This is a genomic window from Qipengyuania qiaonensis (assembly GCF_019711515.1).
Lineage (GTDB): Bacteria > Pseudomonadota > Alphaproteobacteria > Sphingomonadales > Sphingomonadaceae > Qipengyuania > Qipengyuania qiaonensis.
Genome location: NZ_JAIGNO010000017.1, coordinates 1 through 43,438, shown reverse-complemented (window position 1 = coordinate 43,438; position 43,438 = coordinate 1). Strand labels below are relative to the sequence as shown.

General features: G+C 61.8%; 46 protein-coding genes and 1 tRNA gene. 26 read left to right on the top strand and 21 right to left on the bottom strand.

Annotation, left to right across the window (positions count from 1 at the left end; all coding sequences use genetic code 11):
- The 3 genes from K3174_RS15885 to K3174_RS15875 form a co-directional block, all read right to left on the bottom strand.
- On the bottom strand, positions 1-785 hold a 785-nt coding region (locus tag K3174_RS15885), incomplete at its 3' end, for an outer membrane protein (protein WP_221560418.1).
- 150 nt (positions 786-935) lie between these two features.
- Entirely contained in the window at positions 936-1,865 is a 930-nt protein-coding gene (gene bla / locus K3174_RS15880) for a class A beta-lactamase (protein WP_221560417.1), read from the bottom strand.
- The gene (locus K3174_RS15875; protein ID WP_221560416.1) at positions 1,862-2,755 is read right to left on the bottom strand and encodes a prephenate dehydratase; all 894 of its coding nucleotides are present in this window, start codon (positions 2,753-2,755) and stop codon (positions 1,862-1,864) included. Before K3174_RS15875 ends, bla begins: the two co-directional genes overlap by 4 nt.
- 136 nt (positions 2,756-2,891) lie before the next feature.
- Here K3174_RS15875 and K3174_RS15870 point away from each other — a divergent pair, with 136 nt between their 5' ends.
- Entirely contained in the window at positions 2,892-3,563 is a 672-nt protein-coding gene (locus K3174_RS15870) for a c-type cytochrome (RefSeq protein WP_221560415.1), read from the top strand.
- Between the two features lie 61 nt (positions 3,564-3,624).
- Here the strand turns inward: K3174_RS15870 and K3174_RS15865 are convergent, their stop codons facing one another.
- Together K3174_RS15865 and K3174_RS15860 are read right to left on the bottom strand one after the other, a co-directional pair.
- Complete coding sequence (locus K3174_RS15865; protein ID WP_221560414.1) at positions 3,625-4,284, bottom strand: RlmE family RNA methyltransferase; 660 nt, start codon at positions 4,282-4,284, stop codon at positions 3,625-3,627.
- The gene (locus K3174_RS15860; protein WP_221560413.1) at positions 4,277-5,494 is read right to left on the bottom strand and encodes a Ppx/GppA phosphatase family protein; all 1,218 of its coding nucleotides are present in this window, start codon (positions 5,492-5,494) and stop codon (positions 4,277-4,279) included. Before K3174_RS15860 ends, K3174_RS15865 begins: the two co-directional genes overlap by 8 nt.
- Before the next feature lie 188 nt (positions 5,495-5,682).
- Between K3174_RS15860 and K3174_RS15855 the strand changes: the two genes are divergently transcribed.
- From K3174_RS15855 to ftsH, 7 genes are all read left to right on the top strand, one after another.
- Positions 5,683-5,756: transfer RNA gene (locus tag K3174_RS15855), tRNA-Gln, on the top strand.
- Between the two features lie 65 nt (positions 5,757-5,821).
- Positions 5,822-6,973, top strand: coding sequence for an acyl-CoA dehydrogenase family protein (locus K3174_RS15850; RefSeq protein ID WP_221560412.1), 1,152 nt, complete (start codon positions 5,822-5,824; stop codon positions 6,971-6,973).
- 10 nt (positions 6,974-6,983) lie between these two features.
- Positions 6,984-8,063, top strand: a complete 1,080-nt coding sequence (locus K3174_RS15845) for a CaiB/BaiF CoA transferase family protein (RefSeq protein ID WP_221560411.1) — start codon at positions 6,984-6,986, stop codon at positions 8,061-8,063.
- A 25-nt stretch (positions 8,064-8,088) separates the two neighbouring features.
- Positions 8,089-9,504, top strand: coding sequence for an aldehyde dehydrogenase family protein (locus K3174_RS15840; protein ID WP_221560410.1), 1,416 nt, complete (start codon positions 8,089-8,091; stop codon positions 9,502-9,504).
- Complete coding sequence (locus K3174_RS15835; protein WP_221560409.1) at positions 9,504-9,953, top strand: MaoC family dehydratase; 450 nt, start codon at positions 9,504-9,506, stop codon at positions 9,951-9,953. The genes K3174_RS15840 and K3174_RS15835 overlap by 1 nt, the downstream gene beginning before the upstream one ends.
- Before the next feature lie 52 nt (positions 9,954-10,005).
- Positions 10,006-10,629 carry an exopolysaccharide biosynthesis protein gene (locus K3174_RS15830; protein ID WP_221560408.1) on the top strand — a complete coding sequence of 208 codons (624 nt, stop codon included), beginning with the start codon at positions 10,006-10,008 and terminating at the stop codon, positions 10,627-10,629.
- Positions 10,630-10,786: 157 nt separating this feature from the next.
- Positions 10,787-12,745 (top strand): ATP-dependent zinc metalloprotease FtsH, encoded by a 1,959-nt coding sequence (ftsH, locus tag K3174_RS15825; protein WP_221560407.1) that lies wholly within the window; start codon positions 10,787-10,789, stop codon positions 12,743-12,745.
- Between the two features lie 30 nt (positions 12,746-12,775).
- On the opposite strand, the gene K3174_RS15820 is transcribed toward ftsH, so the two are convergent.
- Positions 12,776-13,849: a DUF3667 domain-containing protein gene (locus K3174_RS15820; RefSeq protein ID WP_221560406.1), complete on the bottom strand. Its 1,074-nt coding sequence runs from the start codon at positions 13,847-13,849 to the stop codon at positions 12,776-12,778.
- Positions 13,850-13,970: 121 nt separating this feature from the next.
- Positions 13,971-14,315, bottom strand: a complete 345-nt coding sequence (gene rpoZ, locus K3174_RS15815) for a DNA-directed RNA polymerase subunit omega (protein ID WP_221560405.1) — start codon at positions 14,313-14,315, stop codon at positions 13,971-13,973.
- Between the two features lie 110 nt (positions 14,316-14,425).
- On the opposite strand from rpoZ, the gene K3174_RS15810 reads away from it, so the two are divergent.
- Positions 14,426-15,607, top strand: coding sequence for a phospholipase D-like domain-containing protein (locus K3174_RS15810; protein WP_221560404.1), 1,182 nt, complete (start codon positions 14,426-14,428; stop codon positions 15,605-15,607).
- A gap of 1 nt (position 15,608) precedes the next feature.
- Here the strand turns inward: K3174_RS15810 and K3174_RS15805 are convergent, their stop codons facing one another.
- The gene (locus K3174_RS15805) at positions 15,609-17,129 is read right to left on the bottom strand and encodes a replicative DNA helicase (RefSeq protein WP_221560403.1); all 1,521 of its coding nucleotides are present in this window, start codon (positions 17,127-17,129) and stop codon (positions 15,609-15,611) included.
- Between the two features lie 139 nt (positions 17,130-17,268).
- Between K3174_RS15805 and K3174_RS15800 the strand changes: the two genes are divergently transcribed.
- From K3174_RS15800 to K3174_RS15780, 5 genes are all read left to right on the top strand, one after another.
- Positions 17,269-17,772, top strand: coding sequence for a UPF0262 family protein (locus K3174_RS15800; RefSeq protein WP_221560402.1), 504 nt, complete (start codon positions 17,269-17,271; stop codon positions 17,770-17,772).
- A gap of 9 nt (positions 17,773-17,781) precedes the next feature.
- Complete coding sequence (locus tag K3174_RS15795; protein WP_247712238.1) at positions 17,782-18,510, top strand: glycoside hydrolase family 25 protein; 729 nt, start codon at positions 17,782-17,784, stop codon at positions 18,508-18,510.
- Between the two features lie 10 nt (positions 18,511-18,520).
- Entirely contained in the window at positions 18,521-18,925 is a 405-nt protein-coding gene (locus K3174_RS15790) for a cytidine deaminase (RefSeq protein WP_221560401.1), read from the top strand.
- Entirely contained in the window at positions 18,922-19,941 is a 1,020-nt protein-coding gene (locus K3174_RS15785) for a S66 peptidase family protein (protein ID WP_221560400.1), read from the top strand. The genes K3174_RS15790 and K3174_RS15785 overlap by 4 nt, the downstream gene beginning before the upstream one ends.
- A 72-nt stretch (positions 19,942-20,013) precedes the next feature.
- Positions 20,014-20,187, top strand: a complete 174-nt coding sequence (locus K3174_RS15780; protein ID WP_221560399.1) for a hypothetical protein — start codon at positions 20,014-20,016, stop codon at positions 20,185-20,187.
- Between the two features lie 9 nt (positions 20,188-20,196).
- Here K3174_RS15780 and K3174_RS15775 read toward each other — a convergent pair whose 3' ends face one another.
- Positions 20,197-21,336: a M14 family metallopeptidase gene (locus K3174_RS15775; RefSeq protein ID WP_221560398.1), complete on the bottom strand. Its 1,140-nt coding sequence runs from the start codon at positions 21,334-21,336 to the stop codon at positions 20,197-20,199.
- On the bottom strand, positions 21,333-21,938 hold the full coding sequence (locus K3174_RS15770) for a DUF4136 domain-containing protein (protein ID WP_221560397.1): 606 nt from the start codon (positions 21,936-21,938) through the stop codon (positions 21,333-21,335). Before K3174_RS15770 ends, K3174_RS15775 begins: the two co-directional genes overlap by 4 nt.
- A gap of 137 nt (positions 21,939-22,075) precedes the next feature.
- Here K3174_RS15770 and galE point away from each other — a divergent pair, with 137 nt between their 5' ends.
- The 7 genes from galE (at position 22,076) to pal (ending at position 27,611) form a co-directional block, all read left to right on the top strand.
- Positions 22,076-23,086, top strand: coding sequence for a UDP-glucose 4-epimerase GalE (galE, locus tag K3174_RS15765; RefSeq protein ID WP_221560396.1), 1,011 nt, complete (start codon positions 22,076-22,078; stop codon positions 23,084-23,086).
- An 88-nt stretch (positions 23,087-23,174) separates the two neighbouring features.
- Positions 23,175-23,639, top strand: a complete 465-nt coding sequence (locus tag K3174_RS15760) for an acyl-CoA thioesterase (protein ID WP_221560395.1) — start codon at positions 23,175-23,177, stop codon at positions 23,637-23,639.
- Entirely contained in the window at positions 23,636-24,334 is a 699-nt protein-coding gene (gene tolQ, locus K3174_RS15755) for a protein TolQ (RefSeq protein WP_221560394.1), read from the top strand. The genes K3174_RS15760 and tolQ overlap by 4 nt, the downstream gene beginning before the upstream one ends.
- Positions 24,334-24,810: an ExbD/TolR family protein gene (locus K3174_RS15750; RefSeq protein WP_221560393.1), complete on the top strand. Its 477-nt coding sequence runs from the start codon at positions 24,334-24,336 to the stop codon at positions 24,808-24,810. Before tolQ ends, K3174_RS15750 begins: the two co-directional genes overlap by 1 nt.
- Positions 24,811-24,819: 9 nt before the next feature.
- Positions 24,820-25,632, top strand: a complete 813-nt coding sequence (tolA, locus tag K3174_RS15745; RefSeq protein WP_221560392.1) for a cell envelope integrity protein TolA — start codon at positions 24,820-24,822, stop codon at positions 25,630-25,632.
- Positions 25,629-27,026, top strand: a complete 1,398-nt coding sequence (gene tolB, locus K3174_RS15740; RefSeq protein WP_345719672.1) for a Tol-Pal system beta propeller repeat protein TolB — start codon at positions 25,629-25,631, stop codon at positions 27,024-27,026. Before tolA ends, tolB begins: the two co-directional genes overlap by 4 nt.
- A gap of 75 nt (positions 27,027-27,101) precedes the next feature.
- Positions 27,102-27,611: a peptidoglycan-associated lipoprotein Pal gene (gene pal, locus K3174_RS15735; protein ID WP_221560390.1), complete on the top strand. Its 510-nt coding sequence runs from the start codon at positions 27,102-27,104 to the stop codon at positions 27,609-27,611.
- A gap of 62 nt (positions 27,612-27,673) precedes the next feature.
- On the opposite strand, the gene K3174_RS15730 is transcribed toward pal, so the two are convergent.
- The gene (locus K3174_RS15730; protein ID WP_221560389.1) at positions 27,674-27,823 is read right to left on the bottom strand and encodes a hypothetical protein; all 150 of its coding nucleotides are present in this window, start codon (positions 27,821-27,823) and stop codon (positions 27,674-27,676) included.
- 144 nt (positions 27,824-27,967) lie between these two features.
- On the opposite strand from K3174_RS15730, the gene K3174_RS15725 reads away from it, so the two are divergent.
- Positions 27,968-28,501: a J domain-containing protein gene (locus K3174_RS15725; protein WP_221560422.1), complete on the top strand. Its 534-nt coding sequence runs from the start codon at positions 27,968-27,970 to the stop codon at positions 28,499-28,501.
- Positions 28,502-28,510: 9 nt separating this feature from the next.
- On the opposite strand, the gene K3174_RS15720 is transcribed toward K3174_RS15725, so the two are convergent.
- The 7 genes from K3174_RS15720 to pdeM all read right to left on the bottom strand — a co-directional run bounded on the left by K3174_RS15720 (position 28,511) and on the right by pdeM (position 35,199).
- On the bottom strand, positions 28,511-29,302 hold the full coding sequence (locus K3174_RS15720) for an SDR family NAD(P)-dependent oxidoreductase (RefSeq protein WP_221560388.1): 792 nt from the start codon (positions 29,300-29,302) through the stop codon (positions 28,511-28,513).
- A complete protein-coding gene (locus K3174_RS15715; RefSeq protein ID WP_247712236.1) occupies positions 29,295-30,200 on the bottom strand; it encodes an ATP-grasp domain-containing protein in 906 nt (301 codons plus the stop codon). The genes K3174_RS15720 and K3174_RS15715 overlap by 8 nt, the downstream gene beginning before the upstream one ends.
- A gap of 4 nt (positions 30,201-30,204) precedes the next feature.
- On the bottom strand, positions 30,205-31,512 hold the full coding sequence (locus K3174_RS15710; RefSeq protein WP_221560387.1) for a cystathionine gamma-synthase family protein: 1,308 nt from the start codon (positions 31,510-31,512) through the stop codon (positions 30,205-30,207).
- Positions 31,513-31,732: 220 nt separating this feature from the next.
- A complete protein-coding gene (locus tag K3174_RS15705; protein ID WP_221560386.1) occupies positions 31,733-33,142 on the bottom strand; it encodes an SLC13 family permease in 1,410 nt (469 codons plus the stop codon).
- Between the two features lie 43 nt (positions 33,143-33,185).
- Positions 33,186-33,770 carry a hypothetical protein gene (locus K3174_RS15700; RefSeq protein ID WP_221560385.1) on the bottom strand — a complete coding sequence of 195 codons (585 nt, stop codon included), beginning with the start codon at positions 33,768-33,770 and terminating at the stop codon, positions 33,186-33,188.
- 69 nt (positions 33,771-33,839) lie between these two features.
- Positions 33,840-34,358, bottom strand: a complete 519-nt coding sequence (gene infC, locus K3174_RS15695) for a translation initiation factor IF-3 (RefSeq protein ID WP_221560384.1) — start codon at positions 34,356-34,358, stop codon at positions 33,840-33,842.
- A gap of 136 nt (positions 34,359-34,494) precedes the next feature.
- Complete coding sequence (pdeM, locus tag K3174_RS15690) at positions 34,495-35,199, bottom strand: ligase-associated DNA damage response endonuclease PdeM (protein WP_221560383.1); 705 nt, start codon at positions 35,197-35,199, stop codon at positions 34,495-34,497.
- A 44-nt stretch (positions 35,200-35,243) separates the two neighbouring features.
- On the opposite strand from pdeM, the gene hemF reads away from it, so the two are divergent.
- Complete coding sequence (gene hemF / locus K3174_RS15685; protein WP_221560382.1) at positions 35,244-36,101, top strand: oxygen-dependent coproporphyrinogen oxidase; 858 nt, start codon at positions 35,244-35,246, stop codon at positions 36,099-36,101.
- Here hemF and K3174_RS15680 read toward each other — a convergent pair whose 3' ends face one another.
- Genes K3174_RS15680 through K3174_RS15670 form a run of 3 tightly spaced genes read right to left on the bottom strand, consistent with a single transcriptional unit; the run spans position 36,102 to position 38,663 of the window.
- Positions 36,102-36,212, bottom strand: a complete 111-nt coding sequence (locus tag K3174_RS15680) for a DUF2474 family protein (RefSeq protein ID WP_247712235.1) — start codon at positions 36,210-36,212, stop codon at positions 36,102-36,104.
- Positions 36,209-37,216, bottom strand: a complete 1,008-nt coding sequence (cydB, locus tag K3174_RS15675; protein WP_221560381.1) for a cytochrome d ubiquinol oxidase subunit II — start codon at positions 37,214-37,216, stop codon at positions 36,209-36,211. Before cydB ends, K3174_RS15680 begins: the two co-directional genes overlap by 4 nt.
- Entirely contained in the window at positions 37,206-38,663 is a 1,458-nt protein-coding gene (locus K3174_RS15670; RefSeq protein WP_221560419.1) for a cytochrome ubiquinol oxidase subunit I, read from the bottom strand. The genes cydB and K3174_RS15670 overlap by 11 nt, the downstream gene beginning before the upstream one ends.
- Before the next feature lie 285 nt (positions 38,664-38,948).
- Here K3174_RS15670 and K3174_RS15665 point away from each other — a divergent pair, with 285 nt between their 5' ends.
- The 3 genes from K3174_RS15665 to K3174_RS15655 are packed head-to-tail and all read left to right on the top strand — an operon-like array spanning position 38,949 to position 43,366.
- Positions 38,949-40,856, top strand: a complete 1,908-nt coding sequence (locus K3174_RS15665) for a M1 family metallopeptidase (RefSeq protein ID WP_221560380.1) — start codon at positions 38,949-38,951, stop codon at positions 40,854-40,856.
- A 57-nt stretch (positions 40,857-40,913) separates the two neighbouring features.
- Entirely contained in the window at positions 40,914-43,004 is a 2,091-nt protein-coding gene (locus K3174_RS15660; RefSeq protein ID WP_221560379.1) for a RelA/SpoT family protein, read from the top strand.
- The gene (locus K3174_RS15655) at positions 43,001-43,366 is read left to right on the top strand and encodes a VOC family protein (protein WP_221560378.1); all 366 of its coding nucleotides are present in this window, start codon (positions 43,001-43,003) and stop codon (positions 43,364-43,366) included. The genes K3174_RS15660 and K3174_RS15655 overlap by 4 nt, the downstream gene beginning before the upstream one ends.
- Positions 43,367-43,438: the final 72 nt, after the last annotated feature.

Below are 43,438 nucleotides of genomic sequence, written 5' to 3'. Positions count from 1 at the left end.
TCCCAGTTGAAGAAGACGATGTACGGACCCGTCTCGCAGACCGGCGCCGGAGGCGGCGGGGGCGGAGGCGGCGGAGGAGGAGGCGGGGGCGGAGGCGGCGGGGGGGGCGGAGGCGCTTCCGCCGCGCCGAAATTGAATGCCAGCGTTGCCATCAGCGAGTGCGACGACCAATCGCCTTCGACGACCGACGTGTCGAACGAGCCACCAAGGCGATAATTCGGGACATTGAAGAAGCGATAACGCAGGCCGACATCGATATTGTCGGTGATCGGGGTGCGTACCCCGGCAAGCGCCTGCCAGGCGAATTCCCATTCGTCGCCATTGACCAAGTTCTGTTCGTTTCCGGCCGGGGTAATGGCGATCGCCTGATCGACCAAGGCGCCACCCGCGCCCGCACCGACAAAAGCCTGAATCCCGTCATCGCTCCCGAAATCGAGCAATACGTTGGCCATCAGGCTAGCCGCAGACGAACTGCCGATCAGTTGATCGGAATCGAAAGTCCCCGCCGGGGTGACGAGTTCGTCATGATCGGCCTTGCGATAGCTACCTTCCGCTTCGATACGGAAAGCGCCGAAATCGTACCCGATCAGGGCCATGCCGTCGAAGCCGAGATCCGACTCGAGCGTGATTTCAGTCCCTGAATCGGGGACTACTTCGGTAAGCTCGAAGTCGTGTGTCAACATCGGACCGAAGCCGAATTCGATATAAACCGTATCGTCTTTTGCCACCGCAGGCGCGGCGAGCGCGGTCGAGCACATGGCCAGACCCAGTGTTAATTTGCGCATGATTCCCTCACTTTTCCGGAGCAGGCCGCGACCTGTTTGCAAAAGTGTATGACAAGTGAGTCAGTTACCGGTCGAAATCGTTCTTATTTTTGTAACATTTTGGCAAAGATCGACAGATCACATCTGAATGAGGCACAGACCGAGGCAGCCTCAGCTAACTTCGATCGTATATAGCTGCCGTGTCCAGACAGTCAGCATTTCCCCGACCTGCGCTAGCACCGCATCGACTTTATCGCCGTCGATCGGCGCGTCGACCGGTGACTGATGATAGACCGCAAAAAAAATCGCTGTCTCCGCCGGGCCCAGAGTGAAGCCGATATCTCCACGTACTTGGCCCATACCCGGTGGGGTGCCCGAAGTGCCCGTCTTGTCACCTGCAATCCAGGTAGGCGGCAAACCCGCGCGCACGCGCTCGAGCCCAGTCACGGATTCGATCATCCACTGTCGGAGCACCGCCTCTCTCTCAGTTGTCAGAGGCCCTTTGTCCCCGGAGGACAGGATTGCGGCGAGCGTTCGGGCCATGGCAGCGGGCGTGGTCGTGTCGCGGACGTCTCCCTCGCGGACGTAGTTGAGCTCGGTTTCCTTCCGGTCGAGCCGTGACACATCGTCGCCAAGCCGGCGCCAGAAGGCAGTCAGGCCCGCCGGCCCGCCGACGCGGTCCAGCAGAAGATTTGCGGCCAAATTGTCTGAAACGGTCTGCGCCGCATAAGCGAGTTCCCGAAGCGTTGCGCCCTCTTCGATCCGTGTCGAAGTGAAGGGTACATGGGAGATGAGATCGCTCTTCGTCCACGTGACGCGCTGCGACAGATCGAGCTTGCCTTCCTGCTCCAGCGACAGGGCCAGCGCGGCGAGCGATGCCTTGAATGTCGAGCACATCGGGAAGCGCTCTTGGCCCCGGTATGACAATGAGGCCCTTTGGAGTGGATCGTGGAAGGCGACTCCGAGTCGGCCACCGAGAGCGCGCTCGAGAATGGCAAGCTTGGACATCAGTCGCCCGTCATTGCTCGTTTCGAGCGGAACGCAAGCCCCGGCGACTAGTGCGGCAGCCCCGGCGATTGCACTGCGGCGATCGAACATCATCCGCGTTTCCTGGCTTGTGCATAGGTGCCCAGCAGGCGGACCCCATTTGTCTGAAAAGCCAATTCGTCCAGAGCGGCGTCGACCCGCGGCTCTCCCGGCGCACCTTCGATATCGGCAAAAAATTGCGTGGCGGCGAAGCTCGCCCCTTTCTGGTAGCTTTCGAGCTTGGTCATGTTCACCCCATTGGTGGCGAAACAGCCGAGTGCCTTATAGAGTGCTGCCGGGATGTTCTTCACCTCGAAAATGAACGTCGTCATGGCCTGCGCGCCGGCCAGTTCGACCAGGTCCAGCGCATCCTTTGCCAAGACGACGAAGCGGGTAGTGTTGTCATGCGCATCCTCGACCTCGCGCTCGACGATTTCTAGACCGTAAAGATTCGCGGCCAGCGCCGGGGCAATTGCGGCGATATTGGTTTTGCCGCTTTCCGCCACAAAGGCCGCTGCGCCTGCTGTGTCTGCGTGGCTTAGGCCGACGATCCCCCGTTCCGAAAGGAATCTGTGCGATTGGCCGAGCGCTTGAGGATGGCTGTAAGCGGCCTCGAACGGTCCATCGCCCAAGGCCATCAGGCAGTGAGTGATGCGCATGAAGTGTTCGGCCACGATGGCCAGCCCGCTTTCCGGCAGCAGGAAATGAATGTCTGCCACGCGCCCATGCTGGCTGTTTTCGATCGGAATCATCGCGCAGCCCGCGGCGCCGCTGTCCACGGCCTCCAGCGCATCTTCGAAGCTGAAGCAGGGCAGAGGCAGCGCATCCGGGGCAAACTGCATCGCCGCCTGGTGCGAATTCGATCCGGGGGCACCGCCGAAAGCGATCGCCTGTAGCGGTTTGATTGCAGCGGCTGCGCGCATGGAATCGACGAGAGCGAGGGCTGGTTTGGCGAACTGGCGCATAGTGTCTCGCGCGTTAAGGTGGCCGTCTCGCCGCATCAAGCGCTATTGCGGCCTGTGCACTTGCGAAAGACGACTGTGCACACTAGAGCGGCGCGCAACCATCTGATCAATCGATTTTCGCCGGGTATTTTACGCAATGGACGATCGTTTCAACACCGCCGCAGGCTGGGTTCTCTTCGCCGGTATCGTGGCGCTGGGCAGCTCTATCGTGTCGGGCATGTACTTTCACGCCGACAGTGCCGAACATCCCGAGGAACCCGGCTTTTTCATTCAGGGCGAAGCTGAGGACGGCGGTGCAGCCGATGGTCCTGATCTCGGCACATTGCTCGCCAGCGCAGATGCCGCGGCGGGCGAGAAGGTCTTCGCGAAGTGCACTGCCTGCCATACGATAGAGCAGGGCGGGGCGAACGGTATCGGGCCCAATCTCTATGGCGTCATGGGCGAATCGATTGGCACCGGGCACGGTGGTTTTGCCTTTTCGAGCGCTTTGAGCGGTCATGGCGGAACCTGGACCTGGGAAAATATGGACGCATGGCTCGCCAGCCCACGGGCCTTCGCAAATGGCACCAAGATGAGCTTCGCCGGGCTTTCGAAACCCGAAGATCGCGCCAATGTCATGGAGTATCTGGCCGCAAACGGCGGGGCACCTGCCAAGCCGGCGCCTGCCGCGCCGGCAGCAGAGGAAGCCATCGAAGAAGACGCAGCGCTTGAGGGCGAGGAAGCGGCCGAGGTCGCGGGCGCCGAAGAAGCTCCCGCGGCGGAGAATGCAGCCGCCGATGACGGTGGTGCGGCCGAGCCGGCCGAATAGTTTGCGGCACTAGCGGTGATCGAAAGGCCTCGCTCCGGCGGGGCCTTTTCCGTTCAGGGCATCAGCCCTTGAAGCCCTGCGCGATGACGTACCATTCGCTGGAGCCCTTGCGGCTCGCAGGCGGTTTGGCATGTTTCACCGTCCTGAAATGCTGCTTGAGCAGTTTGAGCAGGTCGTTGTCGGTTCCGCCGGCCAGTACCTTGGCAATATAGGTACCGCCCGGTGCAAGGTTCTCGATAGCGAACCAGGCACCAGCCTCCACCAGCCCCATGGTCCGCAGGTGGTCGGTCTGCTTGTGCCCCACGGTATTGGCGGCCATGTCGCTCATCACCAATTCGGCCTTTCCGCCTAGCGCTTCCTCCAGCACACGCGGCGCATCCTCGTCCATGAAATCCATCTGGAAGATCGTAACGCCATCGATAGGCTCCACTTCGAGCAGGTCGATGCCGACCACATGCGCCTTGGGCTTCAGTTTCCGCACGACCTGGCTCCAGCCGCCCGGTGCGATGCCGAGGTCGACGACGCGCGAACCGCCTTTCAGAAGGCCGAATTTCTCGTCCAGCTCGATCAGCTTGTAAGCCGCCCTGCTGCGATAGCCATCGGCCTTGGCCTGTTTGACATAAGGATCGTTGAGCTGTCGCTGCAGCCAACGGGTCGAGCTGGCCGTGCGCTTCTTTGCGGTTTTTACTCGCGTCTCGCGATCCTTGCCCGATCTAGACATCCTGTTCGCGCATCCTCTGTAGCGCAACGCGGCTGCGTTCGCCCTCGGCATCCGCAGCTATCAGGCTGCGCAGGATACCCTCGCGAATGCCCCGATCGGCAACACCGAGCTGTTGGGCAGGCCAGATATCGAGGATCGATTCGAGGATGGCACAGCCCGCTATGACAAGGTTTGCCCTGTCGTCGCCGATACAGGGCAATTGTTTGCGGTCTGGCGCGCTCATGCGCGATAGGCGGCCGGAAATGTCGCGCATGGATTTCGAAGGCACGATCAGGCCGTCCACCGCCTGCCGGTCGTATTGAGGCAGCTCGAGATGAAGGCTGGCCAGTGTGGTAACCGTGCCGCTGGTGCCGAGCAGCCGGATAGGCTCAGCCGAATGTGTGTGTTCGCGGATCCGCTCCGCGAACTCGGCAAAGCTCCGGCCCACCGTGCGGCGCATTTCTACATAGCGGTCTAGACGCTTCGCCTCGTTCTCATCCGATCCATTGACGGTATCGGTAAGCGAAACGACACCCCACGGCACGCTGAGCCAATCCATGATGCGCGGAATCTTTTCATCCGGCTGGACCAGTACCAATTCGGTAGAGCCACCGCCAATATCGAAGATGATTGCGGGCCCATTGCCTTCTTCAAGCAGGATGTGGCAGCCGAGCACGGCAAGTCGCGCCTCTTCCTGCGCAGATATGATGTCGAGCATTATGCCAGTCTCGCGTTTTACGCGCTGGATGAAAGCCTCGCCATTGGAGGCGCGCCGACAGGCTTCGGTGGCCACCGATCGGGCCAATCGGACATTTCGGCGACGCAGCTTGTCCGCGCAGACGTGCAGCGCGGCGAGCGTGCGCTCCATCGCTTCGTCCGACAGTCTGCCGCTGACCGCCAGTCCTTCGCCCAGCCGGACAACGCGGCTGAAAGCATCGATCACGGTGAAGTTTTCGCCCGAGGGCCGCGCGATCAACAGGCGGCAATTATTGGTTCCCAGATCGAGAGCAGCATAAGCCTGCCTGCGCGGTACATGGCCGGTCTGCATATTCGGCGAAGATTTCTGGCGGGGTGTCGAAGCCCCATCGCGGCGTGGCACATTTCGCCTGTCGCCTGGTTTGGCTTCGGGCCGGGAGGGGCGCTTGTAGCGGAAATCGGCTACCTTGCCGGACTTGCCGCCCCGTTGTGTCCCGTGCCCCCTTGTCGTGTCCGGCGGAAGATGATCCGCCATATCCAGAGCTTTCTTTATTCCTCCCACGCAAACCACCGTACGCAGGGACTTATCTTGGATGCTAGCGGCGAAGCGCAAGCGGGGCAAGAGTGTGCACACGGCGCGGGGTTGACCTCGCGGGGCGACGAAACTAGATGCGCGGCCTCTTCCCCGGAGCGGCAAACGATTCTCGCCGGCCCGGCGGCTGATGCCCCGTCGTCTAATGGTAAGACTACGGACTCTGACTCCGTCAATTGAGGTTCGAATCCTCACGGGGCATCCAGTTTTTCGGATACCGTTGCCAAAGCCGTTTTCCCGCGCCAGACAGGTTGCAATGGGAGACGGAGTTTGAGCGAGACCTTTCCGGAAATCCGCGAAGCGGTGCGGCGGTTGTGCGCCGGATTTCCGGGCGAGTATTGGCAACGCCTTGACCGTGATCGCGCCTATCCGGGCGAATTTGTCGCGGCGCTGACCGAAGCGGGATTCCTCTCCGTACTGATTCCCGAAGAGTATGACGGATCCGGCCTCGGCCTCGAAGCAGCCTGCGCCGTGCTTGAGGAAATTCACCGCTCGGGATCGAATGGTGGCGCTTGTCATGCCCAGATGTATACGATGGGCACCCTGCTCAAGCACGGCTCGGAAGAGCAGAAGCGCGAGTATCTCCCGAAGATTGCCAGCGGCGAACTGCGCTTGCAGGCTTTCGGTGTAACCGAGCCGGGTGCCGGGACCGACACAACCCGGATATCTACTTTCGCGCGGCGAGATGGGGACCACTATGTCGTCAACGGCCAGAAAATCTGGATCAGTCGGGCCGAGCATTCGGACCTCATGGTCTTGCTTTGCCGCACGACCCCGCGTGAGGAGTGCGCCAAGTCTTCGGATGGAATGAGCGTCCTGCTGGTCGACATGCGCGAGGCGGTGGGCAATGGGCTGACCATTCGCCCGGTTCGCACCATGCTGAACCATGCCACAACAGAACTGTTCTTCGACGATCTGCGCGTGCCAGCGAGCGCGCTGATCGGGGAAGAAGGCAACGGTTTTCGCTATATTCTCTCGGGCATGAATGCGGAACGCATCCTGATCGCCAGCGAGTGTATCGGCGACGGACGGTTTTTCATTGACCGGGCTGCTGCCTATGCCAAGGATCGCAGTGTCTTCGGCCGCTCCATCGGCGAAAACCAGGGTGTGCAGTTCCCGATTGCACGTGCCTATGTTCAACTCTCTGCCGCGGCCGAAATGGTGACCAAGGCGGCGCGTATGTTCGACGCCGGCGAGACCGCGGGAACAGAGGCGAACATGGCCAAGATGCTGGCGAGCGAGGCCAGTTGGTTCGCCGCCGACATGTGCATCCAGACCCATGGCGGCTTCGGCTTTGCCGAGGAATACGATATCGAACGCAAGTTCAGGGAGACGCGATTGTATCAGGTCGCGCCGATCAGCACGAACCTGATCCTCAGCCATGTGGCGACACATGTGCTGGACCTGCCCAAGAGTTTCTGAGGAGAGCAATATGTCGAGCAACGGTCCGCTGACCGGCCTCAAGGTTGTCGAATTCCAGGGTATCGGCCCCGGCCCTCATGTGGCGATGATGCTGGCCGACATGGGTGCGGAAGTCGTCCGGATCGAACGAGCCGGACACCAGCCGATGAACCCGGTGGTCGAACGCGCCCGGCATCGCGCGGCAGTCGACCTCAAGAGCACAGCCGGGCAGGAGTTCGTCAAGACCGCGCTCAGGCATGCGGACGTGCTGGTCGAAGGGTTCCGGCCGGGTGTGATGGAACGGCTTGGGCTCGGCCCGGAAGAGATGCTCGCCGCAAATCCGCGGCTAGTCTACGCGCGCATGACCGGGTGGGGGCAGGAAGGCCCATTGGCGCAGGCCGCCGGTCACGATCTCAATTATATCGCCATTACCGGCGCGCTCGATGCGATAGGCAGGCGGGGAGAACTGCCGGTACCGCCTCAGAACCTCGTCGGCGACTTCGGAGGCGGCTCTATGTACTGCGCGATGGGTATTCTGGCCGCGCTATTCGAACGACAGGCCAGTGGCAGGGGACAGGTCGTCGACGCCGCCATTGTCGACGGCGTCACCAGCTTGATGAGCTTTTTCTACGGCCAGCCGCATAGCGCGTTGCGCACGGCCGAACGCGGCACTGGGCTGCTCGGCGGGGCCGCGCATTTCTATCGTTGCTATACCTGCAAGGATGGCAAGGAGATCAGCGTCGGGGCCATCGAGCCGCAATTCTACGCCGAGCTGCTGCAGCGCGCGGATGCGCCCGATATACTGCAGGAAGGTCAGATGAATCCGGGCAACTGGGACGAATACGCCGACGATCTTGCCGCCATGTTCGCCACGAAAACACAGGCCGAATGGTGCGAGCTACTCGAGGGCACCGATGCATGCTTCGCGCCAGTTATCCCGCTGGACGAGGCCAAGGACCATCCCCACATGAAGGCGCGCGAAGCCTTCGTCGAGCGCGACGGGCGCTGGCACACTGCCCCCGCACCGCGTTTCGATCGTACGCCGAATACAATCCGCGCCAGCACTCAGGATGGCGAAGCCGTCGTTGAGCGATGGGCGCAACAAGGCTAGGGCGAGCGCCAAGAGGAGATAGCCCATGTACGAGTACACCCAGTTCTACATCGACGGCCAATGGGTCGACCCGGTAACCCCGAACACCGTCCCGGTCGAAAATCCCGCGACCGAAGAAACCATCGGCCATATTTCCATAGGTACCGCCGCCGACGTCGACAACGCAGTCGCCGCGGCGCGCCGGGCATTCGAGAGCTGGCAGTTCTCGACCCGCGCCGAACGGCTCGACTTGATGCGCTCGATTCAGTCGGAACTCGAAAAGAGCATGCAAGACCTCGCCCGCGCCGTGAGCGATGAAATGGGCGCCCCAATGAGCCTCGCGAGCGGCCCGCACACCGGCCTCATCGCCGGACACCTCGCGACTGCCATCGGCATTCTCGAGAACTTCGAGTTCGAGCAGACCGCCGGCATCACAACGCATCTCTACGAACCGATCGGAGTGGTGGGGATGATCACCCCCTGGAACTGGCCGCTCAACCAGATCGCCTGCAAGGTCTTCCCCGCGCTCGCGACCGGCAACACGATGATCCTCAAGCCCTCCGAGATTGCGCCCGTCGATGCCGCAATCTTCACCGAGATTATGCATGCTGCGGGTGTTCCGGCGGGCGTCTACAACATGATCAACGGTGATGGTCCGGGCGTTGGCACGGCTATGTCTGGCCATCAGGGCATCGACATGATCTCGTTCACCGGTTCGACCCGCGCGGGGATTGCTATTGCGGCCAATGCCGCAAGCACGGTCAAGCGCGTGGCCCAGGAACTGGGCGGCAAGAGCCCCAACATAATCCTGGATGACAGTTCCTTCACCCGCTCGGTCGCGCGCGGCACGACTGCAATGATGGGCAATTCGGGCCAGACCTGCACTGCGCCCAGCCGCATGTTCGTGCCCAAGGCGCGCATGGAGGAGGCCAAGGTCGCGGCCAGGGAAGCTGCCGAAAGCGTCGTTCCCGGCGATCCCAAGGGCAACGCCACCATCGGCCCTGTCGTCTCGAAGGCGCAGTGGGACAAGATACAGGGCCTGATCGAGAAGGGCGTCGAAGAAGGTGCGACATTGGTTGCGGGTGGCCCCGGCAAGCCCGAAGGCCTCGAGGTTGGTCATTATGTCAAGCCGACGGTCTTCGCCGATGTCACCAACGACATGACGATCGCGCAAGAGGAGATTTTCGGCCCGGTCCTCTGCATTCTCGGCTACGAGGACTACGACGATGCTATCCGTATCGGCAACGACACCGAATACGGCCTTGCCGCGCACATCATGGGTGAGGACACCGAGAAGGCGAAGGAGCTCGCCCGCAAGATCCGTGCGGGCCGGGTCGCAATCAACGGCGGCTACGACATGAACGCATCGTTCGGCGGCTACAAGAAGTCTGGCAACGGCCGCGAATGGGGCGTCTTCGGCTTCCACGAGTTCCTCGAGGTCAAGTCGGTGATGACTGCCTGATGGCTGGCAGGTTCTTCGACGACTGGCAGGTCGGCGATAAGCTGACCCATGACATTCGACGCACGGTGACTGAAGCCGACAATCTCTTCTTCACCGTGATGACCCACAACCCGCAGCCGCTCCACCTCGATGTGGAAGCGGCGAAAGAAAGCGAGTTCGGGCAGATCCTCGTCAACGGAACCTATACGTTCTCGCTTATGGTGGGACTCAGCGTCGGCGATACGACGCTGGGTACCTTGGTGGCCAATCTGGGCTACGATAAGCTGGTCATGCCAAAGCCCGTCTTCATCGGCGATACGCTGCATGCGACGAGCGAGGTGATTGGTTTGCGCGAAAGCAAATCGCGCCCGGATGCGGGAATCGTAACCTTCCTGCATGAAGCGTTGAACCAGCGCGCCGAGATCGTATGCCGGTGCGAACGCTCGGCATTGCTAAGAAAGTCGGGCTGAAAAGCGGGCAACACCCCCGGGGGGCGAGCGGTCGATGCGGAAGGAGAGAGAGTTGCCGCATCGCGAACCATTTAGCGTGACCGACGTGCTGCGCGAGCTCGACGAGCTCGCATCGCATGGCGACCAAGTCCGTGTCGCGGATGTGCTGGACGATTTCGGTGGGCGCAGTTTCGGCCCCTTCATCATGATCCCGGCTTTGCTGGAGATCACCCCGGTGGGAGGGATTCCGGGCGTTCCGACTGTGCTCGCGTTGTTCATTTCGCTGATCGCGGGCCAGCTCCTCGTGGGCCGCGATCATGTCTGGATGCCTCAAGTCGTGCAGCAGCGCGCCGTCGGCTCGAGAAAATTGCACAAGGCGGTCCGCAAGCTTCGTGGCCTCGCCAGCTTCCTCGATCGGTATAGCGAAGGTCGTCTCGAAGGATTGACCGAGGGGCCTGTGATAAGACTGGTCGCGCTCATCGTCATCGCGCTGTGCTGCACGGTTCCGCCCCTTGAATTCCTTCCTTTCGCCAGCTCTATCCCGATGCTGGCTATCGCGGTGCTCGGAATGGCTTTGACCGTACGGGACGGTGCGCTTGTGCTTGGCTCTCTCGTATTTACGGGAATTGCCACGGCGCTGGGTATCTACGTGTATTTGAATGCGACGAACGACGGCAGCGGGCTGTCCTTGATCTGAAATTGGATAGGTTTGATCCGGTGTTTTCGCATGGCGTCAACGGCGTGCACTGGGTGATCGACTGTCTGGTTGGCTGAGAGCGGAAAATTGGCGATGCAGGACAACTTGCCATTCACCTGCCATATCCTACATTATCAGGGATGAAAGGAACCCGCGCATGAGCGAGCAGAATTCCCCGCCCGAGCCTGAGGGCAATGGGCCGAACCCCTGGGTGAAGAGCCTGATGATCTGGGGCGGCATATTCCTCGCCTTGCTGATGGTCGTTTCGGTGTTCGGTGGTGGCACGGGGGGCAACGGCACCCAATTGCTCTACTCCGATTTCCGCGACAAGGTGGCAGAAGGTTCGGTCGCCAACGTCCAGATATCCGAAACAAAGATTGTCGGCGAAATGAAGAATGGCGAGCAGTTCTCGACCATTCCCGTAGCGAACGACACTTCTTTGCCGCAGCTTCTGGAAGACAATGGCGTGCGCTATTCGGGCGCGGAGGCCGATAGCGGCAATATCCTTCTGTACGCGCTGATCCAGATTCTGCCCTTTGTGCTTATCCTCGGGATCGCCTTCTTCGCGCTTCGCCAGGTCCAGAAAGGCGGCGGGGCAGGGGGAGCCATGGGCTTCGGCAAATCGAAAGCCAAGCTGCTGACCGAACGTCAGGGCAAGGTGACCTTCGCGGACGTTGCCGGGATCGACGAGGCGCGCGAGGAACTGGAAGAGATCGTCGAATTCCTGAAGGACCCGCAGCGCTTTTCCAAGCTGGGTGGCCAGATCCCCAAGGGTGCGCTGCTGGTCGGCTCTCCGGGTACGGGTAAGACGTTGCTTGCCCGGGCCATCGCGGGCGAAGCGGGCGTGCCCTTCTTCACCATTTCGGGCTCGGACTTCGTCGAAATGTTCGTCGGCGTGGGCGCAAGCCGTGTGCGCGACATGTTCGAACAGGCCAAAAAGAACGCGCCCTGCATCCTCTTCATCGACGAAATCGACGCAGTCGGTCGATCACGTGGCCACGGCCTTGGCAATTCGAACGACGAACGCGAGCAGACGCTGAACCAATTGCTCGTCGAGATGGATGGTTTCGAGGCCAATGAAGGCATTATCATCATCGCCGCGACCAACCGCCCCGACGTGCTCGACCCAGCGCTGCTGCGCCCAGGCCGTTTCGACCGGCAGGTCGTGGTTCCGGTACCCGATATCGAGGGTCGCGAAAAAATCCTCGCCGTCCATATGAAAAAGGTGCCGCTGGCTCCGGACGTGAATGCGCGCACCATCGCGCGCGGCACACCCGGGTTCTCGGGCGCGGATCTCGCCAATCTCGTCAACGAGGCGGCATTGCTGGCTGCCCGGCGCAATAAGCGCCTCGTGGCGATGCAGGAGTTCGAGGACGCCAAGGACAAAGTCATGATGGGCGCCGAGCGCCGCAGCATGGTCATGACCGAGGACGAGAAGAAGATGACCGCTTATCATGAGGCGGGCCATGCGCTGGTTTCGCTCAACGAGCCGGCATCCGATCCGATACACAAGGCCACGATCATCCCGCGCGGCCGCGCGCTGGGCATGGTCATGCGTCTGCCCGAACGCGACAATTACTCCTATCATCGCGACAAGATGCACGCGAACCTCGCCGTTGCCATGGGCGGGCGCGTTGCCGAAGAAATCATCTTCGGACACGACAAGGTGTCCAGCGGCGCGAGCGGCGACATCCAGTATGCCACCGATCTGGCGCGCAACATGGTCACCAAATGGGGCATGTCCGACAAGCTGGGGCCCCTGCAATACGAAGCGAGCCAAGAAGGCTACCTTGGCATGGGACAGACTGCGCGGACGATGTCCGGCGAAGAGACGAACAAGCTGATCGATGCCGAGATCAAGTCGCTGGTCGAAGGCGGATTGAAGCGGGCCACCGACATCCTCACCGAACAGGAGGAAAAGCTCCATTTGCTCGCTCAAGCGATGCTCGAATATGAGACGCTGACGGGCGAAGAGATCGACCAGTTGATGAAGGACGGGAAGATCGACCGGCCGGACGAGCCGAAGAGTTCAACTCCCGTCAAGCCGATCGCCGGAACTGCTGTGCCCAAGGCGGGCAAGAAATTTGGCGGAGGGGCTGCGCCACAGGGAGTATAGGCACGCCCGCTATCGGTAAAGTCGGATGGCTCAGGCGGCCATTGCGCCGATGACGGAGATGAACAGGCCAATAGCGACCCAAGCGAACATGCTGAGTGTCAGCATTCGCCATAGCGCCCCCCAACGGCCCAGCTCATAGGCGCCGCGCAACTGGCGGTACATGTGCCATGGCGCGTAGAACAGCAGAAGGCCGCCCAAACCGCCCCAGCCGTAGTAGAACAGCAGGCTAACGACGGCCACGAGCATGATCATGAAGGCGATCGAGTAGGTCGTGAAGACCGTATGGTCGTAGCCTTTGAATCTGCGGTTGAAGGGGAATAGCAACCAGACGAACGGGACGCTGAGCGGTATCAGCATCCAGCTGAACTTATACGCGTTGGTTTGCGCCTTGTAGATCGCCAATTGCGGGTTCTTGCGCACTTTCTCGATAGCTTTGGCCAGCCCGCTATCTTCAGGAAGAGGCGTCTTCTCGAACCCTGCGATGAAATCCTTTTCGAACTCGTCTCCCACACCGCCCAGAACCGTCCCGAGGCCTTTCTGGTCGTCTTCGAGAGATTGGATTTCTGCATCGATTCTAGCCAGGCTCTCCGGATCGTCGAGATTGCGTTGACGATCGTTCCGCAGCTTGACCAATTCCTCCTCGTTCGTCGCATAGGCCGCCTTGGCCTGTTCGAAACCGGTCACTTGCGGGGAAAGCGCCTGGTCGCCGCCTAAGGCACTGAAAAGCGCATAGCTGAAGAACACGACGAACAGGAACAGTGCGATCGGACTGACATAGCTCGCCCGCTTGCCGTCGATATATTCGCGGGTCAGCTTGCCTGGCTTCCACACGAGCAAGGGCAGTGTGCGCCAGGTCTTTCCTTCGAAATGGAGGACGCCATGCAGGAGGTCGTGAAAGAACGCGCCGAGTGTCCGATGGATGTGCGCGCGTTGCCCGCAATTGTGGCAATGAGCTCCCACCAGTTCGGCACCGCAATTGAGGCAGGCGTTTTCCCGCGTATGCCCTTTGCGCAAGCCCGTGGGGTCTTCCAGCGTTCGCGCTATCAAACCCCCCGTTGCCGCATCGCTTGCGCCTGACGCCAAGTCCCCGAAATCTTCCGTCATGAAAAGTCGTTTACTGATTTACCGAGGGTGAGGAAAGCTGTCGCGAGAAATTTCGTCCTAATACAAGAAGGGCCGCCCCTTCCGGAGCGGCCCTTTGGCAATTTCCGGTCGACCGACCGCGTCAGCCGTCGTAATCGGCCCCGATAGACGTTGAGCGGGTCGGTGCCGAAGCTGTGATCCGCAGCGCTTCCGCCGACTGGCTCAGCGAACCCACTTCATCCATCTCGTCGTCGTCGTCCGGAAGTATCTTCTGCAGGTTGGTGACGGCGGCTTCGTGCAGTTCCTTGGGCTTGATCGTCTGCTCCGCGATTTCGCGCAGGGCGACGACCGGATTCTTGTCACGATCGCGATCGACGGTCATCTCCGCACCGCCGGAAATCTCGCGTGCCCGCTGGGCGGCCAGCAGGACGAGATCGAAACGGTTGGGGACCTTGTCTACGCAGTCTTCTACGGTAACGCGCGCCATTGGGCACTCCGATGCAAATCAAGTGATTCCGGGAAAGCGTGCGACGTAGGCGTTCGGCGCCCGCCAGTCAAGGATTTGCCGTCTGCCTGCAAGCGAGTAAGGCATCGCAAATGGGAGAAAGCCTAGCCGCTTGCGATATCGCGGAATTCACCGATCCGGAGCCGTTCGAGGTCGACGCCGCGGGCCAACGTCTCTCGTTTTATCCGGGTGGATCGGATCGGCGCGCGGCGCTGTTCTCGCTCGTCGAAACGGCGCAAGTCAGCCTTGAAGTCTGTTTCTACATCTTTGCCGAAGACACTGTCAGCACCCAGTTCCGCGATGCGCTCGTAGTCGCCGCCCGGCGCGGAGTGAATGTCACTTTGATCGTCGATCGCTTCGGCGCCGATGCGAGTGACGAATTTCTCCAGCCACTGGTCGACGCGGGAGGCGAATTCCTCTGTTTCTCGGCCAGATGGACGCGCCGCTATCTGATCCGCAACCACCAGAAGCTGGTGATCGCGGACGGGACAAGGGCAATGTTCGGCGGGTTCAACATTGCCGACGATTATTTCGCATCGCCTGCCAACAATGGATGGAACGATCTCGGGATAGTAATCGAAGGCCTGGCGGTCGCCGGCCTCAATGACTGGTACGCGAGACTGCGCGAGTGGACCGAGCGGGAAGAACAGCACGCCCGCGAGATAGCGCGCACGGTGCGCGAATGGGAATGGACAAAGCCGGATATTACCTGGCTCGTCGGCGGCCCGACCCGTGGCCTGTCGAGCTGGGCACGCTGCGTGTCGGACGACCTGATAGAAGGCGACCGACTCGACATGTTCATGGCCTATTTCAGCCCGCCCAAGAAGCTCCTCCGCCGTATGGGGCGCATCGCGCAGAAGGGGAAAACGCGGTTGGTGATGGCAGGCAAATCGGACAATGGCGCGACCATCGGCGCCAGCCGCTCGCTTTACGATTACCTGCTATCGAAACGTGCGCAGATCTGGGAGTTCGCACCATGCAAGCTGCACACCAAACTGATCGTGCTCGACGACGCGGTCTATATGGGCAGCGCGAACTTCGACATGCGCAGCCTCTATATCAATCTCGAGTTGGTGCTGAAGGTGGAAGATGCCGCGCTGGCCGATCGGATGCGTGAGTTCATCGGCCAGCACATCGCCGCATCCGAACGGATTACCATTCCGCTGCACAAACGGCGGGCGACGCTGTGGAACCGCATTCGCTGGAACCTCAGCTGGCTATTGGTATCGGTGGTCGATTACACGGTGACCCGGCGCCTTAACCTCGGCATCTGATCTATTCGTAATCGTCGTAGTGCCGCACATCGGGGCTTGAGAACTTCGTGATCTCGCTGTGGAACAGCAGCGGGACATTGCCGGTCGATCCGTGACGTTGCTTGGCGACGATCAATGTTGCCTTGTTGACCAGCTCGAGGTGGCGCGCCTCCCACTCGGCGTACTTCATCCGCACCTCTTCCGAACTGGTTTCGTCGGGCGTGTCGGGCTTTAGCGCGTTGTGGTAATATTCGGCGCGGTAGATGAACCAGACCATGTCCGCATCCTGCTCGATCGAGCCCGATTCGCGCAGATCGGCAAGTTGCGGGCGCTTGTCTTCGCGCTGCTCCACCTGCCGCGATAGCTGCGAGAGCGCGATCACCGGGACGTGCAGCTCCTTGGCCAGCGTCTTGAGGCCGCGGCTGATTTCGGAAATCTCGTTGACACGATTGTCGCTGGCGCGGCCCGAACCCTGCAACAGCTGGAGATAGTCGACGATTACGATGCCGATATCGTGCCGCCGCTTGAGCCGCCGGGCGCGCGTGCGCAGTGCGCCGATGGTCAGTGCAGGAGTGTCGTCGATAAAAAGCGGCAGGTCGGTCAGTTCCTGACTGGCGAAGGACAGTCGTTGAAACTCCTCACGGCTGAGCTTGCCCGAACGCAGCTTTTCGCTGGAGATTTCGGCTTGTTCGGCAAGGATACGCGTGGCGAGCTGGTCGGCACTCATTTCGAGGCTGAAGAAGGCGACGCCCGCACCGGGGGACTTTTCGCGTTCGATGCCCGATTTTTCGTCGTCCATCAGCCGCCGTGCGGCGTTGAAGGCGATATTGGTGGCGAGCGACGTCTTGCCCATGGCCGGGCGGCCGGCAAGGATCACAAGGTCCGAATTATGCAGGCCCGATGTCTTGTCATTGATCGTGTCGAGGCCGGTGGTCTTGCCGGAGAACCGCCCGCCCGAATTCATCGCTGCCTGCACGACTTCCAGCGCCCCGAAGGCCGCTTTGCGGAAAGTCTGTGCCTCGCTGCCGGTGCTGGCGCCTTCCGCTACGCGATAGAGGTCGGCCTCGGCCTGTTCGATCTTGCGCAGCGGTTCGACTTCGTCCGAAGTGTCGAGCGCGCCTTCGACCAGGTTGCGTCCTACGCTCACCAGTTCACGCAGAAGGGCGAGATCGTAGATCTGTTCGGCCAGTTCGCGCGGGTGAAGGAGGCCTTGGCCGTCAGCCGTCAACTGGGCCAGATAGGTAACACCGCCGAGTTGCTTCAGCGCCTCGTCGCTTTCGAAATAGGGCTTCAGCGTTACCGGTGTGGCCACCGAATTCCGGTCCAGCAGCCGAAGCACACGCTCATAGATGCGCTGGTGGACCGGCTCGTGGAAATGCTCCGCCATCAAGGGCGTGGTCAGTTCCTCGATCACCTTGTTGTCGATCAGCACTGCGCCCAGAAAGGCCGCCTCCGCCTCGAGATTGGCGGGCAGGACGGGACCCTTCGCCGGCTTGGTATCGGTCGAATCGTCGGCGGGGAAAAGGAGATCGGTATCGGCCATCCGTCCCTGATGCCCGCTGGCATGACCCGGTGACAAGGAATTTGGGCAGCTAAATTTTCCGCACGGGCTGTGGATAGTGGGGACACTTGATCACCCCCTTGCCGCACCCCTCCAATCTCTGCGAAAGCAGCCATCAACCATGACCGATTCCGCATCCTCTCCGGACGACCACCGCATCGCGCATATCGAGCTCGATGAGGAGACGATCATCTGGCGCAACGCCGATATCGAACAGGAGCGGCGGATCGCGATCTTCGACCTTATCGAGGAAAACAGTTTCAAACCGCTGCGTGCGGTGGAGCGCGGGGCGAACGGCCCCTACCGCTTGAAGCTTGCGGTGCGCGACGGGCGTTTGCTCATGACCATTGCCGATGCAGAGGAGCGATTGCTCGAGGAATTGCTGCTTGGCCTGGCGCGTTTCCGCCGCCCCATCCGCGAATACTTCGCCATATGCGATAGCTACTATCAGGCAATCCGCAAGGCGACACCGATGGAGATCGAAACGATCGACATGGCGCGGCGCGGCATTCACAATCGCGCTGCGGAATTGCTGGTGGAACGGCTCGAGGGCAAGATCGAAACCGACTTCGCCACGGCACGGCGCCTCTTCACGCTGATTTGCGTGCTGCATATCAAGGGCTGAGGGGGATTTATGGCAAAACGGGGGCGCAGGCGGCGCAAGACCGGCACCAAGGTCATGCTGTCGCGCGCGGGAAAGGTCGCGTTGTTCCTGCTGGTCATGGTCGTCGCGGGAGGCGCTTACATCTGGCACAAAGGGCGCAGTTGGCGACCGGAAGAGGCAATCTGGCCCGATCAGGGTGCCCTGGTGGCCGCCGGCGACGGCGCGGTCGATTTCGGGACTATAGCGGGGCTGGGTGCCCAATTCGTGTATCTGGAAGCTAGCGACGGTGCTGGCGGGAAGGATATCGCTTTCGCACAGAATCTGACCCGCGCGCGCAATGCCGGGTTGGCGGTAGGCGCGACACACCGGTTCGACCCCTGCGCCGTAGCGGACGGACAATCGGCCAATTTCGTGACCATGGTTCCGCGCGACGGTAATCTGCTGCCTCCTGCCATCCTGCTGGAAAGGACCGCCGAAGATTGCCCTTCGCGCGTATCCGATGCGGCGGTGCAGAGCGAGTTGACCACGCTCGTCAACCAGATTGAGGCACATAGCGGCAAGCCCGCCATCCTTGCGCCGGTTGAGGAGTTCGAAGCGGCCTATGCGCCGTCGCGCCGGTTCGACCGTCAATTGTGGCTGACTCGCAGCTGGGTCGAGCCCGACTATGCAATTCGACCATGGCTGATGTGGACGGCAAACCGCTGGTACAAGACCGAAGCTGCGCAGGAACCCCTGCGCTGGGTCGTGGTGCGGCCGTGAGGATTCAGCAATGACCGACCGGGAACTGATCGATGCCGCGCGGGAGGCCGCCCGCCATTCCTATTCTCCTTATTCGAACTTTGCCGTGGGTGCCGCGCTGCGCTTTGCCGATGGCCGCGTGGTCACAGGGACGAATATCGAGAATGCGAGCTATGGCCTCGCCTTGTGTGCTGAAACCGTCGCGGTTGCCAAGGCGATGGCCGATGGGGTGCGCGGTGGGCTGGAGGCCGTCGCGGTGACAGGGCCCGGCGCCGACGCGATTACGCCGTGCGGACGCTGCCGTCAGGTACTCAACGAGTTGGCGCAACTGGGCGGAACCGATCCCGAAATCCTCTGTGTCGGCCCGGACGAGGTGCGCAAGCTGCGTCTGTCCGAACTGCTCCCGCACGCTTTCGGTCCTGCGAGCCTCGCATGATTGCTCGCCGCACTGCGCTTGGCCTCCTCGGCGGGCTGGCAGGGGCGACATTGATACCCGGTGCTATAGAGGCGAAAGTTCCTCACAAGCCGCCGCGTTTGCGCGTTGGAGACACCGTCGGTCTGGTCGCGCCGGCAAGTGCGGTTACTCTGCCCGATGAACTTGATCGTGCGGTGCACTGGATCACGGGGATGGGATTGGTGCCCAGGCTGGGGCGGCATGTGGGTGATCGCCAAGGCTACCTTGCCGGGACCGATGCCGACCGCGCGACCGACGTGAACGCGATGTTTGCGGACCCGGACGTTCGCGCGATATTCGCCGTGCGGGGCGGCTGGGGCGGTGCCCGTCTTCTGCCGCTGCTCGATTGGGATGCCATTCGCGCAAATCCCAAACTGGTCATCGGCTACAGCGACAACACGGCACTGCACCTGGCGATTGCCGCTCGGGCGGGCTTTCCCACGTTGCATGCACCCAACGCAGCCAGTAGCTGGCAAAAGGAAAGCTGGGAGAGCCTGTGGCGGATCGCGTTCGCTGCGGGGATGCCGGTTCTCGGCGGCGCTGCGGTGGAAGGGGCGGTCGGTCGCCCGGCGCGAACCCTGATTGCAGGGAAGGCTCGTGGGTCGTTGCTTGGCGGAAATCTTACCATCCTGTCGACACTGATGGGCACGGGATGGCTCCCGGATTTCGACGATGCGATCCTGTTCCTCGAGGATATCAACGAAGAACCCTATCGCATCGATCGCATGCTCCAGCAGCTTTCGCTTGCCGGGATACTCGAACGCGTAGCAGGAATAGTGTTCGGTCAGTGCACGCGCTGCCGATCGAGTGAGCCGGACTATGCGGGATTTACGCTCGACGATGTCCTTGGCCAACACCTCGGTGGGCTTGGCAAACCCGTGATCACGGGTTTCGACACCGGCCATGTCGGCAACCAGCTTTGTCTGCCCGTAGGGCTTGGGGTTGAGCTCGATGCCGATGCGCGCACGTTGCGCATGCTCCAACCCGCGGTAGTATGAATTCGGTAACCACGTTAACCGCTCCTTGAGCGATCTCCGGCTAGTTTGCAGGTGTCAGGAGACACCCCCGTTATGAAATTCGTAGCCCTTGATTCACGTGGCGGAAACTACCTCGTGGTCGCATCGAACATCGCCTGGCTGCGCACAGCCGAGAACGGCCAGACCACGGTCGGGATCGTCGGTGGCCAGCCGCTGCTGGTCACCGGTACGATCGAACAGGTCGCCCAGAAAATCCTCGAAGAGTGAGCTGATCGCTCAGCCCTCCCGGGCGTCGATCCACTCGAGCAGGCTGGCAAGGCAATCGCGCGCCAGCATCTTGCTGCGTTCGGGGCTCCAGCCCTGCTCGGGCTCGGGACTGGCGGGGTTGTCCTTGTAGGGCATTTCCAGCGTCATCGCGGTCGCGCCAAAGCGTTCCGCTACCTGATTGGTACTCATGGACAGGTTGGCCTTGCCGGGAGCCGATTTGGTGTATCCCTGCTCCGTCTGAAAATCGGGCGTGCGACGATCGAGGATCGCTTCGTAGCTGTAATAGCCGTCACCCTGCTCGTCGGTCCAGCTAGGTATACCTTCAAAACCGGCCAGGAAGCTGACCGGGATTGCCTCGTCGCCATGTACGTCCATGGCGAAATCGACGCCGGTTTCATCCATCCGATTGCGAATGGCCAGAACCTCGGGCGATTTGTCCGCACTGGGCTGTGCCCACTCGCGGTTGAGATTCGACCCTGCGGCATTGACGCGCAGATTGCCGCGCTTCGAGCCATCGGGATTGCAATTGGGTACGAGATGCAGGCGGCAGCGCTTGCGCAGTTCGCGACCCACGCTGTCGGCGGGGTCGGTCAGCACCTCCAGCGCGCCTTCCATCCACCATTCGGCCTGCGTTTCGCCGGGATGCTGGCGGGCATACAGCCAGACCTTGAGTTCGCCTTCGCCCATTTCGAGGCAGTCGATCGGCTGGCCGTCGAGCGAAGTGCCGAGGTGGATGTAGTCAACGCCCTCCGAAGCAGCCGCTTCGGCGACGAGGTCGTGATGGCGCTCCATCGAGTAGGGCGCAAAATAGGCGAACCAGGCGATGTCGCTTGCCGGTGTGTAGCGGATCGTCAGTGTACCGCCATCCGCGCTCTTGTCGTAGGAGGAAGCCGCCCGCCCCCAATAGTCGCGATCTTCCGATACGCACGCATCGTAACCCGGCCAGCCGCCAGGATAGGCGCTTTCTTCCAGGCCAGTGATCTTGAGTTCGAGTTCGCGCCCCGCCGCGCCGGAAACGCGGAAATGGAACCACTGCTTGAATTCGCTATTCGTGTCCTTCGGGATCGCCAGCACCGCGCTGGCGCCGTCCACCGACAGCACTTCGATATTGCCGCTGTCGAAGGCGGAATCGATCCTGATATCACTCACTCGGTAACCTCTACTTCTATCGTTTCGCCATTATTGCCGGGGAACTCCCGGAACAGCGCGGAGGCGACCGTCTGGGCGTTCGCCGTGCCTCGTGCAAGGGCTGAATTCTCCGGCGCCTGGAAATCGGCCCTGCCTTCCCAGATACTCTGGCCGCTGGCCTTCTCGCGGATCGTGACGGCCAGCTCGGTGCCGAGCCGATCCTTTTGTCCACCACCCAGATTGATACCGATGCCGACACCCACGCCGGAGCCATAATTGCCGGTCGACCCGCCTACGCCCACGCTGACCGGGTTGCGGCGCCCACCGCTGCCGACGACGTAGCGCTCGAGGCTGATCTGCGCGACCTGGGCCGCTCCATCGCGCGAGCTTTCCGAATAGCCGAGGCGACGCAACTCATCGGCGACAGCGGCCTTGTAGGTACTGAGTTCCAGACCGTTGGCCTCACCGCCCGGCGCGCTTTCGACGAAAATGCTTCCTTGGCCCAGTTGCGCCACCCGGTCGGGAGCAACAAAGCGGGTCACTTCGACCGGTCCGGGGCGGGTAGTGCAGCCGGCAAGCGACAAGGCTGTGACGATTCCAAGGGCAAGGGCTAGGGGTTTCATGGTCTGCGATCCTTCTCACGTCTTTCCGGCGAAAATGCCTGCTCTGACAACGCATGGGCGAGCGAATCCGCACCGGGACATGGTGCGCGCTGCTCTAGGGCGTTGCCGTTACCAAATCCTGTGCTAATTCGCGCGCCATGAGCGAGACGAAGAAAGTGCCCGTGCTGGTGACCGGCGGGGCAGGGTATATCGGCAGTCATGCGGTTCTCGCCCTGCGCGATGCGGGCTGGCCGGTGGCGGTGATCGACAATCTATCGACGGGCTTCGCTTTTGCCGTGCCGGAGGATGTACCGCTCTATGAGGGCGACATTTCCGATTCGATTTTGCTCGAACAGATCATCGCCGAACAGGGCATCAAGGCGATCATGCATTTCGCCGGATCGATCATCGTGCCCGAATCGGTTGAGAACCCGCTCAAATACTACGACAATAATACGGTGAAGAGTCGCGCTCTCATCGAGTCTGCGGTAGCGGGCGGTGTGGAGCATTTCATCTTCAGCTCGACCGCTGCGACATATGGCACACCCGAAAGCTCGCCGATATCGGAGGATAGCCCGAAGCGACCGATCAATCCTTACGGTTGGTCCAAGCTGATGACCGAGCAGATGCTTGCCGATGCGAGTGCCGCCCACGGTTTCAACTTCTGCGCCCTCAGATACTTTAATGTGGCGGGCGCAGACCCTGACGCGCGGACCGGTCAGTCGACCGCCGGTGCCACCCATCTGATCAAAGTGGCGTGCGAGGCTGCGACCGGCAAGCGTGACGGGGTCGCGGTCTTCGGCACGGATTACGAGACACCCGATGGCACCGGCGTGCGCGACTATATCCATGTCAGCGACCTTGCGAATGCGCATCTTCTCGCGCTCGAGGCGCTGATCGAACAGCCGGAGCGCTCGCTGACCATGAACTGTGGGTACGGCAGCGGTTTTTCGGTGCTCGAAGTGCTCGATGCCGTGGACCGGGTGACCAACCAGACAATCCATCGGCGCCTGGAGCCACGCCGCGCGGGCGATCCGGGCGAGCTCGTTTCGGACCCCTCGCGCATCCGCGCCACGCTTCCCTGGCAACCGAAATATGCCGATCTCGGGGATATCATCACCCATGCACTGCAATGGGAGCGCAAATTGTCCGAGATGCGTGGAGAATGAGCGCGATCCGGCCGGCCGCACGGGAACATCCTCTCGTCGTTCTCCATTGCGGCGGGACTCCCGCCTCGTCTAAAAGCTGCGCTTGCGCATGACCTTGCCCACTCTCCCCGACGGAACACTGGATCGCGACCGGCATTTTTACGCCGTGCGCGTCTACTACGAGGATACGGACCTTTCGGGCATCACCTATCACGCGAATTACCTACGCTGGTTCGAAAGGGCTCGCAGCGACCTGCTTCGCCAGTTGAAGATCGATCAGCGCGCAGCGATTGAGGCGAGCGATGGGGCCTATGCGGTGTCCGAGATCAATCTGAGATATCTCCGCCCCGCCAGGCTTGATGATGATGTGCTGATCGAGACGCGATGCACGGAGCTGAAGGCCGCTTCCTGCCGGATGCACCAGCTTGCGTTCAGGTTGGCGGATGGAGAGCGCGAACTTCTGGCCGAGGCACAATTGCGCGTCGGCTTCGTTTCACCCGCAGGCCGGCCCAAGCGCCAGCCTGAGGAATGGCGCGCGGCCTTCGCGCAATTTGTCGAGCAAGGGGAACAATGAGCTCGCTTACACTTCTAGTCGCCGCGGCACCGACCCGGCTCGATCCGATCCGTCTTTTCCTCGACGCCGACATCGTCGTCCAGCTGGTCATGGCAGGTCTGCTACTTGCCAGTATCTGGGTATGGATGATCATCGTCAGTTTCAGCCTGCGCATGTCCAGACTGCGCAGCCGGACCATCGAGTATGAAGGCGAATTCTGGCAGGCGGAGAGCTTCGACCGTTTCACCTCCGAACGTGGCAACAAGGACATTCCGGCCGCACGGGTAGCGCAGGCCGCGGTGTCCGAATATCGCCGCTCGACCAAGACGTCGGTGCGAGATCCGGAAGCTCTGCGCGGCCGCATCACCACCGCGATGGACAGCCAGATCGCGCTCGAAACGGACGATATCGCCGAGCGGCTCAATTTTCTCGCCACTGTGGGCTCGGTCGCGCCTTTCGTGGGTCTGTTCGGAACCGTATGGGGCATTATGAACAGCTTCTTCCAGATCGGAGCGCAGGAAAGCAGTTCGCTGGCCGTCGTCGCGCCGGGTATTTCCGAAGCGCTGTTCGCGACTGCCATCGGCCTGTTTGCGGCCATTCCGGCGGTTATTGCCTATAACCGCTTCAGCCACCGGGTCGACCGGTACGAGGCGCGCCTGAATCGTTTCGCCGACAAGCTCAACGCCACCTTCAGCCGCCAGCTGGAGGCGCGCTGATGGCGATGGGGCTCGCCTCTTCGCGCGGGACGCGGCGCGGGCGCGGCGGGCGTCGGCGCCCGATGAGCGAAATCAACGTCACACCCTTTGTCGACGTGATGTTGGTGCTGCTGATCATCTTTATGGTCACTGCCCCGCTGCTGACCGCAGGAGTGCCGATTGATCTTCCCGACAGTCGCGCTTCGCAACTGCCGAACGATCAGCAGCAGGTGACCATCAGCATCGACGAAGCGGGCTATGTCTATATCGACGATGTCCCGGTCGAACTTGGTGGCCTGCCGCAGGCGCTCGAGAGCCTGCCGCGTGCTGGCGAGGAGGGGCCTGATATCACTTTGCGCGCCGATCGCGCGCTAGATTATGGGCGCGTCATGGCGGTGATGGGCGAACTGAACCGGGCGGGGCTCAACCGAATTTCGCTGATTACCAACAGCGCTGCGCCCGCATCGGTCAACAACGGTTCATCTGGCGAGGAATAGCCGCGGGCCATGGAGAGGACAGGCATCAGGGCAGAGGAGCGGACCGGACTGATCGTCGCGGTCGTGCTGCATCTTGCGCTTCTGGCGATGCTGATCGTGCAGGGCCTGTTTCCCGCACCGGTGATCGATCCGCCGCAGCGTATGACGGTCAGCCTTGCAGAAGACGTCGGCATGGAAGCGACCGCGCCTGATCCGGTGACCGAAAGCCGCGCCTCGACCGCCCCTACGATGGAGCCCAATCCGGCTCCCGCCCCGGCTCAGGAACGGCCTGTGCCTCCGCAGATCGAACGGCCCGTTCCGGCACCTCAGCCGCAGCGGGACACGCGCACCCCGGCGCCGCAGCCGCGCACCGAACCGCGTCCGCGCCGTCCCGACCCGCCGCGCACGCAACCGCGGGAGCAGAGCAGTCAACGCAGTGGCGGTTCGCGTCTCGGCGACAATTTCCTCGAAGGCGCCGGTGACAGCACTCGCACCAGCGAGACGCGTGCTCCGGCATCGCAGATCGGCGCAAGTACCAAGGCTTCCCTGTTCCAGTCTGTTGCACGGCAGCTTCGGCCTCATTGGCAGCCGCCGAGCGGACCGGACGTAGAGAAGATCGTGACGAAGGTCCGCTTCCGCCTCAATCCCGACGGCTCGTTAGCCGGCGCTCCAAGTGTGGCGGGACAAAGTGGCGTCAACGATACCAACCGGGCGCAGGCTGGTCGGCATGGCGAACAGGCCGTGCGTGCTGTACAGGTGGCTGCGCCCTTCGACCTGCCCGAAGAGTATTACGAGGCATGGAAAGTCATTACCGTGGATTTCGACTGGAGACTGGCCCAGTGAAGTATGTACTTATTGCCGCGGCGGCACTTCTGGCCGCCCCTCTCTACGCGCAGAATCAAGCCGCACAGAATCAGGATCTCGGGCAACCGATACCAGAAGGCGGAGAGGTCGAGACGATCGACGAGGGCGAGGGCCTGTCGGGCTCCGTCAGCTTCGAAGGCAATCTCGACGATCTCGGTATCGCCATTCCCGGCTTTGCGACCGATCGCGACGTTTCGACCCCTGCCAATTCCTCCGGCACGGCCGCGCTGGGCAAGGAACTGGCCCGCGTGATCACGGCCGATTTGCGCAACAATGGACTATTTAAGCCGACCGGCCCCGATGCCCTCCCGCAACCCGCTTTCCCCGAGATCACTGCGCCGAATTTCCCGACCTGGTCGAACCGTGGTGCGGAAATGCTCGTGCATGGCTATGTTCGTGGACGGACCGACGGCAAGCTGACGGTCGGCTGCTATCTCTACGACATGGCCTTGCAGAGCGAGCTGGTGCGCGAAGGTTGGGTCGTGCCGCCTGCCGACTGGCGCCGCGCGGCACATAAATGCGCCGACCTCATCTATTCGCGCCTGAGCGGCGAGAGCCCGTTCTTCGACAGTCGTGTCGCCTATATCGCCGAAACGGGGCCGAAGGATAACCGTACCAAGCGCCTTGCCATCATGGACAGTGACGGGGCCAATCACCGCTTCATTACAACGGGTCGATCGACCGCACTGACGCCACGTTATTCGCCAGACTACAAGAAGCTGTCCTATCTCAGCTATGTCGATGGCAATCCGCGTATCTATGTCTACGATATCGGCACCGGACGCCAGACGCTGATAACGCAGAGCACGAACCCGACATTCGCCCCGCGCTGGAGCCCGGACGGCAACTGGCTGCTGTACTCGATGGCGGTCGGCGGCAACACGGACATCTATCGTGTTTCGGCGCGCGGTGGGGAAAGCACTCGTCTGACAGATACGCCAGGGATCGATATCGGCGGGTCCTATTCTCCCGACGGCAGCCGAATCGTGTTCGAAAGCGATCGTTCCGGTGCGCAGCAGTGTTACGTGATGAATGCCGACGGGACGAACCAGCGTCGCATCAGCTTCGGCGGATCGCGCTGTGCCACGCCCGAGTGGAGCCCGCGCGGCGACCAGATCGCCTTCACTAATTCAAGTTCGTTCAACATTTCTGTCATGACGCCCTCGGGCGGCAGCGTGCGCGTGCTGACAAATGGCTGGCAAGATGAAGCCCCGACATGGGCACCGAATGGTCGCATCATCCAGTTCTTTCGCACCGAACGCAACAGCGGCAAGGCAACGCTGTATCAGGTCGATCTGACCGGCGAAAACCTTCGCAGACTCCCGACTCCGGTCGATGCTTCGGACCCTGCCTGGGGACCGATTCTGCCGTAACTGCATTTGATTACGGCAGGGAATGAATTCGGGGGGCTAAACCGATCAACCAAGCTGTTTAAAAGGGGACAGCCTATGAATACTCGTGTTGCTACCGGTCTGATGCTCGCATCGACCATCGCGCTTGCTGCCTGTCAGAAGAAGGCGCCCGAGGAACTTCCTCCGCCTCCGGCAGAAACCACTCCTGCGCCGACGCCGGCACCTTCGGGGCCTGCGGTCGGGTCGCAGCAGCATTTCGTCGACGCCGTTGGCCAGCAGAATACCGTCGTGTATTTCGATACCGATCGCTTCGACATCGATGCCGAAGATCAGACCAAGCTGCAGCGTCAGGCGCAGTATTTCAGCCAATATTCGCAGGTGAGTTTCACCATCGAAGGACATGCAGACGAACGTGGCACGCGCGAATACAACCTCGCTCTTGGCGAGCGTCGCGCCAATTCGGCAAAGAACTATCTCGTCTCCGTCGGTATTCCGGCAAATCGCATCCGCACCGTCAGCTATGGCAAAGAACGCCCGGTCGCCCTTGGGTCGAACGAGGCCTCTTGGGCACAGAATCGTCGCGCCGCGACGGTTACGATCAACTGATTACACGAAAAGGGCTCCCGATAGTGGGAGCCCTTTTTGATGTAAGCTGGCGGCTTGCGTGATTAACGGACTGCGTACAGCTCCGCCATTGGGCCATTGCGAACGTGATATTCGGCATGACCGCCTGAAAACCCGCCCAGGCCTGCAATAAGCGCAAAGGCGGCCATCGACATGATGGCAGCGAGTGCGGAAAGAGTTAGCTGTTCACTCATAGAACGGGGCCTCTAACGCCTGACTGTTAAATCTCGGTTGCGATGCAGCATTTCATATCGAAACCGATTGTTGCAGCCTTGCACCTTTTGCCAGCCCACCTAGATTGACCGTGATGCTCAATCGACAAACGACTATACTTGCTTGTGCCTAAAGCGCGTCGATCTAACGATTGGGGCTTCCCGCGCTGGCGCGGCTACGGCTCATCTCGTGAGGCCACGACCGTACGCCTGTGCGACCGGCATGGTTGCGAAGAGCCGGGAGACTGTCCGGCGCCCAAGGCACCGAACAGTCCCGAGCGCTGGATGTTTTGCCAAAAGCATGCGGCCGAGTACAACCAGAAGTGGGACTATTTCGAAGGGCTGGACAAGGCCGAAAAAGAAGCTCGAGCCAAGGCCGAGCGGAGCGAGAATGCCGGTTACGCCGAAGCGCAGCATTACGGCTGGAGCGGTAGCGGTGACGGATCGCGCAGTGCCGACGAGATGCGGGCGCTCGAAGTGCTGGAACTCGAAGCGGACGCCGATTTCTCCGCGATAAAGAAGGGCTGGCGGGAAAAGGCCAAGACTGTTCATCCCGACGTCAAGCCAGGCGACAAGGAAGCGGCGGCGGAATTTCAGAAGCTCCAACTTGCCTACGAAGTGCTCAAGGCCGCCGAAGAACGGCGCGAGTGGAAGGGCTGAACGCGGGCGCTATTTGGGCTTGGTATCGATCCCCGGGTTGGGATTGTCGTTCCACCATGGCACATCGGTATAGGGACGCACATCCACCTCGTGGCTCCAGCAATTGCGCGGTTGGTGCGCAAGGTGCCAATAGGTTTCGGCTAACGCTGCAGGATCGACCACGCCGTCCACACCCTTGGCCTGTTTGTAGGCTTCGAACCGCTCGCCGAGCAGCTTGCCTAGCGTGTCTGGCGCATCGACCGAGCCGTCGACCACCACATGCGCCACATGCACGCCCTGCGGCGCAAACTCTGCATTGAGCGTCTGGCACAACATGCGCCTGCCGCCCATCGCCGCGGCATGGCTGTGCTGCCCGGCATTGCCGCGCACTGCGGCCGTTGCCGAGGTGACGAGGATTGTGCCGTTGTCGCGCGCTGCCATATGCGGGGTGACCGCGTGGGCGAGGCGAAACAGACCGAAGCAGCCGAGACGCCAACCCAGTTCGAACGTGCGGTGCGGAGTATCGGCGAGAGTGCGGTTCCCGATCTGCGCGCCAAGATTGTAAAGCACAGTGTGGATTGGGCCAATATCGCGTTCGACCCTGTCGATGAGTTCCTCTATCGTCCCATCGGCAGCGGCGTCGAGCAATGTACCTGTAGCTTTGCCGCCCTGTTCCTGGATCCCCTCGACGAGCTTTGTCAGCCCCGCTTCGTCTGAGCGCCGAGCCAGCACTGCGTGATAGCCGCCGCGCGCAAAGCGTCCGGCTGTGTGGCCACCGATACCCGCGCCTGCACCGATTACCAGAAATACCCTCTTAGCCATTGGAAGCTCCTTCGAGACGTTCGAGGATGGCCCCAGCCATTCGATCGCCCAATTGAGGCCCCTGCTCCGGATAGAGATAGGGTTCGATCATCTCCGCCTCCATTACCGCAAGCTGGCCCGATGGCAGACGCACCATGTCTATTCGGCTGTAAAGCGGTCGCTCGAATGGCAACGCGGCGACGACTGCCTCTGCCGTGGCCAGATCGCGCGGCGCGGGCACATAGTCGCATTCGTAGCCGCCATAGAGCGACTGGATGCGATATTCGCCCTCACCCGCGCGCTTGAGAACGCCATGGCTGAAGGCCCCATCGACGAACACGAACGTATATTCGCCTTCCTCGACCACGCTTGGCAAAAAAGGCTGAACCATGCAGGCATGGCCCATAGACCAATTTTCCTCAGGTAACGAGCAGCGGGTGAAGCTGTGCTGCCCGAGCCCGCCAGCGCCGACCTGTCGTTTTACCACGACGCGATCGGTACCGAACTTGTCCATCGCGGAAAGCACACCCGCCTTGTCGACGTCGTCGAGCCAGAGTGTCGGCACAGTGGTTGCGCCGCTGGCAGCGAGTTGTTCGAGATATCGCTTGTCCGCGTTCCAGCGAACTATTTCGGGTGGGTTACAAACCTGGATGCCATGGTCCGACAAAGCATCCAGCTTCGCGATGAATTTCTCGGTGTGGTCCTGATAGTCCCAAGCCGTGCCCAACAGGACAAGCGCGATGCCGTCGAAATCCGAGATGGACGCGCGCCAGTCGATTTCGACCAGTTCGAGGCCGACGGCTTCGCAGGCTGGGCGCAGGGCTGCGATCTCGAGATCGTGTTCGAACGCGTCTCCCCGACGAGGTCCGTCGCCGGGGAGCGTATCGGCACAGGCTAGAAAGCCGATCCTTCGGGGCAAGGCTTCAAACCGCCTCCAGCGCTTGTTCGAAATCGGCGATCAGATCGTCCGGATCCTCGATACCGATGCTGATGCGAACGAGATTGTCCGATATCCCCAGCTCCGCGCGGCGTCCTTCCGGAACGGAAAGGTGCGTCATCGACGCTGGATGGCTGGCCAGCGTCTCGGTTCCGCCAAGGCTGACAGCCAGCTTGGCTATCTTCAGGCTATCGAGGAAGCGGAAGCATTCGGCTTCGCCTCCCTTTAGCAGCAAGGAGAAGGTCGAGCCCGCACCTCTGCAGTGGCGGTCATAGATGTCCTGCTGGCGCGCATCCTTGATCATGCCCAGATAACCGAGGCCTTCGACCTTGGAGTGACCCGCGAGAAACTCGCATACTTTGGCAGCGTTATCGCCCGCGCGTTGCATGCGCAGTTCGACCGTCTCGAGCGAGCGCAAAAGCATCCAGGCGGTGTTCGGATCGCAGATGCCGCCCATCGTGTTGCGCAGCATGCGTACCGGGTCCATCCACTTCTTCGCCCCGGCAATGCTCCCCGCGACAAGGTCGGAATGGCCGCCGACATATTTGGTCAGCGAGTAGACCACGATATCCGCTCCTTGATCGAGCGGGCGCTGCCACAGCGGGCCGAGGAATGTGTTGTCGATCGCGATCGGGCAATCAAGCTGCGCATCGTCCACCGCGGCTCTCACCGCTTCGACGTCGACCAGCGCATTGGTCGGATTACCCGGACTTTCGAGATAGACCATGCAGACCTTGCCGCCTTGCTCGGCGGCTTTCGCTTTGGCTTTCTCGAGCACGGCGTCGATCTGTTCGCGTGTCGCGCCAGCGGGGAAGTCGACATAGGTCACGCCGAACCTCGCCAGGACCTTGGCCACGAAGCCTTCGGAAGCGGCATAGAGCGGGCCGGAATGGACAATCACATCGTTCTGGTTGGCATAAGCGAGCATGAGCACACAGATTGCGGTCATGCCGCTGGAGAAGCTCAGCGCGTCTTCCGCGCCGTCCCAGACGGACAGGCGATCCTCGAGAATTTCCTGGTTGGGCGCATTGAAACGCGAATAGACCAGCCCGTCCGCGCCGCCTGGGCGCTTGCCAGTGATACCTTCGAAATGGCGCTTGCCGTCGGCAGCGCTCGGAAAGGCGAAGGTCGAGGTCAGGAAAATAGGCGGCTTTAGGCTGCCTTCCGACAGAACGGGGTCGAAGCCGTGTCCCATCATCAACGTGCTGGGCTTCAGTTCGCGTCCGGCGATTTTGGTGACTTCCGGCTTGGGAGCCATACGCGGTGAGGTGGGATCGATGTCGTGATCGCTCATGAGAAGAGCATCCTTCCTATTGTACGCTCTCAGGAAGGCGAGAGCCGATCGAACCGTCCGGGGCACCCGTCCCTAACCTCCGCAGGAACGCTTCTCCACCGGTCGACGCTTTCGCGTTGCACCTAGTTTGGTTAGAGTTTGGATTCAACTCCGCCGGGCCCTTCAAAAGGCTCAATCGGCACGCTGCGACGGCGAGCAGAATTCGGGTACGAACGTGCGTTTAGACCAACGCGTTCATTCCCCAGACCACGCCGACGATCATGAAGATGCCGAACAGATCGAGCAGCAATCCTGCCTTGACCATCCGTTCGATGCGGATGCGGCCCGTGGCCCAGGCGATGGCGTTGGGCCCAGTCCCGGCGGGCAGCATAAATCCCCAGCTGGCAGCCAGCGCGGCGGGCATGGCGAGCAGTACCGGATCTGCCCCCAGCGCTACAACCAGCGCTGCGACCACTGGTATGATCCCGCTGGCGGTTGCAACATTGCTGGCGAACTCTGTGATCAGCACCACCATTGCGACCACTGCGAGGGCGACGAACACCAGCTGCCACGATTCGAGCGGCAGCAGCGCCTGCCCAAGCCATTCGTCCAGCCCGCTCGCGCTCATGCCCGAAGCAAGCGCAAGTCCGCCGCCGAACATCATGATGACGCCCCACGGAGCGCGATTGGCTTCGTCCCAAGTGAGCATCGGTCGCCCGGTGCCATCGGGAAGCAGGAACAGCGTCAGGCCCATCAGGATGGCGATCGTCCCATCGGTCAGCGAGCCTTCCGGCAAATACGGCGCGATCCACATCTGACCCATCCACAGGAGAAAGGTAATGACGACCACGGGAACCAGGCGTTTTTCGGCGGAGCTCCATTCGGCATGCGTGTCGATCGCGGTTCGTGCGACAGCGGTGTCGAAGGGGTGGGTGCGGACCTGCTGGACCCGGGCGACGAGCAGCGCGGCAAGAGGGACGCCGATGATGACAACGGGCAAGCCGTAATAGGCCCATTGCGCAAAGGTGATGCGCGTCCCGGTCATCGTGTCGAGCAGACCCACGGCGATGGCATTGGTCGGCGATCCGACCAGTGTGCCCAGCCCGCCGATGCTGGCGGCGAAGGCGATGCCCATGGGCAGCGCGCCCGCCAGACCTTCGCTGTCGCCATCCTCCGATCCGCCGCCGCGCAGGACGGCCACCGCCATCGGCATCATGATGAGCGCAGTCGAGGTATTGGAAATCAGCATCGACAGGATCGCCGCAGTGCCCATAAAGGCCAGCAGCACACCGGTTTGACCGCCGCGCTTGCCGACCATGCGCAGCAGAGCCAGCGCGAGGCGACGATGCAGACCGGTACGCTCGATGGCGAGGGCGATGAAGGCGCCGCCGAGGATCAGGAACAGGATCGGCGAATAATATGCGCTCGCGGTCTCGCGCGCGTCCATTACGCCCGCGAAAGGAAGGACGAGGAAGGGCATCAGCGCGGTCGCCGTCAGCGGCAGCGCCTCGGTCATCCACCAGGCGGCCATCAGCACGACCAGGCCGGCGACGAGGAATGCCTCGCGGCTCATGCCCGCAGGTGCCGGCAGCACGGCACTGGCCAGCAATGCGAGCGCGCCCAGCAGCAATCCGAAATGTCTAGCGATCATCCACACTCCCGCTCGCTCTGCTAACAGGCAGGAAAGGGCGGGGCTAGTGCGTCGAGTCGAACTGCACGCTGTCGATATGCCAGCGTAGCTGCTCTGCACTGGCGCCGGGCACATCGTTTACCCGGCGCAGCACGACCGGACCTTCATAGCGTACGGGGCGGCCTTCCTTGTCATTCGCGGTAATCGTGGCCTGACTGGTATAGTAGGACGATCCCGCCGCGCCTTCCATCGTGCCGCTTGGTACCGCAACTGTGATTTCGCCGAGGCCGGCAAAAAGCGCGCGCCATTCGGCCTTGCTCCATTTCGCTTGATCGCCTTCGTCGAGCATGCCCCACGCCTGATCGAATTCGCGCAGCTCAATGGCGCGGGCGAAGGACAGCAGGACATTGCGGGCGCCGGTCTCGCCGCGTTCGGCTTCCGGAGTGAGCGGGGCTGGGTCGAGATTGGGATATCCATCGTTCTCGCCGTCCACGCTACCGTCGGGCGGCGGGGGAGCAACTGGCGGCGCTATCTCTCCCGGCTGGCCTTCGAGATCGGCAACGGTCGGCTCGTCGCCAGCAGGGTCGGATTGATTGCAGGCGGACAGTACGAGGACGGCGAGAGCGCCTGTCGCAAAAACATGCTTCATACACGGCAAAACCGGGGAGCGGCAGGCCGCGTTCCCCGGTTCATCGCTTATTGCAATGGTGTCAGTCGCTTACTTGGGCGCCAGCACCATGACCATCTGGCGGCCTTCAAGGCGCGGGAAGGCTTCGACCTTGGCGATTTCCTCCACATCGTCGCGGACGCGGTTGAGCAGGTCCATACCAAGCTGCTGGTGCGCCATTTCGCGGCCGCGAAAGCGCAGTGTGCACTTCACCTTGTCGCCATGTTCGATGAACTTGACGACATTGCGCATCTTCACATCGTAATCGTGATCGTCGATGTTCGGACGCATCTTGATCTCTTTGATTTCCTGCGTCTTCTGGGTCTTGCGTGCGAGGTTCGCCTTCTTCTGCGCCTCGTAGCGATACTTGCCGACGTCGAGGAACTTGCACACCGGCGGGTCCGCATTGGGGGACACTTCGACGAGGTTGAGGCCGAGATCGTTGGCTTGCTCGACAGCTTCGCGGGTGAACATAACGCCGAGGTTCTCACCTTCGTGGTCGATCACGCGGACCTTCGGCACATTGATCATGTTATCGTAGCGCGGGCCGCTTTTCACGGGCATTTGCATGCTGCGCCGGGGTGGACGGGCTATGGGGCAATCTCCTTTGGTAGCCGTATAATCAAAGGGCGCATGTAGGCATTGTTCCGCAGATTCGGAAGTGTGTTATGCGCATGTGGCGCAGTTTCCATGCCCACCGTTGCACCTAGGCAGCGCGATTCCACAGGTTGAAGCGCGCCAGCTTGCCTTTTGCCGGCACCACCGCATCGATCCGTTCGGCCGGCTGCAGAGCCTTGAGGATCTCGGGATCGGCCGCGTTCATGCCGCCGGTATAGGCGCCGAAAGCCGGCAGGATCATGCGGCCGGTCGGTTTGCCGCCGGGACCGTCATTGGCGCTGACCACGGCGCAGGGTCTACGGATATGGCGGTCGCGGACCTTGATCTGCAGGCGCGGGTGGTAGTGGCCGGAAAGTTCGGGGCGCGTCTCACCCTTATGCGCACGGTGGCGCAGGATCACGCCGCCTATCTCCAGTTCCTCGGCCAGCGTACCGCCGCAGTGCACATTCATATCGGGGTCGTGATTACCGGTGATCCAGACCCAATCGACCGCGCGTGTCAGGGCGTCGAGCATGCCTGCCGCATGCGGCTCCAACCGGGCAGAGCCATCCGAATCGTGGAAATTGTCGCCCAGCGTGATCACCCGCCGCGCACCCGTTTCGCGGATCGCCAGCGCTACGCGTTCGAGCGTTTCGCGGCTGTCATAGGGTGGGATCGGCTGGCCGTGCCGTGCGAAAAAGCTGCCTTTCTCCAAATGCAGATCGGCAACGAGCAAAGCACGCTCGCGCGGCCAGTACAGCGCGCGGCCTTCGGTCAGAAGCCATTCCTCGCCGGCGAACGAAAGGGGAACCATGTGCCGCTATTGCCGCGCGGGGCGCGCTTTGGCAAGTGGGTGCGATGACCGAGACAACCCAGAAGACCGAAGTAGCCCGCAGCTGGTTCGAAAGTCTCCGCGACCGCATCTGCGATGCCTTCGAGGCGATCGAGCGCGAAGCCGGTTCGAACGCCGCCTTTCACTACACGCCATGGGATCGAGAGGAGGAGGGTAACGCCGATCCCGGCGGCGGTGTGCAGGGTTTGATGAAGGGCAGGGTGTTCGAAAAGGTCGGCGTCAACGTCTCGACCGTCAAGGGCAGTTTCAGCCCGGAATTCGCCGGCCAGGTCAATGGCGCGAGCGCGGATAATCCCGGCTTCACCGCGACGGGCATCAGCCTGGTTGCGCATATGGCCAATCCGCATGTGCCGGCGGTGCATATGAACACGCGCTTCCTCACCACGGGCAAAGCGTGGTTCGGCGGCGGGGCCGACCTGAACCCGCCGATTCCCTATGTGGATGACACCGAGGAATTCCACGCGCGGTTGCGGGCCGCCTGCTCCGCCCACAATCCAACGTATTACGAACGCTTCAAGAAGTGGGCGGACGATTATTTCTTCATCCCGCACCGCGGCGTTCATCGCGGGGTTGGCGGGATATTCTACGATCACCTCGAATGCGAGGACGATGCCGCATTCGCGCGCAATCTCGCCTTTACCCGGGAGGTGGGCGAGGCATTTCTCGACATCTTCCCCCGCCTGGTCCGCCGCAGGATGGAGAGCGAGTTTACTCCGCAGGACAAGCAGATCCAGCTCGAATGGCGCGGGCGTTACGCCGAATTCAATCTCGTCTACGATCGCGGAACGCTGTTCGGTCTCAAGACCGGCGGCAATATCGATGCCATCCTCATGAGCCTGCCGCCCGAAGCGGTGTGGAACTGATCAGTTAAGCCACCACCGCAAGGCATAGGCCACGGCGCCCAGTACGCTGACGCTTGCCAGCCAGATCAATGCCATCCAGCCGAGACGCTTCCAGAACGGGGCCTCGCTCAATGGTACCCCTCATCCGCAACCTTGCCGCGGAAGACCCAATAGGCCCAGGCGGTATAGGCGATGATCAGCGGCATGGTGATGGCGACGCCGATCAGCATAAAGACCTGGCTGCGCTCGGGCGCGGCGACATCCCAGATGGTCAGCCCCGGTGGAACGACATACGGCCACATCGTGACGCCAAGACCGGCCATGCCGAGAAGGAACAGCGCAAGGCTGAGCCAGAACGGCTTGGAATGCCGCTCGACCGAGAGTGCCCGCAGCAGCGCCAGCGCCACGAGGCCGGTCAGAATCGGCACCGGGGCGGCGTAGTAGATTTCGGGCGCGCTCAGCCAGCGATCGGCATATTCGGGCCGCAGGCCGAGATTGTAGATGCTGACACAACCCATCAGCAGGAAGGTGGCCCAGGCCGCGCGCTTCGCCAGTGTGCGCGCATGCGCCTGTGCCTGGCCATCGAGTTTCCACACCAGCCAGCACGCGCCGAGCAATGCGTAGCCCGCGACTGTGCCAATTCCGGTGAGTAGCGTGTAGGGGGTAAACCAGTCGAACCAGCTACCCGCATAGGCACGGTCGACCACTTCGATGCCCTGCAACAGCGCGCCTAGCGTCATCCCTTGCGCCATCGCTGCAAGGAGGCTGCCTCCGGTGAAGGCGAAATCCCAGACCCGCCGGTGCGCCGGATCGCGCCAACGGAACTCGAACGCCACCCCGCGAAAGACCAGGCCGAGCAGCATGGCGATAATCAGCGGATAAGTGGCCGGCAGGATCACTGCATAGGCCAGCGGGAAGGCGGCGAACAGGCCGCCGCCACCCAGCACCAGCCATGTCTCGTTGCCGTCCCACACCGGTGCGATCGAGTTCATCGCCCGGTCGCGTTCGCTGCCGACGGCGAAGCTCGGGAAGAGAATCCCGATGCCGAGATCGAAGCCATCCATCACGACATAGGCGAAGACGGCGAAGGCGATGATAAACGCCCAGACGACGGTGAGATCGAAATCAACGGCCATCGGTCGCTTCCTCATCGCTTGAGGGGAGTGCATCGGGATCGCGGCCGGGGTTTTGCGTCGGGCCGGGTGTAATGCCGGCCGTGCGCACTGGCCCCTTCTCGGTCCGCTTGACGCCCTTCTCTCCGGTTTGCGGCGACGCTTTCATCAGTCGCAAGATGTACCAGGTGCCGACCCCGAAGACGGCGAAGTAAACGACCACGAAAGCCAGTAACGAGGCGCCCACAGCGGGCGCGTCGAGCGGACTGGCGGCATCGGCGGTGCGCAGCAGGCCATAGACCACCCAGGGCTGACGGCCGACCTCCGTGGTAATCCAGCCGGCAATCACGGCGACGAAGCCACTAGGCCCCAAGACGAGCGCGGCGCGGTGCAACCAGCGCCAGTCATACAGTTTGCCGCGCCATCGCGCCAACAGGCTCCAAAGGCCGACGCCCAGCATCAGGAAACCGATCCCGACCATCACGCGGAAACTCCAGAACACGATCGCGACGGGCGGCTGTTCGTCGTCCGGCACCTTGTCCAGCCCCGCCAACGGGGCATCGAGATCGTGTTTGAGGATCAGGCTGGAAGCCTTGGGAATACCCACGGCATAGTCCAGCCGCTGCTCCTTGTCGTTGGGAATGCCGAACAGGTAAAGCGGTGCGCCATCCGGATGGCTTTCGTAATGCCCCTCCATCGCCATGACCTTCACGGGCTGGTGTTCCAGCGTGTTGAGGCCGTGCATGTCCCCGGCGAAGATCTGGATCGGCACGACCAGCGCTGCCATCCACATCGCCATCGAGAAGATGGTGCGCGCATGGGCGTTGGTACGGTCCTTCAGCAGATGCCAGGCGCCGACGCCGCCCACCACGAAAGCGGTCGTGAGATAGGCGGCGAGGACCGTGTGGACGAGGCGATAGGGAAAGCTGGGGTTGAAGACGATGTCCCACCAGCTTGGCCCCGGCAGAAACTCCCCGTTCGCACCCATTTCGAAACCCACCGGCGTCTGCATCCAGCTATTGACCGAAAGAATCCAGAAGGCCGATACGAAGGTGCCGAAGGCGACCATGCAGGTGGCGGCGAAATGCAGGCCCTTGCCGACCTTGTTCATTCCGAACAGCATGACGCCCAGAAACCCCGCCTCGAGAAAGAAGGCGGTCAGTACCTCGTAAGCCATCAGCGGCCCGATTACCGGCCCGGCCCTGTCCGAGAACACCGACCAGTTGGTCCCGAACTGGTAGCTCATCACGATGCCCGATACGACGCCCATGGCAAAGGCGATGGCGAAGATCTTGAGCCAGTATTTGAACAGGTCGAGGTAAAGCTGTTTGCCGGTCTTCAGCCACAGGCCTTCGAGCACCATGAGATAGCTCGCCAGTCCGATCGAGAAGGCCGGAAAAATGAAATGAAAGCTCACCGTGAAGGCGAACTGGATCCGGGCGAGCAGCAGCGCATCGAAACCGTCGAACATGGCAATCTCGCATAAACCAGTGATCCGGTCAGTTCCAGCCGCCAGTACGCACCGTTTGTTGCGCGCCATGCAACTTCGTCGCTCAGGCACGTCCTGCGGTGAGCGGAATCATCGTGCGCATAGACCTGCCGCTCGCTGCTACCGCTTTCATCGCATCGCTACGCCCATGGCTACGATTTCAGCGCCGGGGCTGGCGTGCACCGGCCGGATCGGCAATAGGACCCCGCATAGACATGAGACGAGCCGGGTCGCGCATCCGGCATCATACGAATTGGAGATCTGCCCATGCGCCGCCTTGCTGCCCCGCTCGCCATGCTGCTCGCCAGTGCCGCCTGTACGACGATGGAGGCAGCCCCGCCGATGCCTGCCGCTGCCGCGGACCATATGGTTTCGCCTATCCTGACCACTCCGGAAGCCGTGGACCACCTGACCTATGCCCAGCCGCAGATCGCGCGGGTAACGCATGTCAGGCTCGATCTCGATCTCGATTTCGATGCCAAACGGGTTGGCGGTGTGGCCGAACTCGATGTTCTCGCGCAGCCGGGTGCCGAGGAGATTGTTCTCGACAGCAACGGGCTGGAGATATCGAACGTGACCGACGGAGCGGGTCGCGAATTGCGATATGAGATCGGCGGCAATGTCGAAGAAGGCGGCAAAGGCGCACCGTTGACGATCGCGCTGGATGGCGCGAACACGTTACGCGTCGAGTACATGGCCCCCCTCGACGCGGAGGCGCTCCAATGGCTCAGCCCGGAACAAACCAAGGGCGGCGTCCATCCATTCCTCTTCAGCCAGGGCCAGGCGATTCTCAACCGCACCTGGATACCCACGCAAGACAGTCCCGGCATCAGGCAGACCTGGGAGGCGCGCATTACTGCGCCCAAACCGCTGGATGTGGTGATGAGCGGGGTACGGCAGGGCGAGCCGGAAGAGCTTGGCAATGGCCGCCGCGCCTTCACTTTCGTGATGGACAAACCGGTGCCGCCCTATCTTATCGCGATCGCGGCCGGCGATATCGATTTCAGGGCGATCGGTCCACGCACCGGCGTCTGGGCGGAACCCGCGACGCTGGAGCGGGCATGGCAAGAGGTCGGGGATACCGAAGACATGGTCCTCGCCGCCGAGCAGCTCTACGGCGAATATCGCTGGGGCCGCTACGACATGATCGTGTTGCCGCCGGCGTTCCCCTATGGCGGCATGGAAAATCCCGTGATGACGTTCCTGACGCCAACCTTCATCGCGGGCGACCGGTCGAACAATGGCCTTGTCGCGCATGAACTGGCGCATAGCTGGTCGGGCAATCTCGTCACCAATGCGGTGTGGGAGGACAGCTGGCTGAACGAAGGCGTCACGTCCTATTTCGAGAACCGCATCGTGGAGGCGGTCTATGGCAGGAAGCGCGCCGAGCAGGAGGCCGCGCTTGCCTTTGCCGGCATCGAGGAAACACTGCGCGAAGTAGGCATGGATGCGCCGGGCAGTGCGCTTCACCATGAACCGGGCACAGACGAACTTGGCAGCGCGATCACTTACGACAAGGGGCACTTCTTCCTGCGCACAGTCGAACGTATCGTTGGCCGCGAGCGGTTCGATGCCTGGCTGCGCCAGTGGTTCGACAATCACGCCTTCCAGCCCGCGACCAGCAAGTTGTTCTACGAGGACATGATGGCCAACCTCGTCGGCTCGGCCGCGGAAGGCGAAGCGCTGAAGCTTCGGGAGTGGATCTTCGAACCGGGCTTGCCAGCGAATGTCGCGCGCCCGGATCCTGCGGCTTTTGCGGAAGTCGATGCGGCTGTTTCAGCCTACACTGCCAGCGGAGCGATTCCCGCGACCTATTCGAGTTGGAGCGCGGCCGAACAGATGCGCTTCCTCGACAATATCCCCAAGCAGCGCAGTGCCGAGCAGCTTGCCGCGCTAGATAGCGCAGTCGGTCTTTCCGACGCGGGGAACAACGAAATCCTGTTCCTGTGGCTCGAACTCGCTCTCGTCAACCGCTATGAGCCTGCGGTACCTCAGGCCGAGGAGTTTCTGGCCGAAGTGGGCCGTGCCAAGTTCGTCCGTCCGCTGTTCCAGACCCTTTGGGACCAAGGCGACTGGGGGCGCCCGATCGCTACGCGGATCTACGCCAAGACGCGCAATAGCTATCATTCGGTAACGCGCGCCGGTGTAGACCGGGTGATGAACGCTGCCGATTAGCCACCGCACGCTTTTAGCGTTGCATTGAAGCGGCAAATCCTCACATCGTAAATCACGATGCTGCGCCAGTACGAACTTGTGGAACGGGTCAAGGAATACGACCCCGATGCCGATGAGGCGATGCTGAATCGCGCCTACGTCTATACCGTGCAAAAGCACGGCACGCAGACGCGTGCGAGCGGCGATCCATATTTCAGCCACCCGGTCGAGGTTGCGGGTCTGATGACCGATCTCAAGCTCGATCAGGAAACAATCGCGACCGCGCTCTTGCACGACACGGTCGAGGACACGCTGGCGACGATCGACGACATCGAGCGTAATTTTGGGGTCGACGTAGCGCGGCTCGTGGATGGCGTGACCAAGCTCTCCAAGATCGAGCAGATGCCGGAAAACGAGCGTGCAGCAGAGAATCTGCGCAAGTTCCTGCTCGCCATGAGCGAGGATATCCGGGTGCTGCTGGTCAAGCTGGGTGACCGGCTGCACAATATGCGCACGCTGCACTTCATCAAGAATCCCGAAAAGCGCCAGCGGATCGCGCGCGAGACGATGGACATCTACGCTCCGCTCGCGGAACGGATCGGTCTGTACGAGTATATGCGCGAGATGCAGATGCTCGCTTTCGAACAGCTAGAGCCCGAAGCCTACAACACGATCACCAAGCGCCTCGACCAGATCCGTAGCGAGGATGGCGGGCAAGTGGATGCCATCGCGCTCGACATGAAGCACGCCTTGGCCGAGGCCGGGATCACCACGGAGGTTTCGGGGCGTGAGAAGCACCCCTATTCGATCTGGCGCAAGATGGCCGAACGCCATGTTTCGTTCGAACAGGTTACCGACATCATGGCTTTCCGCATTATCTGCGAGGATGTGGCCGACTGCTACCGGGCGCTGGGTGTCCTGCACACGACCTGGCAGTTCCTGCCGGGCAAGTTCAAGGACTATATCTCCACCCCGAAGAATAACGGGTATCGTTCGCTCCACACATCGTTGATCTACGGCAAATCGATGCGGGTCGAGGTTCAGATCCGCACCCGCGAAATGCACCGCGTGAACGAATTCGGCTTTGCCGCGCACTGGGCCTACAAACAGGGGAACAGGCCCGATGGGCAGGTCGCCTGGCTGCGCGATCTGATCGAGATCGTCGATGCCAGTCACGATCCGGAAGAATTGCTCGAGCACACGCGCCTGGCAATCTACCAGGACCGCATTTTCGCCTTCACGCCCAAGGGCGCGCTGTTCCAACTGCCCAAAGGTGCGACCCCGGTGGATTTCGCGTTCGCCGTGCACACCGATCTTGGCGCGCAGACCGTGGGCGCGAAGATCAACGGGCGGCACATGCCGCTGCGTACCCAGCTCAACAATGGAGACGTGGTCGAGATCATCAAGAGTGCGCAGGCCGATCCGCAGATGAGCTGGCTCGGCTTCGTCGTTACCGGAAAGGCAAGAGCCTCCATCCGGCGCGCCGTACGCTTGAAGGAGCGCGCCGAAATTGCCGAGATCGGCAAGAAACTCTTCGACGAGATCGCTCTGCGCGTGCCGGCGAGAATCGGCAAAAAGGCGTTGCGCGAAGCGCTGCGGCGACTGGAGATGGAGGAAGAGGAAGATCTCTACTACGCCATCGGATCGGCCAAGATTTCCGATCGGGATGTCATGGAGGCACTCGTCCCCGGAAGCACGGCCGAGCTGGAGGACGAGCCAGACTGGGCGAAGAGCGGCAAAGCCCTCTCTATCCGCGGGTTGACGCCGGGAGTGGGCTTCCGGCTGGCCGAATGCTGCCACCCCGTGCCGGGCGACCGCATTGTCGGCCTGCGCAAACCGAACGAAGGTGTCGAAGTGCATACGATAGACTGCCACCGCCTGGCCAGCGGGATCGATAGCGACTGGCTCGACCTGTCCTGGGGCAAGCGCTCGCGCGGCGCCGTCGGTCGGTTGCGGGTGACGCTCTACGACCGGCCCGGCACACTGGCCGAGATGGCCGGGATCTTCGCGCAGAACCACGTCAATGTGAAAAGCCTTGAACAGATCCAGCTCGATTATCCGTTCACGACTTACGAGATCGATCTCGAAGTGCAGGACGTGCCCCACCTTACCCGCATCCTCAGCGCATTGCGTGCGAGCGATTCCATCGCTCAGGCGGAGCGTGTATGAGCGCGCTTCTCGGCATAGACCATGTGCAACTCGCCATGCCGCATGGCGGCGAACCGCATGCGCGGCGTTTCTGGGTCGATGTGATGGGGCTGCAGGAAGTCGCCAAGCCTGCGCATCTGGCGGTCAATGGCGGCTGCTGGTTCGAAGGTGACGGGGTGGCGATCCATTGCGGGGTGGAGGATGGCTTCCTGCCGTCGCGCCGGGCGCACCCGGCGCTGCTGGTCAGCGACCTGTCGGCGCTGGTCGCGAAGCTCGGCAAGGCGGGCATCCGTTACAAGCCGGGCAAGAAGCTGGCAGGCTATGTGCGCGGCGACATAGCCGACCCTTTCGGCAATCGCATCGAGCTGATGCAGAAGATCTAGGGTCTGTGGGGATTCATTTTGAATTGAGGATTGCGGCGGCGAGGTAGATCATGGCGGCGAAGCTCTGATCGG

Excerpts from the sequence above, each read along its gene's own strand:
- bla (WP_221560417.1), bottom strand. The coding sequence starts at position 1,865 with ATGATGTTCGATCGCCGCAGTGCAATCGCCGGGGCTGCCGCACTAGTC.
- K3174_RS15875 (WP_221560416.1), bottom strand. The coding sequence starts at position 2,755 with ATGCGCCAGTTCGCCAAACCAGCCCTCGCTCTCGTCGATTCCATGCGC.
- K3174_RS15870 (WP_221560415.1), top strand. The coding sequence starts at position 2,892 with ATGGACGATCGTTTCAACACCGCCGCAGGCTGGGTTCTCTTCGCCGGT.
- K3174_RS15865 (WP_221560414.1), bottom strand. The coding sequence starts at position 4,284 with ATGTCTAGATCGGGCAAGGATCGCGAGACGCGAGTAAAAACCGCAAAG.
- K3174_RS15860 (WP_221560413.1), bottom strand. The coding sequence starts at position 5,494 with ATGGCGGATCATCTTCCGCCGGACACGACAAGGGGGCACGGGACACAA.
- K3174_RS15845 (WP_221560411.1), top strand. The coding sequence starts at position 6,984 with ATGTCGAGCAACGGTCCGCTGACCGGCCTCAAGGTTGTCGAATTCCAG.
- K3174_RS15840 (WP_221560410.1), top strand. The coding sequence starts at position 8,089 with ATGTACGAGTACACCCAGTTCTACATCGACGGCCAATGGGTCGACCCG.
- K3174_RS15835 (WP_221560409.1), top strand. The coding sequence starts at position 9,504 with ATGGCTGGCAGGTTCTTCGACGACTGGCAGGTCGGCGATAAGCTGACC.
- ftsH (WP_221560407.1), top strand. The coding sequence starts at position 10,787 with ATGAGCGAGCAGAATTCCCCGCCCGAGCCTGAGGGCAATGGGCCGAAC.
- K3174_RS15820 (WP_221560406.1), bottom strand. The coding sequence starts at position 13,849 with ATGACGGAAGATTTCGGGGACTTGGCGTCAGGCGCAAGCGATGCGGCA.
- rpoZ (WP_221560405.1), bottom strand. The coding sequence starts at position 14,315 with ATGGCGCGCGTTACCGTAGAAGACTGCGTAGACAAGGTCCCCAACCGT.
- K3174_RS15810 (WP_221560404.1), top strand. The coding sequence starts at position 14,426 with ATGGGAGAAAGCCTAGCCGCTTGCGATATCGCGGAATTCACCGATCCG.
- K3174_RS15805 (WP_221560403.1), bottom strand. The coding sequence starts at position 17,129 with ATGGCCGATACCGATCTCCTTTTCCCCGCCGACGATTCGACCGATACC.
- K3174_RS15800 (WP_221560402.1), top strand. The coding sequence starts at position 17,269 with ATGACCGATTCCGCATCCTCTCCGGACGACCACCGCATCGCGCATATC.
- K3174_RS15795 (WP_247712238.1), top strand. The coding sequence starts at position 17,782 with ATGGCAAAACGGGGGCGCAGGCGGCGCAAGACCGGCACCAAGGTCATG.
- K3174_RS15790 (WP_221560401.1), top strand. The coding sequence starts at position 18,521 with ATGACCGACCGGGAACTGATCGATGCCGCGCGGGAGGCCGCCCGCCAT.
- K3174_RS15785 (WP_221560400.1), top strand. The coding sequence starts at position 18,922 with ATGATTGCTCGCCGCACTGCGCTTGGCCTCCTCGGCGGGCTGGCAGGG.
- K3174_RS15780 (WP_221560399.1), top strand. The coding sequence starts at position 20,014 with ATGAAATTCGTAGCCCTTGATTCACGTGGCGGAAACTACCTCGTGGTC.
- K3174_RS15770 (WP_221560397.1), bottom strand. The coding sequence starts at position 21,938 with ATGAAACCCCTAGCCCTTGCCCTTGGAATCGTCACAGCCTTGTCGCTT.
- galE (WP_221560396.1), top strand. The coding sequence starts at position 22,076 with ATGAGCGAGACGAAGAAAGTGCCCGTGCTGGTGACCGGCGGGGCAGGG.
- K3174_RS15760 (WP_221560395.1), top strand. The coding sequence starts at position 23,175 with ATGACCTTGCCCACTCTCCCCGACGGAACACTGGATCGCGACCGGCAT.
- tolQ (WP_221560394.1), top strand. The coding sequence starts at position 23,636 with ATGAGCTCGCTTACACTTCTAGTCGCCGCGGCACCGACCCGGCTCGAT.
- K3174_RS15750 (WP_221560393.1), top strand. The coding sequence starts at position 24,334 with ATGGCGATGGGGCTCGCCTCTTCGCGCGGGACGCGGCGCGGGCGCGGC.
- tolA (WP_221560392.1), top strand. The coding sequence starts at position 24,820 with ATGGAGAGGACAGGCATCAGGGCAGAGGAGCGGACCGGACTGATCGTC.
- pal (WP_221560390.1), top strand. The coding sequence starts at position 27,102 with ATGAATACTCGTGTTGCTACCGGTCTGATGCTCGCATCGACCATCGCG.
- K3174_RS15730 (WP_221560389.1), bottom strand. The coding sequence starts at position 27,823 with ATGAGTGAACAGCTAACTCTTTCCGCACTCGCTGCCATCATGTCGATG.
- K3174_RS15720 (WP_221560388.1), bottom strand. The coding sequence starts at position 29,302 with ATGGCTAAGAGGGTATTTCTGGTAATCGGTGCAGGCGCGGGTATCGGT.
- K3174_RS15710 (WP_221560387.1), bottom strand. The coding sequence starts at position 31,512 with ATGAGCGATCACGACATCGATCCCACCTCACCGCGTATGGCTCCCAAG.
- K3174_RS15705 (WP_221560386.1), bottom strand. The coding sequence starts at position 33,142 with ATGATCGCTAGACATTTCGGATTGCTGCTGGGCGCGCTCGCATTGCTG.
- K3174_RS15700 (WP_221560385.1), bottom strand. The coding sequence starts at position 33,770 with ATGAAGCATGTTTTTGCGACAGGCGCTCTCGCCGTCCTCGTACTGTCC.
- infC (WP_221560384.1), bottom strand. The coding sequence starts at position 34,358 with ATGCAAATGCCCGTGAAAAGCGGCCCGCGCTACGATAACATGATCAAT.
- pdeM (WP_221560383.1), bottom strand. The coding sequence starts at position 35,199 with ATGGTTCCCCTTTCGTTCGCCGGCGAGGAATGGCTTCTGACCGAAGGC.
- hemF (WP_221560382.1), top strand. The coding sequence starts at position 35,244 with ATGACCGAGACAACCCAGAAGACCGAAGTAGCCCGCAGCTGGTTCGAA.
- cydB (WP_221560381.1), bottom strand. The coding sequence starts at position 37,216 with ATGGCCGTTGATTTCGATCTCACCGTCGTCTGGGCGTTTATCATCGCC.
- K3174_RS15670 (WP_221560419.1), bottom strand. The coding sequence starts at position 38,663 with ATGTTCGACGGTTTCGATGCGCTGCTGCTCGCCCGGATCCAGTTCGCC.
- K3174_RS15665 (WP_221560380.1), top strand. The coding sequence starts at position 38,949 with ATGCGCCGCCTTGCTGCCCCGCTCGCCATGCTGCTCGCCAGTGCCGCC.
- K3174_RS15660 (WP_221560379.1), top strand. The coding sequence starts at position 40,914 with ATGCTGCGCCAGTACGAACTTGTGGAACGGGTCAAGGAATACGACCCC.
- K3174_RS15655 (WP_221560378.1), top strand. The coding sequence starts at position 43,001 with ATGAGCGCGCTTCTCGGCATAGACCATGTGCAACTCGCCATGCCGCAT.